This window comes from Solibacillus isronensis (assembly GCF_023715405.1).
In the GTDB taxonomy this organism is placed as follows: Bacteria; Bacillota; Bacilli; order Bacillales_A; family Planococcaceae; genus Solibacillus; species Solibacillus isronensis_B.
This window is the reverse complement of sequence record NZ_JAMBOC010000010.1, coordinates 1-45496: the sequence shown is the minus strand read 5'-3', so window position 1 is coordinate 45496 and position 45496 is coordinate 1. Positions and strand designations below refer to the sequence as shown.

Genomic DNA, 45496 nt, shown 5'->3' with positions numbered 1-45496 from the left:
TCGGTGCAAGCACCAAAAATTCGTCCGCTCGACTTGCATGTATTAGGCACGCCGCCAGCGTTCGTCCTGAGCCAGGATCAAACTCTCCATAAAAGTAGTTTGAAAGCTCATTTGCTTTGCTAGCGATTCAACTTCGTTAGAAGTTGAAATCTATTGTTTGCTTCATTTAAGAAGCTTGTTTCATTAACGTTGCTTGTTCAGTTTTCAAGGTTCATTGTGTCAGTCGTTTGTGCGACTGTTTAAATTTTAACAGCGTTGTTTATGTTTGTCAACAACTTTATTAAAATTTATTTTTTCGTTTGTGTTGTTTGCGTTTGTTTCGCAGCAACGTGATTAACTATACACCCGATACAAAGGATTATGCAACCCTTTATTTAAAGAAAAAATTTTCTGATTTTTGTTCTCTAACTTAAATTGAGTTTCTTCCTATTATATATAGAGTAAAGTTAATTTACTTGTCACCTGAAAATAAATTACCTCTCCTAAAGAAATAACTATTGAATAGCCAATCTCATTTTCCTGCTGATTGTTTTCATAGAATGTTTTTTGTAAAATGCAATGGCTTCTTCATTGAACTCCCATACATTTAACTCCACCTCATTCACATCCATTTCTTTTGCCCACTTTAAACAAGCTTCAAATAAGAGCGATCCAATTCCTTTCCGTTTTTCTGACTGGTCTATACCAAAATCATGAATGTATGCAAACCTCCTATGAACTAACGAAGGGAAATCCGGAGAAGCTTCTATACTGATGACAGCAAAGCCTATTATTTTATTTTCCTCCCGTGCTATTAATACGGTACTTTGCTCTTGCTCAAGCAATTCCAAATAATATTCTTCTGGCATAACACTCTCCACTTCACGGAACACCGTATTGTCCCCCTTTACATGATCGTCATGGCCTTGCCTTACTAAACGATTTACTTCTATATAGTGTTGTTCCTTTGCTTCTTCTATTTTAATAACCATTAACCTCTCCCCCTTTAATATTCAGTTCGATTCCCCAATTATATTTTCCTGCAAAAATAAAAAAACCAGCCAACAATAGTTGACTGGTGAATGATTTTACATTGAACCGACAGTACCTAAATAAATCAGGAAGAGTACTGCGAAAATATACATAATCGGGTTTACTTCTTTTGCTTTTCCTTTTAACACCATTGTTAATGGGTAGAACACGAAACCTACTGCAAGACCTGTTGCGATTGATGATGTTAACGGCATCATTAACATTGTGAAGAATGCTGGTACAGCTACTTCGAATTTATTCCACTCAATTTGTCCAAGTGAAGATACCATTAAAATACCTACGACAATTAATGCCGGTGCAGTAACTGCGTTTGTTACAACACTTAATATTGGTGATAAGAATAGCGCCAGCAAGAAACAGATACCTGTAATGATTGAAGCGAAACCTGTACGTGCGCCTGCTCCAACCCCTGCTGAAGATTCTACATAAGATGTTACTGTTGATGTACCAAAGATCGAACCTGAAATAGAAGCGATTGAATCTGAAATTAATGCTTTACCTGCACGAGGTAATTTATTATTTTTAACAAATCCTGCTTGGTTGGCAACAGCCATTAAAGTACCTGCGTTGTCAAAGAAGTCTACGAACAAGAATGATAAAATAACCGATATCATTGTGAGCGAATAGAACTCAGGATCAGTGAATGCTGAGAATAATTTACCGAAAGTAGGCTCTACACTTGGTGGTGCTGAAACAACTTGGGATGGTAAATCAACTAACCCAATGACCATACCTACGATTGCAGTAATAGCCATCGCAATAAATACGCCGGCCTTCATTCCACGCACTAAGAAAATTACTGTAAGAAGAATACCAAAAATCGCTAACAATACTTCAGCATCGTGTAAGTTACCTAAACCGACAACTGTTGCCTCACTCGCAACGATAATGCCCGCGTTTTTTAAACCGATGAACGAAACGAATAAGCCGATACCAGCACCAACAGCAATTTTAAGTTCCATTGGGATGGCGTTGATTAATTTTTCACGTAATCCTGTAACCGTTAATAATAAGAAGAATACACCTGATACAAATACTGCGGCCAAAGCGTGTTGCCAAGGGCTTCCGTTTGTTAATACAACCGTGTAAGCAAAGAATGCGTTTAAGCCCAGACCTGGCGCTAAAGCTAAAGGATATCTTGCGACAATCCCCATGATGAAACATCCAATTGCTGCTGAAACAGCTGTTGCCACAAATACTGCACCGTAATCCATGCGGAGTGCATCTGGTAAACCTTCAATATCAGATAGCGTTAAAATGCTAGGGTTTACTACTAAAATGTAAGCCATTGCCAAGAATGTTGTAAAGCCACCTAAAATCTCCCGGCGATAATTAGTTCCAAGTTTATCGAACTCGAAATACTTTTTCATAATGAAATTTTCCTCCGTGTTGTCGTCTTCAACATCTAAAGAACACTTAACCTTAAAAACAAAAAAGACACGCAAAGCATAAATGCCGCATGTCCACGATTTAAGGAAAATAAGTATATTACACTCCTATTATAGTAGTGATGTTACTTATTTATAAATCGTAGTCGAATCATTTACGGTGATTCGGTAGAAACTCACGGGCCTTATTCCCGACATTATACGACGACGTATTTAATTTACGTTTGTAATATATCATTTCATTTTTTGAATTACAAGCTATTTCCGAACATTTTTTATGAATTTTAATTCATAGTTCGTAAAAACATCCATAAATTAGTCATTTACTTCTTCTCTTGTGTCTATATTTGTTATTATTAAACTTGGAATACAAAAAAGTCTAATCTAAGTTTCACTATATTTATACTGAATTGGGGAACTCAAATTGAATGAAATTAAGGTAGTGGTAAAAGGAGTTCTTGTTAAAAATAATAAAATACTGATCGTGCAGCGCTCACAGATTGAAGAAGTTGGTGCTGGCACATGGGAGACTGTCGGAGGAAATCTGCATTTTGGCGAGTCATTTGAAATTGCACTGAAGAGGGAATTTTTAGAAGAAGTTGGATTGAATATCACTGTAAAGAATCAGTTGTTTTCAACAACATTCCACACGAGTAAAACGCGACAAATTGTCCTGCTCACTTTCTTATGCGATACAAAAGAGGAGCAAATTACTTTATCCAATGAACATCTACACTATTTATGGGCGACAAAAGATGAACTGCTCACATTGTTACCACAAGAGATTATCGCAGATTTCCACCAACATAACGTGCTCGATTTGTTGGCCTAATAATTATTTTATAGAAAGTTTATAGAGATGTTATATTGCTCCTTTATAGTAAAGTTTAAACAAATAGGGGGGATTTTTTTGCAACAACAACGAAAATGGGCAATGCATTTAATTCGCTTTGCGGCTGTTTCAGGTTTTATCGGTGTATTCATCGGATCAATCATGAGCGGTAACATGAACTATGCTTTACGTCCAGTACACGCACACTTTGTATTGGTAGGTTGGTTATCGGTTTTTGCGTGGGGGATTTTCTATTATTCAGTACCTGTCCGGAAGCTGATTTTTGTTAAAATCCAAAGTATTTTAGGTATGATTGGTGCTTTTGGTTTATGTATAGGAATGTGGCTGCATTATTTAAACCCATTAGATACAAATGAAACAATGAACATGGTGTTCTTCATTGTGGGTGGTAGTCTTTTATTAATCGCATTTTTCTTATTTATAATTGTGACATTTTTTGTACAAATAAATAAAAATAATAATAGCTAACAATCTAAAAACGAGTGTATACACCTTTAATATGTTAAAATAATAAAAAGAAACACAGAATATTAAAGGAGGGGTTTGAATGCCCTATTGGTTACATAACACATTATTTGTACTTTTAATAATTGTTACTTTTGGATGTGTTACTAGTGGAATCGAGTGGAAAACTCGCGAAAAAGCCACTGTTGAAGAATAATTTAAACCTAAAACTACTTACTAGAATATAACTAACATATAAAACAAGGAAGCCTGTGTAAAACAGGCTTCCTATTTTTTATGACTATTTTATAATCCGCGGTTTGTTCGTTTTAACGGATCATTATCCAAATGGTCCAAATCATTTAAATGATTTGTAGTATGGGTCGTATCCTTAACGTCCGCTTCTTCACGGCGAACCGTGTCAGAAACAGTTTCCGTATCAGTCACTTTTCGTTTGCCGACTACGATTTCCTCCGTAACGACATCTTTTTTCGTAACATCCACTTGTTCTTCTGTTACCGGGATATGGATTTTACCCCCTTCTTCATAGGCATGATTGATTCCGTCATGAAGTTTCCCATTTGCATTAAGTGTTGTATCCTCATTCACCGGACGTCTTTCTACATAGACTTCTTCATGCTCTACTGGCACTTCAATCGTTTGCTGCTCTTCGACTACATGTTTGTCGACTTGCACCTCACCTGTTTGCACACGTTTTTTATCTACTTGCAAGCGTTCTTCATGAAGCGCTAAACGTTCTTCATCCGTTTTTTCATAATCCCGCTCATAATGATTATTCACGCCATAATTTTTAGTACCTTCATCAAAATAAGTACCATAGTCTCTATCTACATACAATAAATATTTCCCTGCCTGTAGTTCATCATAATAACGGTTTCGTTCATCCTCAGAGATGCCCATTTGTGTAAAGTGTTGATCACGTACTAAATCTTCACCCATCATGAATGCTTTAAAGCGGTCCCACCAAGAACCTTCTTTATTATCAGTATCATAACCATCCGTGTTTGTGCTGTAACCTTTTGAGTTTCGGTACATAGATAGTTGATCATCACGATTAGATACGATGTACATATCTTCTTCACCATAGCCTTGTGCACGAAGGCGATCCATTTCTGCCTGTAATTCCGCTTCATTGTCATAAATACCATATAATTTGTTATCACGTGTTTCCATGTTTCATTCCTCCAGTTTCATTAAGTTAATTTTTTTATACCGACTGTCTATACTTGTTTGGCATACTATACAATACCTTTCCTCCTAAATAATAAACGTGAGGATAGTAAATTTAACATTCTGTAATAAAAATGAAAGAAAAAGATACACTGCTATGACAATAATTTATTATTAATAAGGGTAAGGCGAAATCAGAGCACAAAAAAAACATAGAAAGATGTAACTCCTTCTACGTTTCCATACAACCTATTTATCGTTTTGTTGCTGTTTCTTTTCCAAGTACTGCGCACGCAATTTTTCAAGTTGTTGCTTTTTATCGAATTGGGCCGGCTTGTTTTTTTCATGATACTTCGTAACAGCTGCCTTACCTTTACTATCCAATTGATATTTTCCCATTTTGTTCACCTACTTTTCCTGTCTTCACAGAGAACCTATTCAATATATAATATACCTCATTTTACTGAAGTAAACCTTAAATTAATCTATTCACAATCTCACCATTCCAATTTCCACAAAATCAAAAACTCTCTTTTAGTTATTTTAAAATAACTAAAAGAGAGTAAATAGTTAAGCGTTATTCAGTACTATTCCCACTCGATCGTTGCTGGTGGCTTAGAAGTAATATCATACAGCACGCGGTTTACGTGTTTTACTTCGTTTACGATACGTACAGAAATCTTCTCCAATACATCGTATGGGATACGTGCCCAGTCAGATGTCATGCCGTCGATTGATGTTACACCGCGGATACCGATTGCGTAGTCGTACGTACGGCCATCGCCCATTACACCTACTGAACGGATGTCAGGTAATACAGCGAAGTATTGCCAAATGTCGCGTTCAAGACCAGCTTTTTTGATTTCTTCGCGCAGGATGTAGTCTGCTTCACGAACGATTTCCAGTTTTTCTTCTGTTACTTCACCAAGTACACGGATACCTAATCCAGGACCTGGGAAAGGCTGACGCCATACAACTTCTTCAGGTAGACCTAATTCAAGACCTAAAGCGCGTACTTCATCTTTGAATAGTGTATTTAACGGTTCGATTAATTCAAACTTCATATCTTCCGGTAACCCGCCAACATTGTGGTGTGATTTGATTGTTTGGGCAGTTGCTGTACCAGATTCAATAATATCTGTGTAAAGCGTACCTTGCGCTAAGAAATCCATATCTTTTAGCTTTGATGATTCTTCATCAAATACGTAGATGAACTCGTTACCGATAATTTTACGTTTTTGCTCAGGGTCAGAAACACCGGCAAGTTTATTCATGAAACGTTCACGAGCATCGATTTTGATCAGTTTCATATCGAAATCTTCTGTGAAAGTTTTCATAACTTGCTCAACTTCGCCTTTACGGTTTAAGTTGTGGTCCACGAACATACAAGTTAATTGGTCACCGATTGCTTTGTGGATTAACACTGCTACTACAGATGAATCAACGCCGCCTGATAATGCACAAAGTACTTGCTTGTCACCAACTTGCTCACGGATTTTCGCAATTTCGATTTCAATGAAGTTTGCCATAGACCAGTCGCCTTTTGCTTCACAAACATTGAATACGAAGTTTTTCAGTAAGTCATTGCCGTATACAGAGTGGCGTACTTCCGGGTGGAATTGTACTGCATAAAATTTACGAGAAGTATCAGCCATTGCCGCAATCGAACATGCCGGGCTTGTCGCAATTACTTCAAAACCTTCTGGCACTGCTGTTACATGGTCACCATGGCTCATCCATACAACTTGATCTTTTGGTAATTCCGCAAATAATTTATTATCCGAAGTAATGTTAATTTCAGCTTTCCCGTATTCACGAGTTGCCGCGCCTTCCACTTTACCGCCATGTGTGTGGGCCATTAACTGCATGCCATAACAAATACCTAAAATCGGTAAACCTAATTCAAAAATCGCTGGATCTACATGGAATGCCGATTCATCATATACAGAGTTTGGGCCACCTGAGAATACGATACCTACTGCATTCATTTCTTTAATTTCTTCAGCAGTAATCGTATGTGGATGTAATTCCGAGAATACACCGAATTCACGAATACGACGCGTGATTAATTGGTTGAACTGACTACCGAAATCAAGAACGACAATCTTTTCTTGCTCTTTTAACAAAGGAGTTGACACTATTTCCACCTCTTCTAATTTTTTGCGGCCTATATTAAGAAAAAAAACGCGTAAGAAAATAATTTCTACGCGTTCATATTTCATCTCTTCTTCAAGTGGGTATAACTATGCCTTATAAGGATATAGTGAGACCCACCGTCATAGATAAGTTATTTAGGGTAACTTAGTAGAAACATCTGGACCATATTACCAGACTTATATGAAGGCACAATACTATTTATTTTTCTAAATTTTACTCTTTCGTCGCATTAAAATCAACCACTCGTACGATTGATTAAATATTCCCAAATTTCTTTCATTTCAGCCGTGTTCATTTGATCGGTCTTTTTCGCATAAATAAGACGCTCATAAAACGCCGTCAACTCACTCATTTTTGTCGTATCCAACTGTCGATCGACACGTATTGCAAACTGTTGCAACGTTTCATCTTGCCCTCGTTTTAAATGAATGCGCTCCAGTTGTTTCAACAATACAAAGTAAGCTTCTTCAAATGTTGCCGCTTTTTCTAATTTTGAACGATTCATTTGGACAGCAAGTTTCGGTTGCCACTTTCCGCGTTTTCTCCATGCAATAATTAACCCGATCACAACAAGTGCCAGTAACCCGTACAACACCCATTTATATTTTGACCAGTCTATTCCACTTGTACCGTTAGTTGATTGCTTAGTTGTATCTTGCTCTTCCAACTCCGGCTTTGGTGCTTCCGGTTCTTCCATTTCGGGTAACTGCTCTTCTTCCGGAGCTTCGAAATCAACGTCATAGTTAATATTCATCGGATTGCTGAACCCAATTGTCGGTTCAAACGGCATCCAGCCAATACCGTCAATATACGCTTCAACCCATGAGTGGGCATCATTATTCGTCACCTGATACGTAAACGTACCGTCTTGTGCACCGATCCGTTCTCCGCTTGAAAAACCTTTTACCCAACGCGCCTGAATCCCTATTGAGCGCAACATGACAACCATTGAAGTAGAGAAGTTATCACAATAGCCAAGTCTTGTTTCAAATAAAAATTGGTCTACATAATCTTGGTCCGCTGAAGGTACTTGTACATTTTTCGTATCATATTGAAAACCACTACGCGCAAAATAACCTTCAATAGCCCGCGCCTTGTCATATACACTGTCATACATTTCCGTAATTTCATGCGCTAAATCAGTTACACGCTGCGGTAAATTAGCCGGAAGCTGTAAATAGCGCGGGTTACTTTCAGTTGAAGATAATGTTTCCTTCAGAGCTACATAACTATATTCCGGCTGCTGGAAGGTCATTTCATATGATGCAGGCGCTATAACATCACTATTGATAAGCGGCAAAATTTTCTCATTGCCTGTATTATACTGCAACCCGGTATGCATCCCGTTTAAATCATAAGAAGTAACTCCATAGGCCTGTAACAGAAACAAATATTCTTCACTTATAGCCTGTACTTCCACCGATTGGGGGTCTTCGTTTCCAGGTTCGATTGAAAGCGACAGTGGATCTGATAACAGGAGCGTGTACTGTACAGACTCATCACTCGATTGTTCCCAACCTTTAGACGTATAAACATCCTTTGTTTCCACACGCCAATATTGACGGATCGGTGTTTTTATTTCATAGATAATCGTATTGTCACCTGCAAACGGTCCGCCCAGTTGCTCATCATTTTCCCCATAACCAACTGTTGCAACTGACTGACTCCCATTACCTCCAATACCCGCTATACTTTTTACATACGGCACCGGATCCGACCATTGAGGCTCTGCTTTCGGCATAAGTGTTGCAACAATACCTGCCATCATGACAAAAATAATAATCGGAGTTGCATACTTCAAGTAGTTCATCCAGTCTTTTTGCATTTCCGCTGCCTGCATAAGCCGTTTTATAAACAGCAAAGATGTAAGCACAAGACCTAGCAGCATTACTTTTATTATTGCCGTTGTGCCATCGTATTCCGTAAAGGTATCGAGTGTCCCGATGAAAAATACTGTAAGCACCAGGAAATAATAAATGCTATAGCGCACACTTACCCAATGCTGAATTAAATAAATCAGCATCCAAATTAATATGAAAAACAGGCTTGTCCTGAATGGGTCACTTACATAAATCCACTCTCCCGCAAGCAGTATATCCAAATTATATTTCAGTTCTTCTGATAAAAATTGCATCGTCGTCAATGCCTCATCTTTATACACACTGACAATAAACCACGTAATATAAGCTAATTTAACGAGCCAGTTAATAATAAAAGGCAGTGAATAGATACCTAGAATTAAACAAATTCCTATGAATAATACAAATTGCGTAAAGTAGCCGGTGTTCGTCAACTCCATAACCGGCACTAGCCATTCTCGTAAAATCAGAAAAACAACAAAATAAAAAATCGCGAGTTCTACTTTTTCGGCTGTGCTGCGTCTCATGCGTGCTTCACCTCCGAATACGTTCGCTGGATTTCGTCCATCCCAATATAATGCACTTCATTATTTTGGCTTATATGTGGAACCGGATCTTTTTGGTCACTTACAACAAAGCATATAATTTTGCGGGCATATTTCGTTCCGGCATTCAGTACTTCTTGCAAATCCGGAGTCATTTCACCCGTTATTATGACAACAACAGAGCGGCTCATCATTTTCTGTTCTTCAAATAACAGACGTTCGACACCAAACTGAGCATCCGGTTCAACTGTCGCCAAATGCTGCAGCACCTTCTCATATTGTTTGCCTGTTTTAATTATAGGCGTAAAATAACGGTCAACTCCAACACTTAACAGTGAAACATCGCCCTGTTTTTTTACAATTTTATTTATATAAGACGCTGTGTAATCGACAACATTATCGAAGTTCTTCTGTACTGCACGATCGATTAGCACAAAGGTATTTTGCGATTTTTGATCTTCAAATTCTTTCGTGCGCAGTTCACCATTTTTCGCAAATGATTTCCAGTGAATCCAGGAAAAGCGGTCACCGGGTACATATTCGCGAACCCCTGTCGCAACCGTTGTATCCTTGATTAAAGAATAGCGGGACTGGCTTGTCCCATGGTCATATTGCATTCCAATCGGCAATAAATTGACGTCGGATACTTTCGGATATACTAAAAATAGCTGCGGGTGATTTATTACAACATTCCGTATTGTCCATCCAAAAAAGTCCGTACATGTAAACAGCAATCCCCTAAAATGATGCTCCCCGCGTTTTAACTCTTTCAATTCATAAGTCCACTTAAACTCGCGTTTCCACCCAACTAAAAATAGTTTCGTTACATTTCCATTCGGTTTTTCAAAATGTTGTTCCCTCATCGGCAGTTCTCGGACCATCATGAAAACAAACGGAAACCAGCTCGTATTCCGAAATGTTACGGTAACTTGTACATTGCTCCCACTTTCAATTCGTTCCTTCGATAAAGTACGGGATATTTCTTTAAAACGAATCGGAATAATCGCCAGTAAAATTGAATAGACCAAAAACGGCAGAATCGTGAAGAAAACAAACCAGCTTACAAAGCCCCCTTGGAACATTGCATAACAATACGTAATAATGAGCAACGAAACAACGGTAATTAAACGCCCGCCATGCTTCAGAAACTGCTTAATTCCCTTCATTACGGTATATACCTTTTCACAGGAACATGGACATAACGCAGAACACTTTCAATCACTCGTTCTTCCGTAATTCCTTCATAGCGTGTTTCTGGTTTTAAAATAATTCGGTGGCCGAACACGAATTTCGCTAAATATTGAATATCATCGGGGATGACATAATCTCTCCCCTTCATAAAGGCATAGCTTTGCGCGGCACGCATTAATGCGATGGAGGCACGGGGACTTACACCTAAATACACATTTTCATGATGACGTGTATGCTGTGCGATCGACACGATATATTCTTTAATATTATTTTCTACATGTACTTGTTTTACTTGTTCTCTTAAATCGTTCAGCTGTTCAATTGTTAATACCGGGAAAAGGTCATCAATCGGAACAGACCTTTCGGCACGATTCAGCACTTCGATTTCCTCTTCTTTTGTCGGATAGCCCATTTTTATTTTCAGTAAAAAACGGTCAAGTTGCGCTTCCGGAAGCGGGTATGTCCCTTCATATTCAATCGGGTTTTGTGTTGCCATTACAAAAAACGGTTTCGGCAATTGAATTGTTTCACCGTCTACCGTAATTGACCCCTCTTCCATACTTTCCAACAAAGCGGCCTGTGTTTTTGGTGAAGTACGGTTTATTTCATCCGCTAATACAATATTGCCGACAATCGGCCCCGGACGGAATTCAAACTGCAATGTTTTCGGATTATATATAGAAACACCTATTACATCAGATGGTAGTAAATCCGGTGTAAATTGAATACGTTTAAAGCTTGCGCCTAAAGACTTTGAAAGCGCACGTACCATCATCGTTTTCCCAACGCCCGGCACGTCTTCCAGTAATACATGCCCTCCTGCTAATAGTGAAACAATACTTAGCTCGGCAATCTCTCTTTTACCTATCATCACTTTTTCAATATTCCTGATTATTCCTTCGATCTGCTCATTCATAATAGTCCTCCCACTTGAAATCGTTGCTTCTTTGGCATGTAGTTTAAGCATAACGAAAACAAAATGCGAGCACAACTAGTTTCCCTTTAAAATGGAAAATCACCCCACTTCATCAAAAAGAAGTAAGGTGATTCATCATGTTCTAATGTGTATTATTGTTTCCAGAAATCATCGAAAATTGTAATCGGCATATGACGTTTATGCATCGAGCGCAAGTAATGCCCTTCAAGCTTCTCACGTGCCTGCTCGGGTATTTCCTTGCCTTCTAAATAATCATCAATTTGCTCGTACGTAACACCAAGTGCTACTTCATCCGGCAACGCAGGTCGGTTTTCCTCTAGATCTGCAGTCGGAATTTTTTCATATAAATGTACAGGACAGTTTAAATGTTTTAAAATGGCACGACCTTGGCGTTTATTTAAACGGAAAATCGGCATTAAATCCGTGCCACCATCACCATACTTTGTATAAAAGCCCGTTACTGCTTCTGCACCATGATCCGTGCCAAGTACGACACCATCATTCGATGCTGCAATCGAATATTGAACTTTCATTCGTTCACGTGCTTTTTCATTTCCTTTTGCAAAATCACTCAACGTAATTCCTGCTTCCAAAAGCGCATTTACACTTGCATCCACAGCATTTTTAATATTAACTGTATACACTTCTGTAGGCTGAATGAAATCGAGTGCATCTTGGCAATCTTTTTCATCGAATTGTTTGCCATAAGGTAATCTTACCGCCCAGAACGAGTAAACGGATGACCCCGCTTCTTCATTTAGTTCATCAACAGCCATTTGTGCTAGCTTACCCGTTAACGTTGAATCTTGGCCACCGCTAATACCGAGCACAAATCCTTTTAAGAAAGGATGATGTTTTGCGTATTCCTTTAAAAAATCAATAGACTTACGGATTTCCTGTTCTACATCGATTGTTGGCTGTACTTTTAACTCTTCAATAATTTGTTTTTGCAACATAGACAATGTCCTCACTCCTTATCGTTCTTCGAGTTCTGTTACCATATCGCGCACTTCTTGGATATTGCGCATTTTATTATCCCAACATTTTTGACTTAAATCGACTGGATATTCCTCGGGATTTAACGAACGTTTATATTCATCCCAAAGTAAATCCAAGTTGTTGAACGCATATTGACGGATTTCCATTAATGTTGGATTTTCATAAACAACTTCACCTTTATCAATCACTTTTCGGTGTAATTCCTTCGCCTCAAAGTTCGTTACGAATTTTGAGATAAATGTATGCACCGGATGGAACATTTTAATTCGTTCTTCAGCAGCAGGATTTTCATCAGCCATCGCAATGTAGTCCCCTTCTGATTTCCCGCTTTTTTTATTAATAATCCGGTAGACTCTTTTTAAACCAGGTGTCGTTACCTTTTCAGCATTAGCTGAAATTTTAATCGTATCTTCCATTTCACCATGATCATTTTCGATGGAAACCATTTTATAGACAGCACCTAGAGCAGGCTGGTCATATGCAGTAATGAGTTTTGTACCAATTCCCCACATGTCCACTCGGGCACCTTGCGCTTTTAAGTTTAAGATCGTATATTCATCCAAGTCATTTGAAACGATAATTTTCGCATCAGGGAAACCTGCTTCATCAAGCATTCGGCGTGATTCCTTTGAAAGAAAGGCAATATCTCCGCTGTCTAAACGAATTCCGATAAAGTTAATTTTATCGCCAAGTTCTTTTGCTACTTGGATCGCCGTCGGAACACCTGACTTTAATGTATTGTACGTATCAACTAAAAACACACAGTCTTTATGACGCTTGGCATAGGAATGGAATGCATCATAATCGTTTTTATATGCTTGAACTAATGCATGTGCATGTGTACCCGATACAGGAATATTAAACAGCTTCCCTGCTCGTACATTTGAAGTAGATTCAAAACCGCCGATTACTGCGGCACGAGCTCCCCAAACAGCTGCATCCATCTCTTGCGCGCGGCGTGTACCGAACTCCATTGCAATTTCTTTCTGAACAACTTGTTTGATACGGCTCGCTTTTGTCGCAATCAGCGTTTGGTAGTTTACGATATTCAATAGCGCTGTTTCAATCAGCTGTGCTTCCACTAGCGGCGCTTCAATTCGCACAATCGGTTCGTTTGCAAAAACAAGTTCACCTTCCTCCATCGAATACACGGAACCTGTAAAACGAATCGTTTTTAAGTATTCGATAAAATCTTCTTTATAATGAAGTTCATCTCGTAAATATGCGATATCCGTTTCACTGAATCGAAAGTCTTTTAAATAATTCAGCATGCGCTCCAAACCAGCAAAAATTGCATAGCCGTTCCCGAACGGCAATTGTCTGAAATACAACTCAAATATAGCTTTTCGGTTATGCATTCCGTCTGCCCAATAGCTTTCCGCCATATTAATTTGATATAAATCGGTATGCAAAGCAAAACTATCATCTACATACTTATCGTTCATCGTAAGTTCCCTTCTTCCAAAACATAATTTAGTCATAGTATACACCATCTTCAATTAATTCGAAGTATGAAGATTATTTCTTCCATGTGACCTACTTTTACATGGCAGTTTATTTTGCTGTGCTGGTTATATAGTTTTCCCCAATTGACTAAATAAAAAACGTTTCGAAACTTCAGTCGGGCAATCAACTTCCGGATTTCAACCATCCAACAAACCTTATCCCACCTTCCTTTTTTTGACATCATCTCACAATGCGATTAAACCAATCGAAAATTAATGTTAATTTTCCTAACATTAGTTATTGATTTATCCGAAAATTCAATTTATCATGTTAGATAACATAACACAAGGAGTTGTTGAGCATGAAAAAAATTGAAGCGATTATTCGACCTGAGGTGTTTGCACAAGTTCGAGAGGGGTTAGCTCTTGAAGGAATTGATGGATTAAGTATTTCCGAGATTGCCGGAGCTGGGCGACAAGAGGGAAAAATCGGATTGTTCCGCGGAAACTCTTTCTCAATGGAATTTTCGCAAAAGCTCAAGCTCGAGATGGTTGTTGACAACGCAAAAGTTCAACCGATTATTGATGTATTATTGCGTGAAGCTTCTACAGGTGAAGTTGGTGACGGTAAGATCTTTATCTATCCTGTAGAGCAGGCAATTCGTATACGCACAAAAGAGCTTGGCTCAATTGCAATTGACTAAAAAAGTGTACCTAAAAGGAGGAGTTTTTAATGACGAATGAAGCATTGGAATTATCGATTAACTTAGTTTGGGTAATGCTTGGGGCGTTTTTCGTATTCTTCATGCATGCGGGATTCGCGATGGTGGAAGCAGGGTTTACACGCTCTAAAAATGCCGTCAATATTTTAATGAAAAACATTTTAACAATTTCAATCGGGGGTCTTGTCTATTTCGCAGTCGGATATGCCATTATGTTCGGTGAAAGCTCCGGCGGATTGATCGGCACTTCCGGTTTTGCATTAAGCGGTGTAGATGATATCGCATTTTTCGTATTCCAGGCAATGTTTGCTGCAACATGTGCAACGATCATTTCAGGTGCTGTTGCTGAACGTACAAATATTATGGCCTATATCGCCTTGGTCATTATCATGACAGCAATTATCTATCCAGTTGTCGGGCATTGGGTATGGCAAGGTGATGGCTGGTTAACTTCTTTAGGCTTCGTCGATTTTGCCGGCTCAACTGTTGTACATTTAACTGGTGCTGTTGGAGCTCTAGTAGTTGCAGCAATCGTCGGTCCTCGTGTCGGGAAGTATGCTAAAGGTGTTGTAAACGTTATTCCCGGTCACTCCATTCCACTTGGCGCATTAGGTGTTTTCATCCTTTGGTTAGGTTGGTATGGCTTTAATGGTGCATCAACATTGGCAGCAGATCCAGCATTAGTTCCTGGCGTTATTGCAAATACTTTCTTATCTGCATCTGCTGGTGTAATTGCTACTGCATTTTATACACGTCTTCGTTATGGCTTTATCGATGGTTCTTTAACACTAAACGGTGCTTTAGCTGGTTTAGTAAGTATTACTGCCGGTGCTGCTAACTTAAGCATTGTCGGATCTATTATTGCAGGTGCTGTTGGTGGCGTTGTGTTAGTAGAAGCGGTCCGCTTTATTGAACATAAACTAAAAGTGGATGATCCGGTTGGTGCTGTTGCTGTACATGGTGTAGCTGGCATTTGGGGTACGTTAGCAGTCGGATTATTCGATACTGCTGGTGGCGGTCTATTTTACGGCGGAGGTGCTGAATTACTAGGCGTGCAGGCATTAGGTGTTGTCGCAGTAATTGCGTGGACTGCGAGTACTGTTGCCATTGCAACATATATTATTAAAGTATTTATCCCTCTACGTGTTACACACGAAGAAGAAGTCCAAGGTTTGGATATTGCAGAACATGGCGCATACGCTTATGAAATGCAGGAAACTTTTAAAGGTCTTACAAAATCAAATGACAGTTTTGCCCAACGTCTAACGAACTTAGGAAGAGTTCCTACTCCTTCTAACTTACAAGATAGCGGGTCTAAAACTAAAACAGGGTTCCCGAATTCTTTAAGCTCTACCAAGAGCTAAAAGCGAAATGTGTGCCCCCTTCCCCCACACATTTTCGAACCATTCTTTCAATAAATTATAAACTCAACAAGGAGCTGTTCTGAAAGTTTTTTCAGACAGCTCCTTGTTATTTTGCTTTCTTTACTCATTAGGATTATCCTAATATATAGAAATTGATAGTGAAGGAGCAACATATGATAGAAAAGGTATTCACTTTAACAATGTAGCGTTTAACCGCATGCAGAAGATTAAAACGGGTATTAATTAAGGCAGCTGTTCGTAATCTACGAAAATAGCGCTATGGTATAATTTTAAGAAAATGACGAATTTTAAGGAGATGTTTTTATGGCATTACGTGATTTTTTCATTTCATTATCTGAAAACCAAACTCTTACTAATGCAGCGCAGCAATACGGTTTAAAATTGGGTGCACAAAGCGTTGTTGCAGGGACAACTATCGAAGAAGTAATCGAAAGTATTCGTAAATTAAACGAGCAAGGGATTTCTTGCACTGTTGATAACTTAGGCGAATACGTTACTGATGAGTCAGAAGCAACACAAGCGAAAGAAGAAATCTTAGCTATGATCGAAGCCATTCAGGTTGAAGAATTGGATGCACACATTTCCTTGAAACCTTCACAGCTAGGGTTGGATATCGACATTGACCTCTGCTACGACAATTTATATGAAATTGTGGAACGTGCCCATGAATACGGCATTTTCGTCAATTTTGACATGGAAGATTATAAGCGACTTCAGCCTTCATTCGATATTGTGGAGGAACTTGCAAAATCGTTCAATAATGTAGGAACAGTCATTCAAGCATACTTCCACCGCGCAAAAGACGATATTGAAAACTTTAAGGATTTCCGTCTACGGGTTGTAAAGGGTGCCTATAAAGAATCGGAAGAAGTAGCTTACCAGGATAAACTTGATATTGATATCAACTTTATCGAGCTGATTGAATATCATTTAGCGCACGGACATTTTACATCGATTGCCACACATGACCACAATATTATTAAGCATGTGAAGTATTACGTTGAGCAATATGATATTCCGAAAGAAAAATTTGAGTTCCAAATGCTTTACGGGTTCCGTAAAGACTTGCAGCTGGAACTTGCACGCGAAGGCTATCAAGTATGTGTATATGTACCATATGGCAAGGACTGGTACGGCTATTTCATGCGTCGCTTAGCAGAACGTCCACAAAACATCAATCTCGTCACTAAACAAGTGTTCAATAAAAAGACAAACACTTTACTGGCAGTAGCAGCGGGAGCATACCTTCTCGGGCGATTAACGAAAAAGAAATAAAGGGCTTACCTCAATCAGAAACCCCCTCATTTTGTTCACAGACAAAATAAGGGGGTTTATTTAGTACTTAAATTAGTTTGAGGATTCTTTTTAATTACATCTTCTTTTTATTCCAGCCTTTTTCTTTAAAGCGTGCGATTGCTTCAATTCGATTACCGACACCAAGTTTATCAAGTATGACAGAAATGTAGTTTCGTACTGTACCTGCCGATAAATAAAGTTCTGCGGCAATTTCCTTTGTCGTTTTCCCTTCTGCAACAAGTTCCAGCACTTGGCTTTCCCGTTCTGTGAGCGGGTTTTCACTATCATCTTCATATACAAAATCCACTAGCTCCGGTGCGTAAATGCGACGCCCATCCATAATGATCCGAATGGAATTGACAAGCTCCTCAATCGGACTGTCCTTCAATAAATAGCCGCGCACTCCCGCTTTTCTAGCACGTTCAAAATAACCTGGTCGCGCGAACGTCGTTAAAATAATGATTTTACATTCGCTTCCCCTTAACGCTTCGGCAGCATCCAGCCCAGTTTTGATCGGCATTTCTATATCCATAATACAAATATCCGGATTTAATTCTGTTACCATTTCAATTGCTTCTTCACCGTTTTTTGCAAGGCCGACTACTTCCATATCCTCTTCCATGCTGAGCAATGATTTCATCGCCCCAAGCAGCATTCCTTGATCTTCAGCAATTACAATTCGAATCATTTCACGTTCTCTCCCTTTTGATGCGTGATCGCCAACGGTATTTTCAGCACGACCGTCGTCCCTTCATCGCTCTCTATTTCAAGTGAACCATTGATAAATCCAATACGCTCCTGCATCCCTTTTAAGCCATTTCCACCGAGTAATGTATTGGAGTATTCAAAGCCAACCCCATTATCCTGAATCGTCATTTTGAATTCATCATCACTTTGATAAAAGCTAATACGGCAAATCGTCGCTTTACTATGTTTGACGATATTTGTAACTGCTTCCTTCAAGCACATACTAATAACATTTTCCGCTAAAATCGGCATTTTGATTTCACTTTTATCTCCATTTAACCGCAGTTTAATCTGTGCAGCTTTTAATATTTGTTCCACACGATAGAGCTCTTCTTCCACCCTTACTGCGCGCATATCGGCTACAAGCTCACGTACTTCTTTTAGCGCGACACTCGCAGTTTGGCGAATATCCTTTATTTCTATAATGGCTTGTTCCGGACTTTTCTCAACCAGTCGTGCTGCCAAGTCACTTTTTAAACCAATCATGGAAAGTTTTTGACCAAGTGTATCGTGTAAGTCGCGTGCAATACGCTGCCGTTCTTCAATAACCGTCAATTCTGAAATACGTTCCCGCGCTGTTTCCAGCTCACCCTCCAGGTTTTCCCGTCGCGTTCTTGAAAAGAGCGTAAACGGCAACAGCACAACACCCAGCACATTAATAATAATAAATGGTGTTTGCGATAAAAATAAGTCAAGGAAGATGAAGTAACCCCCGACAATCGAAAGAACGGTAAAGCCTATATGTAAGCCATACATAATATAAAACCCAACCGGCTGTTTAATATTACCGATGAAAAACGCGGTAAACAATGCCAAATATACGTAGCCAAATACAAGTGTCATTGCGATATTCAGCAACATTTGAAAGCTGATCCACATATACTTCAGCCCAGGTCTAGCACTGAATGAAAAATAATGACATAAGAAATAACTAAAAATTAAAGTGATCCCTAAAATAATCTGCCATAATGTGAACGATTGTATAATGAAGAAAAATGGCATAATACAAAAGATTATCCATATATAAATACTCAACATCGGACTTTTCGGGATGATACTATACCATGTTTGCATAATTGCCTCGATTCTCTTTTTACCTATATTCTATAATAAAACAGGTACCTCAAGCTATAAATTGAGGTACCTTAATTTTTGTATAAAGTTAGTTCGCAACAGTTCGGTTACGCGATCCCTCAAGTTCTGCCGCTTCTTTAAATGTAATAAAGCGGTAATTGTCGGCATCGTATAATTTGTAGCGAATTGATTCTAAGCTTGTCTTTAATGTAATAGTCGTTGCCTGTTGAAGCGGCTTGATGGACTCATGTGCATCTTCCAGCTTATAGTTCGGTACACGCGGTGACAAATGGTGTACGTGGTGGAATCCGATATTTCCTGTAATCCATTGCAGTACTTTCGGTAATTTGTAGTATGAGCTTCCTTCTACTGCAGCTTTTACATAATCCCACTCCGAATCAACTTCAAAGTATGAATCTTCGTAAGTATGCTGAATATAGAACAGCCAAATCCCTAATGAACCTGCAATAAACAATGTTAAACCATGTACTAATAAGAATGTTGACCAACCAAATATTAAGATAAGGGTTGTACAAATAACTAATAATGCGATGTTATTGAAATACGTGTTTAAGCGCTCTTTACGCTTTGCATCTTTACGATTGAAACGATTCAGTATAAGTACCATAAATAGTGGTCCTAAACCGAACAGGACAATCGGGTTACGATATAAACGATAACCTAAACGACCTAATTTTGACTTTTCAAGGTATTCATCAACTGTCAGCATATCGATATCGCCAATCCCGCGCTTATCCAAGTTTGAACTTGTCGCGTGGTGAATCGTATGCTCGCGTTTCCACTTTTCATAAGGGAACGATGTCACAATACCTGTAATATTTCCGATAATGGCATTCGCCTTTTTGCTTTTGAAGAATGAACCGTGTGTACAGTCATGGAAAATAATAAATGCACGAATAACAAATCCTGAAGCAAGGATACTACATAACGCCGTATACCAAGGAGAGTACTGGAGCAATACATAACCTGCTCCCCAAATTAATACAAGTGGTACAAGCGTATTTAATATTTGTTGAATACTAAGTCGCGTTTCTGATTTTGCAAACGGCGCAACATCTTTTCTCAGCTGCTTTGTTTTATCTGCATGTGTGCTTACCATGTGTCGATCCCTCTTTTCACAAAATTATTAACCTCATCATATAAAAAGAACGAACATGATAAAACGCTCAAACATCATATATTTTTTATGACAGATGTCATATGACCTGGTAACAACTCGAGTACCCTTTAACTTTCCTGGGGATTTTTCGGACCATCCAAATCTAATTGATAAAACACTAAATCCAGCCATTTCCCGAATTTATAACCGGCATTGCGGATTGTTCCGCTATATAAAAAACCGAATTTCTCATGTATTTTAATACTGGCGATGTTTTCTTTATCGATACATCCAACCATTGTCTTTATACCTTTTGTATTTGCTTCCTCTATAATTGCGTGCATCAGTTTACTGGCAATCCCTTTTTTATAATGATTTTTATGCACGTATACTGAATGTTCTACTGTATAAAGGTTTGCTGGATAATCACGGAAACTTCCATACGTTGCATAACCCGCTACTTCACCATCTTCATCAAATACGAATAGCGGATAACCTGAAGCCTGTTTTTGTTCAAACCATCTTAAGCGGTCTTCCAATGTTTGTTCCTTGTACAAGTAAATCGCTGTGGAGTTTAGGATATTATCATTAAATATTTCCAAAATCGTCGGTATATCTTCTTTTGTTGCGCGTCGAATCATCATCTTTTCCTCCTAAAGGTTGCAAAACCGCCTTACCTTAAATAAGGTAAAGCGGTATTTTTTTAATCAATTATACATTAAAATAACGTGCATCCGGGTGAGCAAACACAATCGCCGATACACTTGCTTCCGGCTCCATCATAAAGCCTTCCGTTAAATGTACGCCAATTTTTTCCGGTTTCAATAGAGAGAACAGTTTTTCCTGGTCTTCCAGATTTGGACATGCAGGATAGCCAAAGCTAAATCGTTGTCCTTGGTATTTCGCTGCAAATCGGTCACGCATCGTAAAGTCCGTTGCATCCGGGAAGCCCCATTGGTCACGGATTTCCTGGTGAATACGCTCCGCAAAGCCTTCCGCAAGTTCAAGTGCAGTTGCTTGTAATGCATGGCTCTCCAAGAACTTGCCTGCTTGTTTCAGTTCTTTTGCTTTTTCGCTTACCCCTTTACCCGCCGTTACGACCATTAATGCAATATAGTCCATTTCACCACTATCAACCGGCTTTAAATAATCCGATAAACATAAATATGGTGCAGCTTGCTGGCGCGGGAATGTAAAGCGTTTAATTTCCGTTTTTGCATCTTCCGGACTGTACACGACAACATCATCACCATCGGATTGTGCAGGGAAGAATTGATACATTCCTGAAGCACTCAATCCACCGCTTGTTAAATAACCATTCACTAAATCGTTTAATAAAATTGCGCGGTCATCCTGATCTGCAAGCAATTGCTCCAAGTTTCCTTTAAGCCCTAAATGATGCCCGATCAATGTACGCATATTTACATACGGGTGTAAATGCGCTACCGAATAATCCGGCTTAATATGCGGCACTAGATCTTTTGGCTTCCAAACAGCGGTATCTCCCACTGTTCGAACCGGCTTTTCTAGTACTGCCACTGCCGGACGTGCTGCACGCTTCGCATCCGATTCCACACGTTTTTCTCTTGCATCACGTAATTCTTCTATTAATACTTCACGCTCGTTTGTATTCATTAAGCGATTTGCCTGGTCCAAACCTTGCATCGCATCTTTTGAATAGATTACCGGTCCATCATACTGATCGGCAATTTTCGTTTCAGTAAAGCGACGTGACAATGCCGCGCCCCCTACTAATATCGGAATATTAATACCCGCTTCTTTAAAGTCTTGTGCCGTAATGACCATTTGCTGAGCCGATTTTACAAGTAAACCCGACAAGCCGATAAAGTCGGGTTTTTCTCTTCGAATTGTTTCAATCAACTGTGCAGGTGTTACTTTAATTCCTAAATCTACAACACGATAGCCATTATTGCTTAAAATAATGTCAACAAGGTTTTTCCCGATATCATGAACATCGCCTTTTACTGTCGCTAATACCATTGTTCCTTTATTGGCGCTCGTATCACCCTTTTCCATAAACTGCTCTAAATGAGCTACAGCCGCTTTCATGACACCGGCACTTTGAAGTACTTCTGCCACAATCAGCTGGTTTTCATTAAACAGCTTGCCGACTTCCGCCATCCCTGCCATTAATGGTCCGTTAATAATATCAAGTGGTGTATCGAACTTTTCAAGAGCTGCATTTAAATCTTCAATTAACCCTTCCTTCGTACCTTCCAATATGTAATACGCAAGGCGTTCTTCCACTGTCGCCGGCAATTCTTTCACAACTGCATCCTTCTTTTTATCGCGGTAAAAGTCAGTAAATACAGCGAGTGTTTTATCATTTGTATTGAAGATTAAATCGTTCGCCAGCTTGATTTCCTCTTCAGGAATCGATGCATAGCGCTCCAGTTTCTCAGTATTTACAATCGCATAGTCCAGGCCAGCCTGTGTACAGTGATATAAGTAAACCGCATTCAATACTTCGCGTCCAACTGGCGGTAGACCGAACGAAACATTACTAACACCAAGCACTGTTAAGCAGCCAGGTAAATGTTCTTTAATGAGGCGAATTCCTTCGATTGTTTCCTCAGCGGCACCAATATATTGCTCGTCACCTGTACCTACCGGGAACATTAACGGGTCAAAGATAATGTCTTCTGCTGACATGCCCCATTTTTCTGTTAAGAGCGTATAAGAACGCTTCGCAACTTCAAGCTTTTGCTCACGTGTAATAGCCATTCCAGTTTCATCAATCGTACCGACAACAAGCGAAGCCCCATATTTTTTCACAAGTGGCATAACAGCATCGAAACGCTCTTCTCCATCTTCCAAGTTAATCGAGTTAATAATGGCCTTCCCTTGTGAAAACTTCAGTGCGACTTCCATTACTTTTTCATCTGTAGAGTCAATGACTAGCGGCACTTTAACTTTTTTCACAACTTCCTGCATGAAGTTTTTCATATCTTCTACTTCATCACGGTCTGGATTTGCTAAACAAATATCGATGACATGTGCCCCGTTTTTAACTTGTGCACGCGCAATTTCCGCAGCTTCTTCAAACTTGCCGTCAACAATCAGGTTTTTGAATTTACGAGAGCCGATAACATTCGTACGCTCCCCGATAAATAACGGACGCATAGATTCGTCGTATTGCAATGGCTCGATACCTGATACGACATGTCCATGTGTTACGTCTTTCGGCTCACGCGGTTTATAGCCATCTACAGCTTCACGGATCGCTGCAATATGTGCTGGCGTTGTACCACAGCAGCCACCGACGATATTCAGCCAGCCTTTTTCTGCAAAGCCTTGCAGTTTTTTCGATAATGAATCCGGCGTTTCATGGTAGCAGCCTTCCTCGTCCGGTAAACCGGCATTCGGATAACAGCTAATATAGCCGTTCGAAAGCTCCGCCAATGAACGGATATGATCGGTCATAAATTCCGGACCTGTGGCACAGTTCAGTCCGACAGACAATGGCTTAATATGCTCGATTGAAATATAAAATGCTTCGATTGATTGCCCGGCAAGCGTTGTTCCCATTGGCTCAATTGTCCCTGAAATCATGACAGGCAGCTCTTTGCCGAGTTCTTTAAATGCACGGTGAATCGCAATCGTTCCTGCTTTAACATTCAGCATATCCTGGGAAGTTTCCATTAAGAGAAGATCCGCCCCAGCTTCGATTAGCGCTTTTGCCTGGATATAAAAGTTTTTTTCCAGCTCTTCAAATGTAATACCGCCTGTTACCGACAATGTTTTTGTCGTAGGGCCGATTGCACCTGCGACAAAGCGCGGCCATTCCGGTGTCGAAAACTCCTTCGCTGCTTCTAGTGCAATTTCAACCGCCTGCTTATTAATTTCTACCGCTTTGTCCCCTAGGTCATACTCATCCAGAACAAGCGGTGTTCCGCCAAACGTATTTGTACAAATAATATCAGCGCCTGCAGCTAAATATTCACGGTGAATTTTGCCTAAAACATCGGGTCTCGTAAGTACCAGGTTTTCATTACAACCGTCTAAGTCTTCCCCGCCAAAATCTTCATATGTTAGGTTTTCTGCCTGAAGCATCGTCCCCATGGCACCATCAATGATAAGTATTCTTTTTTGTAATTGCTCATGAATTGGGTGATTATACATTCGACTGAACTCCTTTACTTTCCACATCATATTGTTTTACATAGTCCATTAATTCCAGCGTCATATCATAGCGTAAAAACGGTGTAATTAAATAAATACCATTAAAATATTTGCATGCCGTATCGAGCAGCTCTTTCGCAATTGCGATTCCTTCTGCTGCCGATGCTTCCTTGTCGTCCCCGCAGGCAGCCATACGCGCAAGTACTTCATCGGACAATTTAATGCCCGGTACTTCATGATGTAAAAATTCCGCGCTGCGTGATGAAGTAAGTGGCATAATCCCGATATAAATCGGTGTTTCCAAATTCTTAGTCGCCTCATAGATTTCGATAATCTTTTCTTTCGTATAAACCGGCTGTGAAATAAAGTAATCTGCACCATGCTCGATTTTCTTCTCTAAACGGGCAACAGCACGATCCAACACACGGACATTCGGATTAAAAGCAGCGGCCACCGAGAAATTCGCCTGTTTACGGAGTGACTTCCCAGTAAAAGAACCACCTTTATTTAACTGCTTAATTAAGGAAATGAGCTCCATTGACGAAACATCATATACGCTCGTCGCCCCCGGGAAATCCCCCACTTTTGTTGGGTCCCCTGTTACGACCAGAATATCATGAAGCTCCAACGCATCAAGTCCCATTAAATGTGACTGAAGCCCAATTAAATTTCGGTCACGGCACGTTAAATGCGGCAATGAACGAATTCCGTGCTCTTTTAAAATAGCGGCCATCGCGATATTGCTGATGCGCGGCGAAGCAAGTGAGTTATCAGCCATCATAATGACATCGGCTCCCGCTTTTGCCAGCTGTTTTGCCCCTTCGACAAACCCATCGATTTCCAGGTGACGCGGTGTATCCAGCTCAACAATAACAGAGCGTTCACGTTTTGCTTTTTCGTGGAGCGGCTCTTGTTTACGTGGCTCCGGAATACGGACGAATTGTGTAGACCTGTGTTTTTCTTCCTTCGTTTCGATTGGTTGCATATTTGCCAAACGTTTTTTTACGGCTGCAATATGCTTCGGTGTCGTCCCGCAGCACCCGCCAATTAAACGGACTCCTTGGTTTACAAGTTCAACGGCTGCACGTGCGAAATAGTCGGTTTCCGATTCATAGACAACACGACCATCTTCAATATCTAATAATGATGCATTTGGGTAAGCCGATAGAAAGGCCTTATTCGGTAAATTGACTCCTTCAAATGCCTGAATCGTATGGAAAGGACCTAATCGGCAGTTACTCCCAACAATATCTGCACCTAGTCTTTCTAAATCCTGAAGTGCTTCATTTAAAGACATTAAATTTTGAAGGACACCCGGCTCCTGCATTGTCACTTGGGCAATGATCGGTAAATCAGTCATAGAACGTAATAGATGGACACAATGCGATAATTCTTCAAAATCGTAATACGTTTCCAGTAAGAATCCATCTGGTTCACCAGCTAGTAATACTTCCGCTTGTTCTTGGAACGCAGTTAAAATTTCGTCTAATGTCGCATCACTTTTTCGGATTCCACGAATACCACCGATTGTCGCCAGCACATATTGTCCATCCAGGGAAGCAGCACGCTTTGCAATTTTTAACGCAGCTTCATTAAACTCCTTAACACGATTTTCATAGCCATAACGTGCAAGCTTAATTCGGTTGGCTCCGTATGTATTTGTCTGAATAATATCTGCACCCGCCGCAATATATTCACTATGAATTTTTTCTATAATATCAGGACGTGCAATATTCATCTCTTCATGACAATAATCCAATCCATATGAATAAAGAAGTGTTCCGATTGCCCCGTCTGCTGTTAAAACCCGTGTTTGTAATTCTTCAAGTAAACCCATTGCCTTCACTCCATCATTTACAGTATTTTCAGTATATTAACGATACAAAAAAGCCTTCTTTCATTAAATAAAAGAAGGCATAATAGTTATCAACTTAATCCCTTCTCATCTTCTGGCATTTGCCACTGGATTTAGCACCTGACTTAACGTTGGTTGCTGAAGTTTCATCGGGCCAGTCCCTCTACTTCTCTTGATAAGAAAATAATATGAATTTTTAAAATAATTAAATGAATCATAACGTTATCTAATACTTCCGTCAATACCCTTTAGCCGAATGAAGTATTTCTTTACATAATTCGACTAATAATTTGTTCAGCTGTTTTTTTTCCATTTAAAATACAGGCACCGATTCCTACTCCGAAATAGGCACATCCCGCTAATAGAACATTCGGGTAATCATTTGCCAGCTGCTGTATAACTTCCGATAATGCTTCATTATGCGCCAAATCATAGCGGGGCATTTGGTCAACCCACTTTGTTACATTGACGACTGTCGGCTCCGCTTCAACACCTAAGCTAACACGTATATCTTCCAGTGCAACTTTCGTAAGTTCTTCATCAGACATAGCAACCAACTCTTCATAACGCGGATTAATATTTTTATAAAACAGGCGAACAAGTAAATTACCTTCCGCCGATGTATGTTTCCATTTACGGCTCGTCCATGTTGACGCATTGCAAACTAAATCACTATTATGCGAAACGATAAAGCCTGTACCATCTGCCGGTAAAATATCATCCGGTACATCAAAGCCCAAATACATCGTTAAAGCAGATGCCGTCGTGAACTTTTTCAACTGTTCTTCCAGTGAGTCATCCTGTATGACATGACGTACTGTTTCATTTGGAACAGCCAATACAACAACATCCGATAAAATTATTTCTTCTTCCAGCACGACTTCATATTGCTCTTCTTTTTTACGGATTTGCTTTGTTACTGTATTTTTCATGAATTCAACTTCCGGCAGCTGTTCCTCTAAGCGATCGATCAATGCCGATAAACCTGAGCGGAAAGAAATAAACTTCTTATTCGCAGCTTTTTCAAATTGCTCTCGATGTGCTTCGAATCCTTTAATAATCGATCCGTAGTTGTTTTTATAATCCACTAAATAAGGCAATGTGGAAGCCAGGCTTAATTGATATAAGTCGCCTGAATAAACACCCGCTAATACAGGGGCAATTTGCTTGCGGACAATTTCTTCCCCTAAAAAATACTCCAAAAACGTACCGATCGAGCTTTCTTTTGTAAATTTAGTATTCGGGATTTCTAAATCTTGAAGTGCTCTCTTCTTTCCTTCTTCAGAAATTAACGTACTCGACATGAGTGATTCCACACTCATCGGAATACCGAATGTCGATCCTGCCGGAATTGCATGGAGCTCATTATTCGTATGAATGTAAGAAATTCCTGTTTCGTTATAGACAAGCTCTGATTCAAAATCAAGCTCTTTTACAAGCTCTAAAACCCCTGGATGGCGAGCTACAATTGAGTCAGCCCCCGTTTCCATAATAAAACCTTTATCCTTTTCGGAATGAATTTTCCCGCCTAAATATGCGTTCTTTTCAATCAGTATTAACCGTGCTTCCACATTTTGCTCATGCATTTTATTTTTCAAATAATGCATCGTACATAGCCCGGTAATCCCGCCACCTACAACTACTACTGTTTTCATATCCATTCTCTCCTATTTCGTTCGCTTCTCTTTTATAAGTATAAACTTTTTTATGCGAAATATGGTCAGCGGGGTATTACAATTTATAGAACCACATAAGAAAAACCATCCTACCAAAAAACTATGTTAGGATGGCCTCTTAATTTATTTATAAGATAGTTGCTTTGTTAGGGAAATAATTTCTGCTTCCAAAGACGTGGAGCGTTTATCAAAATAACGTATACGTTCACTACTGCGATTTTCTAAATGTTTATTTAGATCTAACATATTCACTGCATCGCTCGCAAACAGTTTTAAAGTACGAACACCAGACTCAATTTTCCGAACTTCTTTACCATATATAAGTGCGGTATTATCTGCTGTTTTACCCTTCTTCAATTCCAAAATATTAGTATTGATAAGCTCATCAATCTGATTGTAACGTTTGATTTGTTTATCCGTCATCATTTGGATTTTTTGCTTGTATTTAACAACATCTTTATGATCTAATCCTGTTTGGACATAACTTTTTAAATATTCAACGATTGTACATAGCGTCGTCAGATTCTCTCTCTGTTCTAATAGCATTTGTTGTAGTTTTTGAATACTATCCTCATTGTGTTCAGAAGAGAATTGATGGACTGCAAACATAAACATGGAAATTCCCCCTTCTTAATACTTTCCCCTTATAATATATTTCCTATTTCTCACTAAAATTAAACCTATTTTTCCCCATGAAATGGGTCTAAATTATGACAGGGAAATAGGAAATTAAAACTTTTATTGTATCTATCACATTATTATTCATATATATCGTTATTTAGAACTATTAGCTTTTCCCGCCACTTGGATGCTTCAGCTGCATCCGTCATCTCATAGTAGCTTAAAACTTTTTTTGTCGCTTCTAAATCACCAAGTAAACTTGCCTTTTTATAGTAATGGGTTGCTTTTTCGTTATCTTGGTTTACACCATAACCATATTCATAGCAGTAGCCGATATTAAATGTTGCATCGACATGAAACTGTTCACTCGCTTTTAAAAACCATTCCAACGCTTTTTCGTTATCTTGCTGTTGCCCTAGTTCTCCTGAAAAATAAATCATACCAATGCGATACATTGCCTCGACATCTTGCTGTTCTGCACTGCGAGAATAATAGGCAAAGGCCTGTGATTCATCACATTCGGTTCCCAATCCTTGTTCATACATCATTCCGAGTGTAAACATCGCTTCAGCGACACCTAATTGCGCAGCTTTCTTGAACCATCTGAGCGCTTGTTGTTCGTCAACTGCTGTTCCTTCACCGTTCAAATACATATCTGCTAAATTATTCATTGCATCACGGTGACCTAATTGTGCAGCACTTTTGTAGAGTAAGAACGCCTGATGCTCGCTGCCTTTTTCACCAAGATCCTCAAAATAACAGTTTCCTAGTTCATACATAGCTTCACTATTTTGCCGCTTACTTGCCTTATCTAGCAAGTCGTACATTTCGTCATATTGTCCATATTCTTTATATAACAATGCGATATTAACGATTGCCTGCTCGTCCCCTTTAAATGCCGATTCAAATCGTTCAAGCCACTTTTCCTCATGCTCGATTTCATGTTGTTTCAGCCAGGTTTTAAATTGATTGTGCTCCATATTATTCACTCTTCTCTTTGCTGAAAATAATCCAGTAAGTATTGTTTAAATTCGGATACTGCTGGAGGCAAATAACGATTTTTCGCCCATGAAACACAGACTGAGCGATAGCAGGGCGGATCTAACTTCAAACGTTTTACTTTATAATGATCAAGCCCTTTAATATTCGGTATTACGGATATACCCATTCCCGCACCGACAAATCCTGCTACTGTATGCATTTCTTCAGCAGCGAATGTTGTGTTTAACACAATGCCCCGCTCTAAAAAAAGCTCATCCACTAATTGACGGAGCGAATTCCCCTTTTTAATCGCAATAAATGGTTCATTCTTTACTTCCTCAAATTTGACAGCATCTTGCTGTGCTAATGGATGTGTTGTCGGGACAATAACAAACAGCTCTTCCACAAATAATTCTTCTGTTTCTATTTCAATTACTTTTGATTCTATTTTTTGCGATAGGCACAAATCGATGGCTCCTTCTTCAAGCCGCTTTAATAGGCTTAATGAAGTCGCCTGTGTCAAAGAAAATTGCATATTCGGAAATGCCTCACTTGTTGAAGCAATCAGTTCCGGCACAATCTCCATACCGAGTGTATGAATAAAGCCAAATGATACTTCTCCAGAACCCGGTTTGATAATATCTTCAAATTCTTCTTTAATACGATCGTATTCATCCAAAATGACATTGACACTTTGCAAGAAAAGCTCGCCAAAACGGTTCAGATAGATGGATCTTCCTTCGCGGTTAAAAAGTGGTACTCCCAAATTTTGTTCAATGTTCGCGATGGACTTACTTAACGCCGGTTGGGAAATCGCTAAAACTTCTGCCGCACGTGTCATATGTTGCATTGTAGCAACGGTTTTGAAATATTGAAGCTGTTCAATCTCCATTTTACATACCTCACATCATTCATAACTTTTTTGCATCGAAACAATAAAAATAATAAATTGTACTTATATATTAATACCTTTATAATAGTCGATAACAAGAGCTTTTCATAACAAAATTATTTTAAAATTTCAAGCATTTTTTTGAAGATATATAAAATTGACATAAAAAAAGGGGTCTAATTGACAATGAAACTCATCGCGCCGAAACCTTTTACAATTGAATCCGGGAAACGTGCTGTTTTATTACTGCATGGCTTTACCGGCAATACAAATGATGTAAAACGTTTAGGAAAATATTTAGCGGATCGTAACTATACAGTACATGCACCATTATATAAAGGCCATGGTGGTGGCCCTGACTTATTAATTCAATCACAACCCGCTGAATGGTGGAACAGTGTTATAGAAGGCTATGATGAATTGCGTAATCGTGGCTATGATGAAATTGCGGTAGCAGGTGTTTCTCTCGGCGGCATATTCTCTTTAAAGCTTGGTGAAGAACGTCCGACAAAAGCGATTGTTACAATGTCTGCTCCAGCAACAGCAAAATCAACAGATAGTTTACAAAATCGTATTATTGACTATGCTATTAACTATAAAAAGTTATCAGGCACTTATGATGAGACAGTTGATAGCCGTAATAAAATTGCTGAACTTGTAAAAATGCCTTCATTAAACTATTTACAAAATATGATTAACGAAACAAGTGAAAAACTTAATGTTATCCAAACACCAGTCCACATTTTACGTGGCTTGGAAGATGATGAATATTATTGTGAAAGTGCCGACTTAATTTATAGTTCAGTAAATTCACGAATTAAATCAGTTAAAACTTTCATTAATTCCGGACATATATTAACATTAGGTAAAGAACGTGAATTAGTGTTTGAAGAAATTTACCGTTTCTTTGAAGGGTTAAAGTGGAAAGAATAATCGTTAGCCCACTTTAGCTTATACATGACATTGTGTCCCCTTGCAAAAATCCCCGTTTTTGCAATGATATAGACGAGTTTGCTTTTGTTTACTCGTCAGCAAAAAACGAGCGTTAAATGGATCCCCGTCCATTTAACGCTTGTTTTTTTATTTTTCATTTATTGCTAGCACTAAAATTTTCGCCACTTGAGCACGTGTTACATTGCCTTTAGGTGAAAATGTTGTAGCACTTGTTCCCTGTACTACGCCCGTATCATATAAAAATGTAATTGCTAACTGTGCTTCACGATCATAGTTCGCAATATCATGGAAAGGTGCCTGTTTTGCAGGTATATATTGCTGACCTGCTTGAACAGTTGAAAGACGCATTAGGATCAATGCTAACTGTGAACGTGTAATTTTACCTTGTGGATTAAAATACCCGTTATTTTCTTTTATTAAGCCAGCTTCATATGCAGCGGCAATTCCATTTTGAGTTTGCTGTGCATAATGACTAATATCTTTAAAAGGGGCTTTGTTTGTTGCAGTTAATCCAAAGGCCCGTGAAATGACAGATATTACTTGAGCACGCGTCATGTTGGCATTCGGCTGGAATGTACCATCCTCATACCCATTCATAATACCTTTTGCATAGGCAACATCAATATAATCTTTACCCCAATGATTTTGAATATCAGTAAATGGCGCTTTAACAATCTCGCCTTCCGTAGGATCTTCTTCTGATTCTTTCATCAATGCACTCAAATAATCATTCATCATCGCATCTGCTACAACTTGATAACCCGCTTCACTTAAATGAATATTTTTAGGGTTTGGTAAATACATTTTTGCATCCGTAGCGATCTGTGCAGCTACTTCAGTAAATATGCCACCATTATTTTCTACAATACTCTTCATTGAATTATTCAAAGTCGTTACTAGCATGCTTAGCTGTTTTTGAACTGCTGGATCTTCGATATAAGGAAACGGATTGTAAAGCCCCATCACAATCATATCAACTTCGGGATTAATTTTATAAATGCTGTCGAAAATCTTTTTATAATTCACTGATACATCCTGAATGCTCTTAATAACACCTGCAGTATCAAAGCTAAATTCACCGGATTCAGAGCGATTTACACTTTTCAAAATATCATTTGCTCCTACACTCAATGTAATTAGGTCTGCCTGTTGTATTGCATCCTGGATTGCTACTGTCTTTTGCGAAACACCATTTAAATCGTAAATAGGCTTTGTTACGTTTTCTTCAATACCCTTTAACACATCGACTGTTGTAAATCCTGGATAAGAAAACCCTTTATTGAATATAACCTCACTTTTCTGATTTTGATAATTTTTAGCAAGTAAGTCTGCATAACCAAAACCAATCTCACCGTTTTCATTCATTCCCGCTGCCAGCGAGTCACCAAGTGCTACATAATAAAGCGACTTACTTTCATCTTCTGCCTGCACTATATTTGTTAATGGTAAAACGAGTTGTAAAAATAAAATAAGCGTTACCAAAACCGAAAATCTTTTCATCCAATTTCCCCCTTTTTCCGGAACCTTCTCATATTATAATTTATCGGTTAGTTAAATACCAAAAATGTCAAAAAAAAAAACGGTTGTTTTGCTAATAAACAAAACAACCGATTATATTATAACAACAATCTAAGTTACTTAATGAACTTACATCATTCCTGGCATACCCATGCCGCCCATGTCCGGCATACCGCTGCCTGCTGGTTCTGGGATGTCTGCAACTACTGCTTCTGTTGTTAAGAACAGTGAAGCTACTGAAGCTGCATTTTGTAATGCTGAACGTGTTACTTTTGCTGGGTCAACTACACCCGCTTCAACCATGTTTACCCACTCGCCTGTTGCCGCATTGAAACCAATGCCTACTTCTTCGCGTTTTAAACGGTCAACGATAATTGAACCTTCTAAACCAGCGTTTTCAGCAATTTGACGAACCGGCTCTTCTAATGCACGTAAAATAATGCGTACACCAGTTGCTACATCGCCTTCTACTTGATCCAATACTTTTTCAACTGCCGCGTATACATTTAGAAGTGCTGTACCACCACCTGATACGATACCTTCTTCTACTGCTGCACGAGTTGAGTTCAATGCGTCTTCAATACGTAATTTGCGCTCTTTTAATTCTGTTTCTGTTGCAGCACCAACTTTAATAACTGCAACACCACCAGCTAATTTAGCTAAGCGCTCTTGTAATTTTTCTTTATCGAATTCTGATGCTGTTTCAGCAAGTTGTGCACGGATTTGGTTAACGCGACCAGCTACTGCATCTGTGTTACCAGCACCCTCAACAATTGTTGTGTTATCTTTTGATACGATAACTTTAGCAGCACGACCTAAAGATGATAAATCAGCTGATTTTAAATCCAAACCAAGATCTTGTGTAATTACTTGACCACCAGTTAATACAGCAATATCTTCTAACATTGCTTTACGACGGTCACCGAAGCCTGGAGCTTTAACTGCTACTGCGTTGAAAGTACCGCGTAGTTTATTTACTACCAAAGTTGCAAGTGCTTCACCTTCAACATCTTCAGCAATAATCAAAATTGGACGACCTTGTTGAACGACTTGCTCTAATACCGGTAAAATCTCCTGAATGTTTGAGATTTTTTTGTCAGTAATTAAAATGAATGGGTTGTCAAGTACCGCTTCCATTTTATCTGTATCAGTAACCATGTAGTGTGATGCATAACCACGGTCAAACTGCATACCTTCTACAACATCTAATTCTGTTGTAAAGCCTTTTGATTCTTCAATTGTAATAACGCCGTCGTTTCCTACGCGCTCCATCGCATCTGCAATGTATTGACCGATTTCTTCATCTGATGAAGAGATTGCTGCTACCTGTGCAATTGATTCTTTGTTTTCTACCGGGCGAGCAATAGTTTGTAACTCTGTTAATGCTGCTGCTACTGCTTTATCCATACCTTTACGAATACCAACAGGGTTTGCACCAGCTGTTACGTTTTTAAGTCCTTCGCGAATCATTGCTTGCGCTAGAACTGTAGCTGTTGTTGTACCGTCACCCGCGATTTCATTTGTTTTAGAAGCTACTTCTGCTACTAATTTTGCACCCATATTTTCATATGCGTTTTCTAATTCAATTTCTTTTGCGATTGATACACCGTCATTTGTAATAAGTGGAGAACCGAATTTTTTCTCTAAAACAACGTTACGCCCTTTAGGTCCTAAAGTTACTTTTACAGCGTTAGCTAATTTATCTACACCAGCTGCCATTAATGAACGTGCTTCTTCTGAAAACTTAATATCTTTTGACATAATTCATTTTCCTCCTAAAATTTACGATCTATTTTTTAATTTATTGTTTATGAAGATGTGCAGCTAGCAAAGATTAATATGTATAACTAGCTGCAGTTTTCTTTTGATTTTGTAATTATCCGACAATTGCAAGTACATCGCTCTCACGTAGGATTAAATATTCTACGCCGTCGTACTTAACTTCCGTACCAGAGAATTTAGAGAAGATAATTTCGTCGCCTTCTTTTACGTCAAGCTCAAGACGAGTGCCGTTGTCAAGAACACGACCTGTACCTACTGCCACAACTTTACCTGTTTGTGGTTTTTCTTTTGCTGAGTCGGGTAAAACAATACCAAATGCTGTTTTTTCCTCTACCTCAACAAGTTCGATAATGATGCGATCTCCTAATGGTCTTAACAATAGAAACAACCTCCTAAAAAATTTTCTATTTTTAGCACTCTCTTTTGTCGAGTGCTAACACATTTATTAGTTTAAAGAATTCCATATTTTTTTGCAAGTATGTGCACCAAAAAAATTTTGATTTATTGGCAAATTCCTCTACAATAATGTTTAATGTATAACTGTGGGGCATTCATAAGAGCCCATAGTAAATTCTATAATAGAAGATACAGCATTCCTCATGCGTTTTGGGATGTGTAATTCTACTAGTCTTTAAGAGAAAGAAGGTTTTTCATTCGTGACTTCCCGTTCATCAGATAAGTTCAAAACGCAGAAGACCGCATTTTATGTGTTACTAACTTATATCATCTGTCAGTTATCAGTCTTATTACTTATATTCATTCCCGGCTTAAAAGATTCCCTTTTACAATTATTTCCTGGTATATCTGAGCAGGATAAACTTATAAAATTATCTGCTTGGTGGTCAACTGTATCATTTGCGGTTGCCTTTATTGTGAGTTTTATATTAATCTCCCGCAATAAGCAATTCTGGGAAGTGTTTAAAGGAGAAAAAGTATCAATTGGAGCTTCTATCGGTTGGGGGATCATCGGTTTCTTCCTAGTCTTTTTAGGGCAGACAATCGGCGCCTACATCGAGCTCGCACTTGGAATTGATATGGGCTCGGAAAATACGGAAGCAATTATGGGGGTCACAAAGGTAGCACCGATTATGATCCTTGCTACTGTCTTTTTAGGACCGATTTTGGAAGAGCTTGTATTCCGCCGTGTTATTTTCGGATCGATTATTCAAAACTATAATTTCTGGATTGCGAGCATAATTAGTGCAATTGTATTCGCTGCGATCCATATGGATTTTACGCACATTTTATTGTATACAATATGCGGTATGATCTTCGCATTTTTATACCATAAAACAAAGCGTCTTCTCACACCGATTATCGCCCATATTCTATTGAATGGTTTCGTCACATTTATCCAAATGAATGCCGATAAGTTTCAAATATAACTTTTGCCCGCTATATAGAATAGCGGGTTTTTTATATTCCCCCATATATAGAAAATAAAAAAACGCTACCTCGTTCGATAGCGTTACGTTAACTATTATTCATCTGTTCCATTTGCCTACGCTGCATTTCAAGTAGCTCCTCTACTTGCAGTTCACGTTCACGTTCTTCTTCTGCTAATATGCGTTCTTTTTCAGCCACTTCATATTTTCGATAACCGAGACGTGCAATGACAATACTCAGTTCATATAAAACAAATAGCGGAATCGCAATAATGATATTCGATACTAAATCAGGCGGTGCCAGCAATACCGAAATTACGATCAATACAAAATAGGCATATTTTCGAAATTTCACCATAAGCTTCGGGCTGATGATTCCGAGACGAGAAAGAAACAGTGTAACAACAGGCAATTGAAATAGCACCGCAAAGGGTACAATTAACTTAATTAGAAATGAGAAGAATTCATTAATACCGATTGTTTGCGTAATGTTCAAATCATTGGATAAATCCGTCATAAAGCGCATTATAAATGGAAATAACACAAAATAAGCAAAGGCTATTCCCCCTATACACAGTACAAAAGCATACGGAATATATTTCAATGTTGCCTTACGTTCTGCCTCATGCAAACCAGGTGTTATAAACGCCCATAGCTGGTAAAGCAATAATGGAGATACAATAACGGCAGCTACAATAAATGTAACTTGTAAATAAACGGTTAAAGGATCTGCCGGACTAAATGCGTTCATTGAAAAACTGGCAGCTAGATCACTGCGTTGAATGTATCGAATAAGTGGTTTCGCCGTATAGAAACCGATGAAAAGAGCCATCACGAAGAAAATCGCTACGAAAAATAGGCGTTTTCTAAGCTCTTCCATATGTTCAACTACGGTTAATTCTCTTGAATTCATAGCAAGACATCCTTATTTTACTTTACTTCGTTTTTTTCGTTCTCTTTATGTTCAATCACTTTTTTCTTTGTATCGAAATCTTCATCGTCATCCGTCAAGCCTTTAGTAGCGCTACGGAATTCACGTAAAGTTGTCCCCATCGCACGACCTAATGATGGCAATTTTTTGGGTCCGAATATTAACAAAGCAATCAGTCCAATGATAATCAGGCTCACAGGTGTAATCGCGTTTAGATGTACTATCACTATAGCCACCTCCTCTATTATTATGTATATTTTACATTAATTAACTAGAATATGCTATTTATAGTAATGAACATTTTATTACTTACCTGAGTTTCGCACTAAATACGTAAGAGCCTGTAGTTCTACCGATAGATCAATGTTCATCACTTTAATCGTATCGGGAACAGATAATCGTACTGGTGTGAAATTTAATATACCTTTTGCATTTATTTTAACGAGTCGGTCTGTCATCATTTGTGCTGAGCGGGATGAAACCGTCAATATTGCTAACTCCGCGCCAAATTCCTCATACATTTCCTCCAAACGATCTGGATGGAATACTGGAATATCACTGATCGTCGTTCCTTCCATCGGTGCCTTCGTATCAAATGCAACAACGATACGCGTGTTATGATTTTTTTGGAAGTTATATTTTAGTAAGCCATTTCCCAGATTCCCGACCCCTATTAATGCAACATTCATCACCTCGTCCTGGTCCAGAGTTTGACGGAAAAATTCGAGTAAATACTGGACATCATATCCATATCCCTTTTTACCAAGTGCTCCAAAATAAGAAAAGTCACGTCGAATCGTAGCCGAATCTATTTTCATCGCATCACTTAATTCCTGTGAAGAAATACGCTTTTTACCTTCAGTTGCGAAGTTTTTTAAAAATCGATAATAAAGAGGAAGTCTTTTTGTTGTTGCTTGTGGAATTTTTACTTCTTGTTTCACACATTCTCCTCCTATGTACATTTGGAAATCTTTTTCAAATAATGCCCCGTATAACCTGTCGAGGATGACCAACATGATTTAATCACATAGTTGTCGCCAAGCGATATGACACGCTTAACATGAACTCCACTCTTTGTGCAGAAGCAAGTTAATCTTACTAAACAAGGAGCGACAAGTAAAGTATCCATCGTTGCGTACAATGTTCCCATCCATTAAACTAAATAGGAGAAACTGAGGTGTAAACATGATTGTCTTACAAGTAAATCAATTATATAAATCCTTTATTACAGATGAAATATTAAGCGGTGTAAAACTAGAAGTACAGCACCGTGATCGTGTGGCATTAGTAGGACGAAACGGTGCCGGCAAGTCCACGTTATTAAAAATAATTGCCGGACAAATGAGCTATGACTCTGGTGAAATTATTATTCCAAAAGATATCCAAGTCGGCTATTTAGAGCAGCATGCAGGCATTGACTCTGAACTTTCGATTTGGGACGAAATGATGACAATTTTCGTAAACCTGCAAAATCAGGAGAAAACGTTGCGTCAACTTGAACAGCAAATGGCCGATCCTGCAATATATGAAGATAGCGAACAGTATGCACGCATTATGGCGGAATATGATCAGTTGCAGCATGACTTTAAAGATGCAGGCGGTTACCAGTATGAAGCCGATACCCGCTCTGTTTTACATGGGATGCAATTTTTCCCTGAAGATTATCAAAAGCCGATTCGCTCTCTATCCGGCGGACAACGGACACGCCTAGCCCTCGCTAAGCTTCTTTTGTCAAAGCCTGATCTCCTTATTTTAGATGAGCCGACCAACCATCTGGATATTGAAACACTTTCCTGGCTGGAAGGCTATTTAAAAGGTTATGATGGCGCGATTTTAATTGTTTCGCATGACCGTTATTTCTTAGATCAGGTCGTGTCGATTGTTTACGAAGTGTCTCGTACAAAAGTGTCGAAGTATGTAGGGAACTATAGTGCCTATTTAGATGAAAAGGCGAAAAACTATGAACGTGATTTAAAAATGTTTGAGCGTCAGATGGATGAAAAGGCCAAACTCGAAACATTTATCCAAAAAAACCTTGCCCGAGCTTCAACTACAAAGATGGCCCAGTCGCGTCGTAAAGTGCTGGAGAAGACAAGTTGGATGGAATCTCCTGATGGCGATGAAAAGAGTGCCAACTTCGGCTTTACAATTGAGCGCCAAAGCGGAAATGACGTGCTGTCGGTGGATAATTTAACAATCGGTTTTACGGACAAGGCTATTTCCAAAAATATTGGGATGCGCGTCTTTAGAGAAGATCGTATTGCACTTGTCGGTCCAAACGGTGTGGGGAAATCTACCTTATTGAAAACAATCGTTCAAGATATCGAGGCACTGGCCGGGGATATCCGTTACGGTACGAATGTTCAAATCGGCTATTATGATCAGGAGCAGGCGAAGCTTCATTCAAATAAATCTGTACTTAGTGAGCTTTGGGATGAATGGCCATTACTGAATGAAAAGGATATCCGCAACATTTTAGGTCGCTTCCTATTTAGTGGAGATGATGTATCAAAAACAGTAAACTCCCTATCAGGTGGAGAAAAGGCGCGACTTGCACTTGCTAAATTAATGATGCAAAAATCAAATTTCCTAGTACTTGATGAGCCGACAAACCATTTAGACTTGGACAGTAAAGAAATACTGGAAAATGCCTTAATTGATTATCCCGGTACACTGCTATTCGTTTCGCATGACCGCTATTTTATCAATCGTATCGCTACTAAAGTCGTTGAACTCTCAGGCACAGGTTCTTTCGAATATTTAGGTGACTATGATTACTATGTGGAAAAGAAAGAGGAGCTTGAAGAATTAGCTGCAATGAAAGCCGCAGCAATTGAAAAAAATTCAGCTGAATCGACTGTTCAAACAAAGACCACATCGATGATTGATAAGGATGCGAAAAAAAGAGAACGTCAAATTCGTCGTGCAATTGAAGATATTGAAAAGCAAATGGGCGCTTTAGATGAGAAAATCGCCATCTTTGAAGAACAACTTTGTGATCCTGACATATATTCGGATCATGAAAAAACATTAACAATTCAATCTGAACTGAATGATGTTAAAGAACAGCATGAAGTATTTGAAATGGAATGGCTTGAACTAAACGAAGAGCTTGAACAGCTATAATTTATGGAGTGTCCATCAACATATGGACACTCCTTTTTTATATGTACACGAAAAGTCTTTTTCTACAGAAACATATTTATTGTATTGTTATTGTATAATACTAAACCTTTCTATCACCCTGTCTACATAATAATCATATATATAGGTCAATACGCCAAATTTCTACAAATTTCTCCACAATTTTATTCACAATATAAATCTAGTAATATCAACATATCAACATAGTTTTCCACATTATCCACATTTAAAATCTAAGTTATACACATTGCTGTGTGAAAAAGACACTACTATATATAGATAAGTCACATGTTACCCACAAGTTATACACAGTTTGTGTATAAGTACGCATGTTCGCAAGTTTTTTTGTGGGTATTTAACTTTATCTGTGGATAATTTTCAGAAAAGTTGAACAGTCAATAAAAACTTGTTATAAATGAGATTTATCCATCATAAATTACTAGATTCGACTTTTTTATATTATTGAAAGAAAACAAATTAAGAAAAAATTATTTTCTATACAAAAAAAGCATGAGAAAAGGATGTACTGCTACATCTTTTCACCATGCTTATATACCCTATTTCCAGCTCAAGAGCTCCATCCCAGGTCGCCCATTCATAGCTAAATTACCACGAACCCCTGCTTCATACATTTCATATGCAGCTGCACCAATCATTGCAGCATTATCTGTACATAATTTTAAAGGCGGTACATAAAATGGAATACCTTCTTCTTTAAACGCAAATTCCAACGCTGTACGTAGTCCTTTATTGGCTGATACACCGCCAGCTGCAATTACTTGTTTTACCTGAAATTCACGAGCTGCTCGTACTGTCTTACCTGTCAATACTTCTACTACACTGTCTTGGAAGCCTTTTGCAACATTTTCGGGAATAATCTCTTCACCGCGCTGATCCAAATTATGTTTATAATTAATCACTGCAGATTTCAAGCCGCTGAAGCTAAAGTCGTATGAATCTTCCTCCAACCATACACGCGGGAAAGGAACGGCTTCTGTCGCTTCATGTGCAAGTCGGTCAATATGAGGACCACCCGGATATGGCATATTCAATACGCGCGCTACTTTGTCATATGCTTCACCTGCAGCATCATCACGTGTTTCACCGATAACTTCAAATGAACCATGTTCACGCATTAGGACAAGCTCTGTATGTCCACCTGAAACAACGAGTGCCAACAGCGGAAATTCCATTGGCTGTACTAGATTATTTGCATAAATATGCCCGGCAATATGATGTGTCCCGATTAATGGTAAACCGTGTACAAAAGCGAAAGCCTTAGCCGCATTAATACCGATTAACAAAGCACCCACTAGTCCTGGTCCTTCAGTTACGGCAACAGCTGTTAATTCTTTCGGTTCCATATTTGCCTGCTTTAATGCTTCTTCTAAAACAATTGTCATTTGTTCAACATGGTGACGTGATGCGATTTCCGGGACAACCCCGCCGAAACGCTTATGGCTGTCAATTTGCGATGATACAACATTCGAAATAATCTCTGTGCCATTTTTAATAATGGCTGCTGCTGTTTCATCACAGCTAGTTTCAATTGCTAATATATAGTTATCCATTATAAATTCACCCACATTACTAACGCATCTTCCTGGTTATCCGTATAGTAGCCTTTACGAAGTCCTCCATCTTGGAAACCAAGTTTGCGATATAAATTTTGTGCAACAGTATTTGTTACACGTACTTCTAAGCTCATGACGTCCATATTTGCTTCTTTTGCTACTCGCATCGCTTCACGCATAAGTGTCTCACCAATGCCTTGACCACGTACAGATTGTACAACCGCTACGTTTGTAATCTGTGCTGCATCAATAACAAGCCAAATTCCACAGAAACCGATAATTTCGCCGTTCTCGTCTTCCGCCACTAAATAATGGGCATATTGGTTTTCGGTCATTTCGTAATAAAACGAATCCAATGTCCATGGTGTAGGAAATGTTGCAAGCTCAATTTTATGAACAGCCTTAACATCATCTATTGTCATTCTGCGATACTGTACCATTAAAGTTGCTCCTTTTTCTGTTCCTTTATCCAATTCGCTTCGGCTTCTGCAATACGGCGATATTGGGGAACAAAAGCATGGACTGCCTCAACTGTCGGTAATGGCATTTGTTGTGCTAAAGCAATTAGTTCGGATGCACGCGGTAAATTCATTGTATATGGCGCACGGATAGCGGAATCACCTAATACTTGCTGAATTTTTTCCATGTATAAATCGACATCTGTTCCGACAAACAATATTGGTCTTTCTAATTGCTGAAGCTTCTGTAATAACCCGTCGATATGATCATGATAATCTTCAACAATCGGCTCCATAGTATCTGATTCATAAACACCGGCATATACATTTTGACGACGGGCATCGATTAATGAACAAATTGCAAAGTTTGCAACACGGGCATTTGCAGCCAGTGCTTTCAAGCTTGATACGCCAACCAATGGCTTTTGCAATGACCAGGCCAAAGTTTTGGCAAGAGTGACACCAATACGGACTCCTGTATAAGAGCCGGGACCTTCTGAAACGGCAATCGCGTCAATTTGTGCCGGTGTTAAGCCTGCTCTGTTTATAACTTCTTCAATTGCCGGCATTGCACCAACTGAATGTGTCAATTTTATATTTTGCACGACTTCTGCAATTACTTTAGTATCTTGTACTATGGCGACAGAAAGCGGTGCATTTGCTGTCTCTATTCCTAACCAAATCATTTTAATAACTCCTCACAAAGACGAACATACTTTTCGCCTATCGGTTTCAATACAAATTTGCGTTTCGTTTCATCGATGCGTGTAATTTCAATGGCTAAACGCTCTTCAGGTAAATCTTCCTGTATAAGATGTGCCCATTCCACAACTGTTACAGCATCTCCATAAAAAATTTCTTCCCAGCCTAAATCTTCATCGCTATCTTCCAGACGATATACATCCAGGTGATTAAGCGGAATACGTCCTATATATTGCTTCATAATCGTAAATGTTGGACTATTGACCGTTCTTTTTACGCCAAGCCCTTTTGCAAAGCTCTGTGTAAATGTCGTTTTGCCAGCACCTAAATCACCTTCAAGGGTAATCGTATACTGTGGCTCGACTAAGTCTGCCAGTTTCATCGCAAGCGCTTGCGTTTCTTCCAGCGTATTTACATCTTTTTCAAATATCATTTGATTGCTTCCTTCCACAAAAAAATCCATTATCTCTAGTTTACTTGAACTGAAGCAATTGTTCAAAATGTATCACTTTTAGATTGGTTCTTACTCAACTACGTTAATATAAAGTAGCTGTGAAAAAAAGAAAAACACTCATCTTTTCTAAGAAAAAGTGAATGTTTTCGGACTTCCCTTTATTTGATTTTCATTCTCGAGATTGTTTAGGCTATTGGAGAAATACTATGAGCATCCCCATGCTTAACCACATTTTCTGCTGAACACTAACGTTTTGACTTACCTTTACGTTCCACAACTTCTTTTTTAACCAATACATCATTCTCAAATTTTAAGCGATATCCTTTCGTCAGCAGAATTTCGTCGTTCCATTCATAAGTACCGTTTTCTACTTCCTGACCGGCCCCTCCTGAAATGCGGACTACTTCTAAATAAGACATCCCTTCTTTTACTTCTTCATATTCTTCTTCATTCATGTATTTTTGCCAAACATATGTATTACTTTCCTCTATCTCTAAAACTTCATCCTGACAAGCTGTTATTAGCATTGTCAGCAACATAACGAGACAAATAGACAGGAAGACATAAAAAGCCTTTTTATTCATTCGTATCCCCCCTCAATATCCTTATGAAACCATTCCCGAAATTAAGCGATTCAAACATTACCAAGAGGAAAAGGAGAATACGAACGTATTCGCATCCTCCCTATTTAAATAAGCTTAAATTTTTATATTCTTTAATAATCTTTACTGCCTTATATACCCGGAATCCAACCTGGTCTTGACAGGATCTTCTCCATTAAAGGACCAGGAATTACAGTATCAATTTTTTCATCATAAGCTGTTACAACGTTTTCCTCATTGTATACCTTTTCCACCCAATGCGGCTCAATTAACAGAGCACGACCAAGTGCTACTAAATCTGCACCTAACTGTAATGCTTGTTCTGCTTCTTCACGAGTATAAATTGAACCGACACCAATTAACGGTTTACGTCCATTTAATAAGCTGTGAATTACAGAAATACGGTTTTGTTGACCGTTTTCATAACGATGTGTTTCGGATTTGAAATCTCCAAGTGAAATATGCAAATATGTTAGCGCTGTTTTCGCTAATTCATCTACTAATTTGACTGTATCATCCATTGTAATACCATCTTCTTCAGGCTCTTCCGGGCTGAAACGGTAACCGACGATAAACTTTTCATCTGCATATGTGTTTTTAACTTTAATTACTTCATTTACCACTTCCAATGGGAAACGCAATCTATTTTCAAATGTCCCGCCGTATTCATCTGTTCTTTTATTTGTAAAGGCAGAGAAATACTGTTGAATCAAATACGTATTTGCACCATGGATTTCAACGCCGTCAAAACCTGCTTCAATTGCTCTTCTTGTGGCTTCCGCATATGCTTTAACCATCTCTTTAGTTTCTTCAAGAGTTAATGCACGAGCTTCTTTTTTCTCAATTGTAACAGCAACACTCGCACTTACAACATCTCCATTTGGTACTAAATGTTGTAGTGATTGTCGGCCTCCATGATGAATTTGTAAAACAGCTTTAGCACCGCCTTGTTGAATAGCCTGTGCAATTCTTCGCAAGCTTGGAATATAGCGATCTTCATGAGCGGCGATTTGTCCTGGGAATGCTTTTCCGTTTGCTGCAACATATGCGCATGCTGTAATGATCATTCCAGCTCCTTCAGCACGTTCTTTATAATATGTGATTTCCTCATCGGAAACTGTATCATCTTCATTTGCAGAGTAGGTTGTCATAGGTGCCATAACTAAACGATTTCGTAGTTCAACCTGTTCATTCAATTTAAATTTTTCAAAAAGTGCTTTCATTAAAATTCCTCCCTTTTGCTATGTATGTACTTTAACGAAACTGTATTTTATTTTCAAGTTAGAGGTCCTCTTTAATTTTAAATATTCATTTTAAAACAACAAAAAAACCACTGATTCCTCAGTGGTTTTGCGTGTGCGAAGCGACGTCCTACTCTCACAGGGGGAAGCCCCCAACTACCATCGGCGCTAAAGAGCTTAACTTCCGTGTTCGGTATG

At 38.8% G+C, this 45496-nt stretch carries 40 protein-coding genes, 2 rRNA genes and 3 riboswitches; of the genes, 8 read left to right on the top strand and 34 right to left on the bottom strand.

What is annotated here, in order from left to right; translation table 11 throughout:
- From M3166_RS18645 to M3166_RS18635, 3 genes are all read right to left on the bottom strand, one after another.
- Nucleotides 1–93: ribosomal RNA gene (locus M3166_RS18645) — 16S ribosomal RNA — on the bottom strand; the annotation flags it as partial.
- Between the two features lie 401 nt (nt 94–494).
- Nucleotides 495–971, bottom strand: a complete 477-nt coding sequence (locus M3166_RS18640; protein WP_251691727.1) for a GNAT family N-acetyltransferase — start codon at nt 969–971, stop codon at nt 495–497.
- Nucleotides 972–1067: 96 nt separating this feature from the next.
- The gene (locus M3166_RS18635; protein ID WP_251691725.1) at nt 1068–2402 is read right to left on the bottom strand and encodes an NCS2 family permease; all 1335 of its coding nucleotides are present in this window, start codon (nt 2400–2402) and stop codon (nt 1068–1070) included.
- Nucleotides 2403–2543: 141 nt separating this feature from the next.
- Nucleotides 2544–2645: riboswitch (purine riboswitch) on the bottom strand.
- A gap of 199 nt (nt 2646–2844) precedes the next feature.
- On the opposite strand from M3166_RS18635, the gene M3166_RS18630 reads away from it, so the two are divergent.
- Both M3166_RS18630 and M3166_RS18625 read left to right on the top strand, forming a co-directional pair.
- Nucleotides 2845–3252: an NUDIX hydrolase gene (locus tag M3166_RS18630; protein WP_251691722.1), complete on the top strand. Its 408-nt coding sequence runs from the start codon at nt 2845–2847 to the stop codon at nt 3250–3252.
- A 78-nt stretch (nt 3253–3330) separates the two neighbouring features.
- On the top strand, nt 3331–3741 hold the full coding sequence (locus M3166_RS18625) for a hypothetical protein (protein ID WP_251691721.1): 411 nt from the start codon (nt 3331–3333) through the stop codon (nt 3739–3741).
- Between the two features lie 282 nt (nt 3742–4023).
- On the opposite strand, the gene M3166_RS18620 is transcribed toward M3166_RS18625, so the two are convergent.
- From M3166_RS18620 to M3166_RS18585, 8 genes are all read right to left on the bottom strand, one after another.
- The gene (locus tag M3166_RS18620) at nt 4024–4911 is read right to left on the bottom strand and encodes a DUF2382 domain-containing protein (RefSeq protein WP_251691718.1); all 888 of its coding nucleotides are present in this window, start codon (nt 4909–4911) and stop codon (nt 4024–4026) included.
- Between the two features lie 246 nt (nt 4912–5157).
- Nucleotides 5158–5307: a hypothetical protein gene (locus M3166_RS18615; protein WP_251691717.1), complete on the bottom strand. Its 150-nt coding sequence runs from the start codon at nt 5305–5307 to the stop codon at nt 5158–5160.
- A 188-nt stretch (nt 5308–5495) separates the two neighbouring features.
- A complete protein-coding gene (guaA, locus tag M3166_RS18610; protein ID WP_353056591.1) occupies nt 5496–7049 on the bottom strand; it encodes a glutamine-hydrolyzing GMP synthase in 1554 nt (517 codons plus the stop codon).
- Between the two features lie 118 nt (nt 7050–7167).
- Nucleotides 7168–7269, bottom strand: a riboswitch (purine riboswitch).
- 31 nt (nt 7270–7300) lie between these two features.
- Nucleotides 7301–9451, bottom strand: a complete 2151-nt coding sequence (locus M3166_RS18605; RefSeq protein ID WP_251691714.1) for a transglutaminase-like domain-containing protein — start codon at nt 9449–9451, stop codon at nt 7301–7303.
- Complete coding sequence (locus M3166_RS18600; RefSeq protein WP_251691712.1) at nt 9448–10635, bottom strand: DUF58 domain-containing protein; 1188 nt, start codon at nt 10633–10635, stop codon at nt 9448–9450. Before M3166_RS18600 ends, M3166_RS18605 begins: the two co-directional genes overlap by 4 nt.
- Nucleotides 10635–11576: an AAA family ATPase gene (locus M3166_RS18595; protein WP_251691709.1), complete on the bottom strand. Its 942-nt coding sequence runs from the start codon at nt 11574–11576 to the stop codon at nt 10635–10637. Before M3166_RS18595 ends, M3166_RS18600 begins: the two co-directional genes overlap by 1 nt.
- A gap of 152 nt (nt 11577–11728) precedes the next feature.
- Nucleotides 11729–12553, bottom strand: coding sequence for an ammonia-dependent NAD(+) synthetase (nadE, locus tag M3166_RS18590; protein WP_251691731.1), 825 nt, complete (start codon nt 12551–12553; stop codon nt 11729–11731).
- 18 nt (nt 12554–12571) lie between these two features.
- The gene (locus M3166_RS18585) at nt 12572–14041 is read right to left on the bottom strand and encodes a nicotinate phosphoribosyltransferase (protein WP_251691707.1); all 1470 of its coding nucleotides are present in this window, start codon (nt 14039–14041) and stop codon (nt 12572–12574) included.
- A 362-nt stretch (nt 14042–14403) separates the two neighbouring features.
- On the opposite strand from M3166_RS18585, the gene M3166_RS18580 reads away from it, so the two are divergent.
- From M3166_RS18580 to M3166_RS18570, 3 genes are all read left to right on the top strand, one after another.
- Complete coding sequence (locus M3166_RS18580; RefSeq protein ID WP_079523171.1) at nt 14404–14745, top strand: P-II family nitrogen regulator; 342 nt, start codon at nt 14404–14406, stop codon at nt 14743–14745.
- A gap of 29 nt (nt 14746–14774) precedes the next feature.
- Nucleotides 14775–16127 (top strand): ammonium transporter, encoded by a 1353-nt coding sequence (locus M3166_RS18575; RefSeq protein ID WP_251691705.1) that lies wholly within the window; start codon nt 14775–14777, stop codon nt 16125–16127.
- A gap of 324 nt (nt 16128–16451) precedes the next feature.
- Nucleotides 16452–17423 (top strand): proline dehydrogenase family protein, encoded by a 972-nt coding sequence (locus M3166_RS18570; protein WP_251691703.1) that lies wholly within the window; start codon nt 16452–16454, stop codon nt 17421–17423.
- Between the two features lie 94 nt (nt 17424–17517).
- Here M3166_RS18570 and M3166_RS18565 read toward each other — a convergent pair whose 3' ends face one another.
- The 10 genes from M3166_RS18565 to M3166_RS18520 all read right to left on the bottom strand — a co-directional run bounded on the left by M3166_RS18565 (nt 17518) and on the right by M3166_RS18520 (nt 30553).
- The gene (locus M3166_RS18565; protein WP_065216319.1) at nt 17518–18132 is read right to left on the bottom strand and encodes a response regulator transcription factor; all 615 of its coding nucleotides are present in this window, start codon (nt 18130–18132) and stop codon (nt 17518–17520) included.
- Complete coding sequence (locus tag M3166_RS18560) at nt 18129–19265, bottom strand: sensor histidine kinase (RefSeq protein WP_251691701.1); 1137 nt, start codon at nt 19263–19265, stop codon at nt 18129–18131. The genes M3166_RS18565 and M3166_RS18560 overlap by 4 nt, the downstream gene beginning before the upstream one ends.
- An 88-nt stretch (nt 19266–19353) precedes the next feature.
- Nucleotides 19354–20385, bottom strand: coding sequence for a fatty acid desaturase (locus tag M3166_RS18555; protein WP_251691699.1), 1032 nt, complete (start codon nt 20383–20385; stop codon nt 19354–19356).
- A 128-nt stretch (nt 20386–20513) separates the two neighbouring features.
- Nucleotides 20514–21026, bottom strand: coding sequence for a GNAT family N-acetyltransferase (locus M3166_RS18550; protein WP_251691729.1), 513 nt, complete (start codon nt 21024–21026; stop codon nt 20514–20516).
- A 70-nt stretch (nt 21027–21096) separates the two neighbouring features.
- Nucleotides 21097–24528, bottom strand: a complete 3432-nt coding sequence (gene metH / locus M3166_RS18545; RefSeq protein ID WP_251691697.1) for a methionine synthase — start codon at nt 24526–24528, stop codon at nt 21097–21099.
- Nucleotides 24521–26365, bottom strand: a complete 1845-nt coding sequence (locus M3166_RS18540; protein WP_251691695.1) for a bifunctional homocysteine S-methyltransferase/methylenetetrahydrofolate reductase — start codon at nt 26363–26365, stop codon at nt 24521–24523. Before M3166_RS18540 ends, metH begins: the two co-directional genes overlap by 8 nt.
- A gap of 102 nt (nt 26366–26467) precedes the next feature.
- Nucleotides 26468–26565, bottom strand: a riboswitch (SAM riboswitch).
- 87 nt (nt 26566–26652) lie between these two features.
- On the bottom strand, nt 26653–28038 hold the full coding sequence (gene hemG, locus M3166_RS18535) for a protoporphyrinogen oxidase (protein WP_251691693.1): 1386 nt from the start codon (nt 28036–28038) through the stop codon (nt 26653–26655).
- A gap of 144 nt (nt 28039–28182) precedes the next feature.
- Nucleotides 28183–28674, bottom strand: a complete 492-nt coding sequence (locus M3166_RS18530; protein ID WP_251691691.1) for a chemotaxis protein — start codon at nt 28672–28674, stop codon at nt 28183–28185.
- Nucleotides 28675–28817: 143 nt separating this feature from the next.
- A complete protein-coding gene (locus M3166_RS18525; protein WP_251691689.1) occupies nt 28818–29660 on the bottom strand; it encodes a tetratricopeptide repeat protein in 843 nt (280 codons plus the stop codon).
- Between the two features lie 5 nt (nt 29661–29665).
- Nucleotides 29666–30553 carry a LysR family transcriptional regulator gene (locus M3166_RS18520; protein ID WP_251691687.1) on the bottom strand — a complete coding sequence of 296 codons (888 nt, stop codon included), beginning with the start codon at nt 30551–30553 and terminating at the stop codon, nt 29666–29668.
- Between the two features lie 186 nt (nt 30554–30739).
- Between M3166_RS18520 and M3166_RS18515 the strand changes: the two genes are divergently transcribed.
- Nucleotides 30740–31486, top strand: coding sequence for an alpha/beta hydrolase (locus M3166_RS18515; RefSeq protein ID WP_251691686.1), 747 nt, complete (start codon nt 30740–30742; stop codon nt 31484–31486).
- Nucleotides 31487–31633: 147 nt separating this feature from the next.
- Here the strand turns inward: M3166_RS18515 and M3166_RS18510 are convergent, their stop codons facing one another.
- From M3166_RS18510 to groES, 3 genes are all read right to left on the bottom strand, one after another.
- Nucleotides 31634–33007: an S-layer homology domain-containing protein gene (locus M3166_RS18510; protein WP_251691684.1), complete on the bottom strand. Its 1374-nt coding sequence runs from the start codon at nt 33005–33007 to the stop codon at nt 31634–31636.
- Nucleotides 33008–33154: 147 nt separating this feature from the next.
- Complete coding sequence (gene groL, locus M3166_RS18505) at nt 33155–34786, bottom strand: chaperonin GroEL (protein WP_251691682.1); 1632 nt, start codon at nt 34784–34786, stop codon at nt 33155–33157.
- 115 nt (nt 34787–34901) lie between these two features.
- On the bottom strand, nt 34902–35186 hold the full coding sequence (gene groES, locus M3166_RS18500) for a co-chaperone GroES (RefSeq protein WP_008408486.1): 285 nt from the start codon (nt 35184–35186) through the stop codon (nt 34902–34904).
- Nucleotides 35187–35463: 277 nt separating this feature from the next.
- Here groES and M3166_RS19545 point away from each other — a divergent pair, with 277 nt between their 5' ends.
- Entirely contained in the window at nt 35464–36192 is a 729-nt protein-coding gene (locus M3166_RS19545) for a CPBP family intramembrane glutamic endopeptidase (protein WP_251691680.1), read from the top strand.
- Nucleotides 36193–36280: 88 nt separating this feature from the next.
- Here M3166_RS19545 and tatC read toward each other — a convergent pair whose 3' ends face one another.
- The 3 genes from tatC to M3166_RS18480 form a co-directional block, all read right to left on the bottom strand.
- Entirely contained in the window at nt 36281–37105 is an 825-nt protein-coding gene (gene tatC, locus M3166_RS18490; protein ID WP_251691678.1) for a twin-arginine translocase subunit TatC, read from the bottom strand.
- Nucleotides 37106–37122: 17 nt separating this feature from the next.
- The gene (gene tatA, locus M3166_RS18485) at nt 37123–37350 is read right to left on the bottom strand and encodes a twin-arginine translocase TatA/TatE family subunit (protein WP_251691676.1); all 228 of its coding nucleotides are present in this window, start codon (nt 37348–37350) and stop codon (nt 37123–37125) included.
- A 78-nt stretch (nt 37351–37428) separates the two neighbouring features.
- Nucleotides 37429–38064 (bottom strand): redox-sensing transcriptional repressor Rex, encoded by a 636-nt coding sequence (locus M3166_RS18480; protein ID WP_251691674.1) that lies wholly within the window; start codon nt 38062–38064, stop codon nt 37429–37431.
- A gap of 244 nt (nt 38065–38308) precedes the next feature.
- Here M3166_RS18480 and M3166_RS18475 point away from each other — a divergent pair, with 244 nt between their 5' ends.
- Nucleotides 38309–40249, top strand: a complete 1941-nt coding sequence (locus M3166_RS18475) for an ABC-F family ATP-binding cassette domain-containing protein (RefSeq protein ID WP_251691672.1) — start codon at nt 38309–38311, stop codon at nt 40247–40249.
- Nucleotides 40250–40824: 575 nt separating this feature from the next.
- Here the strand turns inward: M3166_RS18475 and tsaD are convergent.
- The 7 genes from tsaD to rrf form a co-directional block, all read right to left on the bottom strand.
- Nucleotides 40825–41838 (bottom strand): tRNA (adenosine(37)-N6)-threonylcarbamoyltransferase complex transferase subunit TsaD, encoded by a 1014-nt coding sequence (gene tsaD / locus M3166_RS18470; RefSeq protein ID WP_251691670.1) that lies wholly within the window; start codon nt 41836–41838, stop codon nt 40825–40827.
- Nucleotides 41838–42281: a ribosomal protein S18-alanine N-acetyltransferase gene (gene rimI / locus M3166_RS18465; protein WP_251691668.1), complete on the bottom strand. Its 444-nt coding sequence runs from the start codon at nt 42279–42281 to the stop codon at nt 41838–41840. Before rimI ends, tsaD begins: the two co-directional genes overlap by 1 nt.
- On the bottom strand, nt 42281–42985 hold the full coding sequence (tsaB, locus tag M3166_RS18460; protein ID WP_251691665.1) for a tRNA (adenosine(37)-N6)-threonylcarbamoyltransferase complex dimerization subunit type 1 TsaB: 705 nt from the start codon (nt 42983–42985) through the stop codon (nt 42281–42283). The genes rimI and tsaB overlap by 1 nt, the downstream gene beginning before the upstream one ends.
- Nucleotides 42982–43434, bottom strand: a complete 453-nt coding sequence (gene tsaE, locus M3166_RS18455) for a tRNA (adenosine(37)-N6)-threonylcarbamoyltransferase complex ATPase subunit type 1 TsaE (protein WP_251691663.1) — start codon at nt 43432–43434, stop codon at nt 42982–42984. Before tsaE ends, tsaB begins: the two co-directional genes overlap by 4 nt.
- A gap of 266 nt (nt 43435–43700) precedes the next feature.
- Nucleotides 43701–44039, bottom strand: coding sequence for a hypothetical protein (locus tag M3166_RS18450; RefSeq protein ID WP_251691661.1), 339 nt, complete (start codon nt 44037–44039; stop codon nt 43701–43703).
- Between the two features lie 149 nt (nt 44040–44188).
- Nucleotides 44189–45280 carry an NADH-dependent flavin oxidoreductase gene (locus M3166_RS18445; protein ID WP_251691660.1) on the bottom strand — a complete coding sequence of 364 codons (1092 nt, stop codon included), beginning with the start codon at nt 45278–45280 and terminating at the stop codon, nt 44189–44191.
- Nucleotides 45281–45415: 135 nt separating this feature from the next.
- Nucleotides 45416–45496, bottom strand: a 5S ribosomal RNA gene (gene rrf, locus M3166_RS19590); the annotation flags it as partial.

Bases quoted from the DNA above. Each gene is read 5' to 3' on its own strand.
- M3166_RS18640 (WP_251691727.1), bottom strand. From the start codon at position 971: ATGGTTATTAAAATAGAAGAAGCAAAGGAACAACACTATATAGAAGTA.
- M3166_RS18635 (WP_251691725.1), bottom strand. From the start codon at position 2,402: ATGAAAAAGTATTTCGAGTTCGATAAACTTGGAACTAATTATCGCCGG.
- M3166_RS18620 (WP_251691718.1), bottom strand. From the start codon at position 4,911: ATGGAAACACGTGATAACAAATTATATGGTATTTATGACAATGAAGCG.
- M3166_RS18615 (WP_251691717.1), bottom strand. From the start codon at position 5,307: ATGGGAAAATATCAATTGGATAGTAAAGGTAAGGCAGCTGTTACGAAG.
- M3166_RS18605 (WP_251691714.1), bottom strand. From the start codon at position 9,451: ATGAGACGCAGCACAGCCGAAAAAGTAGAACTCGCGATTTTTTATTTT.
- M3166_RS18600 (WP_251691712.1), bottom strand. From the start codon at position 10,635: ATGAAGGGAATTAAGCAGTTTCTGAAGCATGGCGGGCGTTTAATTACC.
- M3166_RS18595 (WP_251691709.1), bottom strand. From the start codon at position 11,576: ATGAATGAGCAGATCGAAGGAATAATCAGGAATATTGAAAAAGTGATG.
- nadE (WP_251691731.1), bottom strand. From the start codon at position 12,553: ATGTTGCAAAAACAAATTATTGAAGAGTTAAAAGTACAGCCAACAATC.
- M3166_RS18585 (WP_251691707.1), bottom strand. From the start codon at position 14,041: ATGAACGATAAGTATGTAGATGATAGTTTTGCTTTGCATACCGATTTA.
- M3166_RS18580 (WP_079523171.1), top strand. From the start codon at position 14,404: ATGAAAAAAATTGAAGCGATTATTCGACCTGAGGTGTTTGCACAAGTT.
- M3166_RS18575 (WP_251691705.1), top strand. From the start codon at position 14,775: ATGACGAATGAAGCATTGGAATTATCGATTAACTTAGTTTGGGTAATG.
- M3166_RS18570 (WP_251691703.1), top strand. From the start codon at position 16,452: ATGGCATTACGTGATTTTTTCATTTCATTATCTGAAAACCAAACTCTT.
- M3166_RS18565 (WP_065216319.1), bottom strand. From the start codon at position 18,132: ATGATTCGAATTGTAATTGCTGAAGATCAAGGAATGCTGCTTGGGGCG.
- M3166_RS18560 (WP_251691701.1), bottom strand. From the start codon at position 19,265: ATGCAAACATGGTATAGTATCATCCCGAAAAGTCCGATGTTGAGTATT.
- M3166_RS18555 (WP_251691699.1), bottom strand. From the start codon at position 20,385: ATGGTAAGCACACATGCAGATAAAACAAAGCAGCTGAGAAAAGATGTT.
- M3166_RS18550 (WP_251691729.1), bottom strand. From the start codon at position 21,026: ATGATTCGACGCGCAACAAAAGAAGATATACCGACGATTTTGGAAATA.
- metH (WP_251691697.1), bottom strand. From the start codon at position 24,528: ATGTATAATCACCCAATTCATGAGCAATTACAAAAAAGAATACTTATC.
- M3166_RS18540 (WP_251691695.1), bottom strand. From the start codon at position 26,365: ATGGGTTTACTTGAAGAATTACAAACACGGGTTTTAACAGCAGACGGG.
- hemG (WP_251691693.1), bottom strand. From the start codon at position 28,038: ATGAAAACAGTAGTAGTTGTAGGTGGCGGGATTACCGGGCTATGTACG.
- M3166_RS18530 (WP_251691691.1), bottom strand. From the start codon at position 28,674: ATGTTTATGTTTGCAGTCCATCAATTCTCTTCTGAACACAATGAGGAT.
- M3166_RS18525 (WP_251691689.1), bottom strand. From the start codon at position 29,660: ATGGAGCACAATCAATTTAAAACCTGGCTGAAACAACATGAAATCGAG.
- M3166_RS18520 (WP_251691687.1), bottom strand. From the start codon at position 30,553: ATGGAGATTGAACAGCTTCAATATTTCAAAACCGTTGCTACAATGCAA.
- M3166_RS18515 (WP_251691686.1), top strand. From the start codon at position 30,740: ATGAAACTCATCGCGCCGAAACCTTTTACAATTGAATCCGGGAAACGT.
- M3166_RS18510 (WP_251691684.1), bottom strand. From the start codon at position 33,007: ATGAAAAGATTTTCGGTTTTGGTAACGCTTATTTTATTTTTACAACTC.
- groL (WP_251691682.1), bottom strand. From the start codon at position 34,786: ATGTCAAAAGATATTAAGTTTTCAGAAGAAGCACGTTCATTAATGGCA.
- tatC (WP_251691678.1), bottom strand. From the start codon at position 37,105: ATGAATTCAAGAGAATTAACCGTAGTTGAACATATGGAAGAGCTTAGA.
- M3166_RS18475 (WP_251691672.1), top strand. From the start codon at position 38,309: ATGATTGTCTTACAAGTAAATCAATTATATAAATCCTTTATTACAGAT.
- tsaD (WP_251691670.1), bottom strand. From the start codon at position 41,838: ATGGATAACTATATATTAGCAATTGAAACTAGCTGTGATGAAACAGCA.
- rimI (WP_251691668.1), bottom strand. From the start codon at position 42,281: ATGGTACAGTATCGCAGAATGACAATAGATGATGTTAAGGCTGTTCAT.
- tsaB (WP_251691665.1), bottom strand. From the start codon at position 42,985: ATGATTTGGTTAGGAATAGAGACAGCAAATGCACCGCTTTCTGTCGCC.
- tsaE (WP_251691663.1), bottom strand. From the start codon at position 43,434: ATGATATTTGAAAAAGATGTAAATACGCTGGAAGAAACGCAAGCGCTT.
- M3166_RS18450 (WP_251691661.1), bottom strand. From the start codon at position 44,039: ATGAATAAAAAGGCTTTTTATGTCTTCCTGTCTATTTGTCTCGTTATG.
- M3166_RS18445 (WP_251691660.1), bottom strand. From the start codon at position 45,280: ATGAAAGCACTTTTTGAAAAATTTAAATTGAATGAACAGGTTGAACTA.